This is a genomic window from Streptomyces sp. NPDC058373 (assembly GCF_042723275.1).
Taxonomy (GTDB): Bacteria; Actinomycetota; Actinomycetes; order Streptomycetales; family Streptomycetaceae; genus Streptomyces.
Genome location: NZ_JBHXJE010000046.1, coordinates 1 through 51,266, shown reverse-complemented (window position 1 = coordinate 51,266; position 51,266 = coordinate 1). Strand labels below are relative to the sequence as shown.

The window sequence follows — 51,266 nt, the reverse complement described above, 5'->3', positions numbered from 1 at the left end:
TTATAAGAGACAGGCCCTCATGGGTGCGCGGGGGCGATGTTTCACGTGAAACATCGCCCCGTTCTCGCGTGCCGCAACGCGCCCACTTTCCTCCCGCACGGAACCGGGCACCATGGCAGCCACGGCTGCCATGGCAACCCGCGGTTGGCTCGATGTTTCACGTGAAACATCGCGGGACATCGAGCCTGGGGCCACCTGACGTCGCCGAGGAGCGTGCATCCCGCGCCGCCGTCCCCGCCCGTCGTCGGCGCGGCGAGCGGCGCTCGCTGCTGCGACTCGGGGGGCTCGGACTCAGGCGGGAACCGCCTGGTCCTCCTCCTTCGTCACCCGGCGGCTCCGGCGCCGGTCGGCGAAGAGGATGAGGAGCAGGCCGACCACCGCCCAGGCGGCGAGGACGGCGACCGGCCCTCCCGCGCCCGTCCCGTCGAAGAAGCCGTTGGCCCGCAGCAGGCTGCCGGAGGCGCCCGGCGGCATGAGCTGCCCCAGGGTGGCCCATCCGTCGGGCAGCCAGTGTGCGCCGGTCGCCAGCCCGGAGAGGGAGTTGCCGACGAACATCATCACGACGATGCCCGCCCCGAGCCCGGCGAAGCCGAAGAGCGATTCCAGGCCGAGGAAGGGGAGAGTCAGAGCCGCCATGCCGAGGGAGAGGCCCAGTGCCGTGGTCCAGTAGGTCCCGTCCACCGAGCCGAAGCCGAACTGGACGATGGCCGCCAGCGCGAAGCCGGCTGCCAGGGCGAAGAGCACCGCGCCACTGAGGCGGAGCCGTAGCCCGCCGTGTCCGGGGAAGAGCCGCACCATCGCCACCGCCGGAAGCACACCGCCGATGATCATCGGCAGGGCGGCCGCCGTCAGCCCGGCGCCGTTCGGGTCGTCCTCGGGGAACGGCACCACGTTCTTCGGCGACGTCTCGACACCCTGCTGCTCGGCGAGGGCGTCGCCGATGCCGTTGATGGCGGCGGCGCTGGGGTTGCCCGCCGCGCTCGCCGTGTAGACGGTGAGCGTCTCCCCGCCCACGGCGAAGCCGCCCATCACGTCGCGGTCGTGTATCGCCTCGGCGAGAGCGTCGGCGTCCGGGTAGGAGGTGACCTCCCAGCCGTCCGGCCGGCGTTGGTCGAGCTGCTTGCTGAGACCGTCCGCCGCCGCCTGCGGTCCCACCACACCCACCGGTACGTGGTGGGGGCCACCGTTCACCGCGGGGAGACCGAAGACGACCAGCATCGCGGAGAGCACACCGGCGAGAACGGCGACCACGGCCAGCAGCTTCTTCGCCGCCCCCTTGGAGCCGCCTCCCTCCTCACCCTGCGGCGCGCTGTGGTCCTGCCCCGGGGGAGCCGCGGAGGCTCCCCCGTCGGCGTGCTGCGAGCGGGGGTCGTTCTCCGGGGGCTTGTCAGCCATGAGCAGGGCCTTTCGTAGGTCGTCGCATGGGGAGCTGTCGGCCGCCGACGCCGTTCAGGGCGGTGGAGCTGCCGGGAGGACCGGTCAACCAGGCCGGGCTCGCCGCGTCCGAGTCCGCGCGCCACACTCGGCCGCCGGTCCGGCGCGGCCCTGTGCGAAGCAGGCCACCGGGCCATGCGTCGGAAGACAGAAGACAGAGGGAGAGGGAGGGGTAGCGAGAAAGGTGAGGAAAGCGGCGGCGCCCTCAGCCGGTCCCCGACGCGTCCGGAGGGAGCGTCGGGAGGCTGACGACGAAGGGTGACGGACTCGCAGCCCTCGGCGCCGCCGCCGAGAAGCCGCACGAGCCGCCCTTCCCCGGGGAGTCCGCGCCCCGCACCCCTGCCGAGGCGGTCTCCACACCCGACGGAGAGACACACCCGCCCTCCACCTCCCGCAATCCGGACGGACGGCGACCGGGCGAGAACCGCACCCGTGAGCAGATCCTGGACGCCGCGCGGGAGTGCTTCGCGGAGCGTGGATACGACGCGACCAGCGTCCGTCGCATCGCCGAAACAGCAGGAGTCGACCAAGCACTGGTCCACCACTTCTACGGAACGAAGGAGAAGCTCTTCCTGAACGCCCTGGAGATTCCGATCCGCATGCCGGAGGCACTCGCGGAGGCTGCCGCTGGTGGCCGCGCGGGCTTGGGCACCCGCATCGTCCTGGCCCACCTGTGGGTCCGGGAGGACGCGTCCACTCATCGCGCCATGATGACCACGCTACGCTCGGCGGCCACCCACCGCTCGGCGGCCGCGGTCCTGCGGAACTACGCGACGGGCGCGGTCCGCCAAGCTCTGGGCGAGGTCATCACCGGCGACGACGTGGACCTGCGTATCGCCCTGGTCTCCACCACCCTGATCGGGCTTTCCCTCACCCGCTACCTGGTCCGCCTGGACCCCGTCCCGGAGACTCCCGCCCAGGAGCTGGCCGCCCGCCTCGGCCCCGTCATCGATCTGCACCTGGACCCGGCAACCCCGGACGCCTGACCGTCGGCGATGTTTCACGTGAAACGTCGCCGACGGTCCAGCGTCGTTTCACGTGAAACGTCGCCGCCCCTCACCTCGCCCCTCCGCCTCGCTCGCCCCCTTCGCCCCACCTCACCCCTCGCCCGAGCCAACCCCCAGCGCCGCCCCCACCATCACCACCAGCCACTCCTCGTACCGCTCACCGCTCCAGCCCCGCTCGGCGGTGAGCTGGGTGTAGAGCTGGGGCCCGGTCAGCGCCCAGCAGGCGTCGGCGGCCAGGCCCGGGTCGACGCCGGGCCCCAGCGCGCCCGCGGCGCCGAGCCCTCCGCCCGCCGGCGCGGGCACGGGCACGGGCTGGTCAGGGGGCGGGGGACGGCGTGGCGCCAGGGTCCGGTGCCTGCACGCTGGCGTACCACCGCACCGAGTCCGCGACCTCGACGGTGAACCGGTCCTCCTCCGCCTCGGACAGCTCCAACTGGTTGACGCTCAACCGGACCTCCGTGCTCGGGCAGTCCACGGTGAACGATTCCCCCTCGGCCATCGAGAACGTGAGGAGCTCCGTCCCTTTCTCGGCACGGCAGTTGAGGTCGATCCAGTTGACCCCCTTGCGCAGGCTCACCGCGCCCAGACCCCGGGAGCCCCGGTGTCCCGCCGCGGCGAGCTGGACGTGCCCCGGACGCACCTCCGGTGGACGGGGCGGGCTCGGGGACGGCAACGGCGGCGGCACCGGAACCGTCACCTCCGGCTTCGCCGCGGTGCAGGCGGTGGCGGTGAGGGCCATGACGCCCACGGCCACGAGCGCCAAGGCCCGGCCATGGGTACGGGAACGGGTCAACAGCGTGCCTCCCCCTGTCGGAAGCCGGACCTGACGCTGAGCCCTTGCCCGGCCTCGCTCGACGCCGTCGACGGCCGCGACCGACGCCCCCGCGTCGCCCACACTGCACCCGTCGACCGCTACGAAAAAGCCCCCTCGACGAGCGTTTCCGCAGGTCGGAGGGGGTTTCGTGAAGTGGAGCCTAGGAGAGTCGAACTCCTGACATCTGCCATGCAAAGACAGCGCTCTACCAACTGAGCTAAGGCCCCGGGAGACGGGACGTGTGCACGGGGGCACCCGTCGGCGTCGACCGCGTCCAGAGTACCGGGTCCCGGGCCGATCTCGTAAAAAAGGTCGGCTCCACGGGCCATCGCTTCGCGGGGGCGCCCCCCGTGGCGGCCGGGCCGGTCCGGGCGCGGTCGGCGCGGAAGAGGGGCTCCCGGCGGCAGACCACGCTCCGTAAGATGCTGGCGAGGTTCGCAGCAGCGAAGGGGAGTGGGCATGGACGCAGCGCAGCAGGAAGCGACCGCCAGAGCGCGGGAGCTCCAGCGGAACTGGTACGGGGAGCCGCTGGGGGCGCTGTTCCGTCGGCTCATAGACGACCTCGGACTGAACCAGGCCCGGCTCGCCGGAGTCCTCGGGCTCTCCGCGCCCATGCTCTCCCAGTTGATGAGCGGGCAGCGCGCGAAGATCGGCAATCCCGCGGTCGTCCAGCGGGTGCGGCTCCTCCAGGATCTCGCCGGTCAGGTCGCCGACGGCAGCGTCAGCGCGGGGGAGGCCGGTGCGCGGATGGACGAGATCAAGAAGTCGCAGGGCGGCTCCGTCCTCGCCCAGACCGGGCAGACCGCGACCGGCTCCGGCGCCCCCACCGTCAAGCGGGTGGTGCGCGAGATCCAGTCGCTGCTCCGGTCGGTCGCGGCGGCCGGGGACATCATCGACGCCGCCGAGACCCTCGCCCCCACCCATCCGGAACTGGCAGAGTTCCTGCGGGTGTACGGCGCCGGGCGCACCGCCGAGGCGGTCGCCCACTACGAGTCGCACCAGAACTGACGGCCGACGACGCACGGGGAGCACGGCGCACCATGGGTGAGGTCTTCGCCGGCCGGTACGAACTGGCCGATCCGATCGGGCGGGGCGGGGTCGGCGCCGTCTGGCGCGCCTGGGACCACCGCAGACGCAGATATGTGGCGGCCAAGGTGCTCCAGCAGAGCGACGCCCACACCCTGCTGCGGTTCGTCCGCGAGCAGGCGCTGCGGATCGACCACCCGCACGTGCTCGCCCCGGCGAGCTGGGCCGCCGACGACGACCAGGTCCTCTTCACCATGGAGCTGGTCAGCGGCGGATCGCTGGCCCATCTCATCGGCGACTACGGGGCGTTGCCGCCGCGCTTCGTCTGCCTCCTCCTCGACCAGCTCCTCGCGGGCCTCGCCGCCGTGCACGCCGAGGGGGTCATCCACCGGGACATCAAGCCGGCCAACATCCTGCTGGAGGCCACCGGCGCGGGCCGCCCGCACCTGCGCCTCTCGGACTTCGGCATCTCCATGCGGCAGGGCGAGCCCCGCCTGACCGAGACCAACTACGTGGTCGGCACCCCCGGCTACTTCGCTCCCGAGCAGCTCCTGGGCGCCGAACCGGACTTCACCGCCGACCTGTTCGCGGTCGGCCTGGTCGCCCTGTACCTCCTCCAGGGCCGCAAACCCGATTCCCAGGCGCTCGTGGAGCACTTCGCGGCGCACGGTACGCCCAGCGCCCCCGAGTCGATCCCCGAGCCTCTCTGGCAGGTCGTGGCCACCCTCCTCCAGCCCGATCCGCAGGCCCGTTTCCGCACCGCCAACGGCGCCCGCAAGGCCCTCGCCTCGGCGGCCGAGCTGCTGCCCGGGCCCGGCCCCGACGAGGAACAGGTCGAGGTCTTCGACCAGATCGGCCCGCTGCCGCCTGGGTTCGGCCCCGACGGCCCCGAGGCCAAGGCCGCCCCGGAGCCCCCGTCGGCCTTGGCGGAACCGGGTACGCCGCCCACCCCAGGTAGCCCGGCCGCCCCAGGCACCGACGCGTTCCCCACCGGGAACAGCACCGACGGCTTCCCCCTCGCCCCACCCGCCGCGGCGCCTGCCCCGCCCCCGAACCCCACCCCGCCCTTCGTCCCCGCCCCGCCCCAGCCTCCCACCGCCTCGGTCCACCAGCCGGCCGCCACGGCGCCCGCGCCCCCGGCCGGATACGCCGACACGCGCCCCTACACCGCCCCCGGCCAGGCGCAGTCCCCGCTCCCCGCCCAGCCCGGCTACGGCTACCCGCAGGCCCCGCCGCACGGCTACGGCTACCCGCCGCCCGCGCCCCCGGGGCCGGCCACGCCCACGGCACCCAAGCGCCCCGGCCCTTCCGCCAAGACCGCCGTCCCGATCCTCCTCGTCGCCCTGGTCTGCCTGGCGGTCGGCTTCTGGGCCCTCACCCAGACCTGACCCGCCACGCCGGCAGCCCACAACGACCCACCGGCCCGAGGCCCAGGACGCCGCAGGGCCGGTGACGCGTACGCCACCGGCCCTGCCGAGCCACGACCCCGACGTCCGCCGCCAGGCGTCACCAGCCCTGCCCAGGCGGCGGAGTCCCGCCGCCGGCACCCTGCCGCCGGGCGCCAGCAGCGCGCCGGGCCACCAGGAACCACACCCCGAGCCCGGCCAGCAGCACCGTTCCCGTGCCGATCCCGGAGGCGGCGACGACGGCCATCGTCTCGGCGCGGCCCACCTCGGCGTCACTGCGGCCCGCCTCCGCGGCGTCCCGCTCCTTCTCGCCGACCTGGAAGGGCCCGGCGTCCCCGGCGTACCGGGGCCCGCCGGTGGGCTCTCCCTGCACGCCGACCCGCAGCGTGACCCCGAAGTCGTCGCCGCGGAAGACCTCGGCCATCTCCGGGGAGAGGGTGAGCTGCACGTAGTACCAGCCCGCGAAGCGGGCGCCCTTGACCGCCGGGGCCGAGGCGTACCGGTTCTCGTAGGCGACCGGCTGGAGCGGTTGGGACGCCATGCTCTTGGGGCTGCCGCTGAAGACCAGGGAGCGGTCCTCGACGGGGCCGTAGGCCGGGTTGTACAGCGCCGCCTTCAGGGCGTCGGGGACGTAGGCGACCGACTGCTCGGAGGTGGCGCTGCCCAGCACCGGCTCGACGTACAGCCGCTGGCCCCAGTCGACGGGCACCCGGTAGAAGGCCGACTCACCGGGCGCCAGGCGGGCCTTGAAGCTGCCGTCGGCGAGGGCGACGGCGTCGTTGAAGCCGGTGCCGCCCGGCCGCTCCACGGGTTCGCCGCCCGGCAGGCCTGCCGGGGTGTCGGTGGGGGACGGGGAGGGCGCCTCGGTCGGGCCGCCCTTCCCCTCCACCGCGGGCTCGGTGAGCAGCCGCAGTTCGAGCTGCCAAAGCTCCTGCGCCGAGGTCCCTTCCGTCTTCCGCTCCACGACCACGAAGTACGGCCCGGCCTCCTGGCAGACGCCGCCGTCCGGCTTCACCGCCCGCACCGCCTGCGCGGCCAGCGGACGCGGGTACGCGGCCGAGCCGAAGCGCTGGTCGTCGGTCCCGCACTGGTTGTCGCGCCGGTCCCGCAGGGTCACGGTGAGGCTGTCCTGCGCGTCGACCTTCGCGCCGGGCTTCGGCACGGCGACCGCGGAGGCGTACGCGTACGAGGAGGCGTCCAGGTCGACGGCGTAGTACAGCGTCTCGTTCGGACCGATCTGCGAGCGGTACGCCCGCCCGGCGGCGAGCGTGTGCGCGTCGGTGCTGCTCACCTCCCCGGCCACCCTCCGAGCGCCCTCGGCGAAGACGTACGGGGACGTGCCGCCCTCCGCCTGTGCCGGGGCCGTGCCCAGCAGCACAGCCGCCAGTGCCAGATGCGCCGCGCCGAGACCGCGCCCTCTCATCCTGTGCCACCCCTCTTCCGACCGCCCGCGCCCCGCCCGGCACGGCGCCGGGCGACCAGGACCGCGGCCACCAGCACGAGCACCGCCGGCGCGCCGCCTCCCACCGCGAGCATCCACGGCGAGAGCCATCCTGCCTCCTCGTCGTCAGCCGTGTCCTTCGCCGGGCCCTTCTCCGCGCCGGCACCGGACGCCGGAGCCTTCTCCGCGGTGGCCGCGGCCGGGGCGTCCTTCTCGGGTCCGGCCAGCTCGGTGCCGGCCACCTCGACGCGGAGCACCACGCCGATCGCCGGATTCTCCGCGAACGTCGCCGTGTCGGGTCCGAGGGAGACGGCGAGGTAGTAGTCGCCGGCCGCGCGCACCGGCTTCACGTGGGCGGCCGGCTCCCAGCGGTTGGTCCAGGTCACGGGCACGGTGCCGTGGTCGAGGACGGACGGCTTGCCGAAGTACCCCTTGTGGTCGCTGAACTCCGTACCGGTGGTGACCGGCGCCCGGGACGGCGCGTGCAGCGAGGTGGAGACGAAGGAGCGGCGGATCACCAGATCCTCGTGGTCGATGGTCGGTTCGTTGCCGAAGTCGACGGTGTAACGCAGCTGCTGGCCCCAGCCGACCCTCACCTTGTACCAGCGGGTCTGGGCGGGCAGCAGGCCGTCCTTCCAGACGCCCTCGCCGATCCGGACGGCGTCGTTGAAGCCGGTGCCGCCGGCCACGGCCTTCGCCGGACCCTCGACGCGCGGCACCTGGTCCTTGGAGATCTCTCCGAAACCGGTGGCGGACCGGGCCGGGACGGCGCCCGCGGCGAGCGGCTTCCCGACCGCCATCCGCACCTCCAGCGGCCAGCGCGCCTGATCGGCGTCGTCGGCGGAGACGCGTCTGACCTCCAGGTGGTACGTGCCGGCCTGGTCGCAGGTGGCGTTGGCCTTGGCCGTGGGGATCCGGCTGACCGCGCCGCTGACCGGCAGGGCGCCCTCGTCCTGGCGGAAGGTGGCCCGGGTGTTGTCGCAGACCATCGGGAACTCGCCCGAGGTGTGCACCCGCAGCTCAAGCCCGTCGGAGTAGCCGACCGGAACGCCCGGCTGCGGTACGGCCGTCACGCCGAAGTCGGCGGTGCCGGTGGCGTCGAGCTCGGCCGCGTACCAGCGGGTCTCGCCGGGGCCGATGCTGTCCAGGTACTGGCCCGGCGCGATGGCCGGCGCGCGCTTCGCGGAGGCGGCGCCCTCGATCGCGTCGCCCTGGAACCGGTATCCCCCCGCGGAGAGTTCGGCGGCGCGCTGGAGCTGGCGGGCGAGGGCGTCGGCGTCCGGTGCGTCGTAGTAGGCGCCGTGCCCGGCCTCCGCGATGCAGGTGAGCTGCTCGCGGGCCTTGCCCTTCACCTGGAAGCCGATGGCGTCGATCCTGAGGTCGACCCCGGACTCGGCGAGCTTCTCGGCGGCCTCGCAGGGCGGCGGCGAACCGCAGTTGTCCTCGCCGTCGGAGATGAGCAGCACGGTACGGCGGCCGACCGCGCCCGGCTCGGGCTCGGGCAGGTCGGCGACGGCCTTCTGGAGGGAGAGCCCGATCGGGGTGTCGCCCTTCGGCTCGACCTCGGCGACCGCCTTCCTCGTCGCGTCCCGGTCCAACGGCTCGACAGGCCGGACGAGTCGGGTGTCGGTGCATCCGCTGGACCGGTCGGCGCCGTAGACCCGCAGCCCGGTCGGGTAGCCGTCGGGGAGGCTGTCGACCACCGTGCCGACCGCGTCCCGCGCCGCCTCGATGCGGGTACGGCCGCCGCCCGCCTCGTCGGCCATGGAGCCGGAGGAGTCGAGGACCATGACGAGGCCGCCGGCCCGGGCGCCCGGCTCGGGGGCCCGGGGCGCCTGGGGCGGGGCGGCGAAGGCGGGCAGGGGGCCCGCCGCCAGGGCGCTGAGCACGCCTGAGAGGAGTACCGCCGCCGTCCGGCGGCCGAACCGAGCCTTCACCGTTCCCCCTGTCCCGCACGGGTGGTGGCCCGCGCCCCTCACCCACCGGCTTCTTTGCTCATGCAAGCTATTGATTTGCGAGGGTGAACTCAAGGTTCAGGTCGTCACGGAACCGCAACAACGGCCCCGTGCGCCCGTCCCCCGATCAGCTCCCCCACCCCGCGGCCGCGGCCCCCACGCCCCGCACCCGCCGGACCGTCACGCCGTACGCCATCCTCACGCGTCCCGCATCCCGAGCGGGGCCGCACACCCGGCTCCGGACACACAAAACCCCGGCCGCTGTGCGGCCGGGGTCAGTGAAGGACCGTCGATTCTCACGAACCCGTGGGAACGGAGTCGGTCGCCTCCGTCCACAGATCCTGCTCGGCGCGATCCGCCTGGATCTGGCGGTACACGAGGAGCCCGCCGATGGCGGCCAGTGCGACCAGGAGAAGCTTCTTCACCGCGCGACCTCGTCTTTCGTTGACGTAGGAGACCTCTGACGGCCGACTATACACACCGACCGATATCGATCGGTGACCTGTTCCCCTCTCTCCGCGCACCTCAACTCCCTTGGCGCTTTTCGGGACTCCGGGGAGGAGTGGACGACCGCCGATGACCACCGACGATCTTCTCGGGTGTGAACTGGGCCGCTTTTGCCCTGATACCCCCGTCCGGGTGGTGTTCATCTGAATATCGCCGCGCCACGAGCGTCGATCCCACGCCACCGCGTCCTGATCCACATGATGAGGAAGTACGCAAATCGCCCCACCTGAAAGTGGTGATCCTGATGGCTTCCAAGGCCGCCCACCTGTGGACCGTCCTCGTCGGTGCCTTCCTCTCCCTCTTCGCCGCGCTCGGCTTCAGCGCCTCCGCCTCGGCCGCGGCGCCGCAGGCCCAGCCGCAGCCCCAGCCCCGCCCGCAGAGCGCCCCGCAGCAGACGCCCGCCGCCCCCTGCGCCGCGGTCGAAACAGCCCTGGCGACGCCCCACTGGTCACTCGGCCTCGACCGTTCGATGCCGCCCACCATGAAGCAGCGCATCATCGCCGAGGCCCACGGCTCCTCGCCCACCTGCCGCTCCACCGTCGCCGACGCCATGACCACCCCGGCCGACGCGGACCGCGAGTCCACCGACGTGACCGAGCGCGCCGCCGAGTCCCGCGCCACCCCGACCCGCGGCTCCGACCACGAGAACCCGCCGTGACCGGCCCGCACGCCCCACCCCAGGCCCGCAGGCGCTCCCGCCTCCGGGCCTTTTCACCGCCCGCCGACCGGCCCGCACATCACGGCCTCCCCGGCCCCGGACCACCTACGCCGCCCTGCCACGCCCCCGCCGCAACCGCAACTCGAAGCCGCGCCGCCCCCGCACTGCGCCACCCGGGCCGGCCCCCACCGCACCCGCCGAGCACCGACAACGAAGAAGGCACCTCCCGCCTGGGAGGTGCCTTCTTCGTCGATGTGGGGCTAACAGGATTTGAACCTGTGGCCTCATCCTTATCAGGGATGCGCTCTAACCAACTGAGCTATAGCCCCGCCGCGCTCTGCGGGCTCTCGCTCCGCGCGCTGACCCCTGAAGATTAGCGCACCAGGGGGCCACCACCAAAATCGGCGAACCCGGCACCTCAGCGGGTCCTGCCCCTGCCTGCCGGCGACGCCCCACACCCCGGCTCAGGCGCCCGGTCCGGCGCCCCGGACCTGCCCGCTCCCGCTCACCCCGGCCAAACCGAAGGGCGGGACCGGAACCCCGGTCCCGCCCTTCGGCGGAGGATCAGCGGGCCCGCCAGGGGCCCCCGCTCACTCGTCCTCGGCGAGCGTCAGCTCGACCCCGCCGACGAAACCGGCGGAGAGGTTGTAGATGAAGGCGCCCAGCGTGGCCAGGGCCGTCGCCAGGACCACGTCGATCACGGCGATGATCGAGGTGAACATCAGCACCCGGGGGAGCGACAGGAACGACTGGAGGTCGAAGCCGTTGGACCCGCTCGACCCGGTCGCCTCGGCGATGGTGCCGCCGACCGTGGAGAAGACGCCCATGGCGTCCATGACCATCCACAGCACCGCGGCCGCCACCACGGTGCAGATACCGAGCGCGATGGAGAGCAGGAAGCTCACCTTCATGACCGACCACGGATCGGCCTTGGCCACCCGCAGCCGCGCCTTGCGGGTACGCGGCTGGGTCCGCGCGCCTGTCCGGGGCCGCCGCACGCCCGGCTGGTCGGGCGCCGGGTAGGCCTGCGGCGGGGTGAAGGGCTGGGCCGGGCCCTGGCCGACGGCGTCGGGCCGCTCGCCGGGCAGCGGGCCGGCCTCGTACTGGTCGTACCCCTGGTACTGCCGACCGCCGCCCTGGGTGCCCGGGTAGGGCTGGGCCCCCAGGGAATCGGGCTCGCGCGTGTCCGTCACGGTTCTCCCCCCGCCCGCGGAGGCGTTGCCTCCGGCCTCGGCCTGGTGCGTGGCGGAGCCACGGACGCCGTTTCCGGGTCCACTCGCTCCGGCGCCCGTGGCTCCGCTCACGTTGACTCTCTCCTCGTGCTACTCCGCCGAGGGCTCGGTGCCCTCGGCCGGGGACTGGACGTCCCCGTCCGTACCACTGGCCGCCTCGCCTTGCACGGCGCCGGCGGGGAGGTCACCGTCGACCTCCTCGGCCTCCCGGCCTGCCTCGGCGTTGCGTGCGACACCCACCACGGCATCGCGCTTGCCCAGGTTGATCAGTTGGACGCCCATGGTGTCACGGCCGGTCTCCCTGATCTCGTTGACGCGCGTGCGGATCACACCACCGCCGAGCGTGATGGCGAGGATCTCGTCGGTCTCCTCGACCACCAGCGCGCCGACCAGCGACCCGCGGTCCTCGACGATCTTCGCAGCCTTGATGCCGAGTCCGCCACGGCCCTGCACCCGGTACTCGTCCACGTTGGTGCGCTTCGCGTACCCGCCGTCCGTGGCCGTGAAGACGAAGGTACCCGGACGGACCACGTTCATTGAGAGGAGCTGGTCCCCCTCGCGGAAGCTCATCCCCTTCACACCGGAGGTGGCGCGGCCCATCGGGCGCAGCGACTCGTCGGTGGCGGTGAACCGGATCGACTGGGCCTTCTTGCTGATGAGCAGCAGGTCGTCGTCGGAGGAGACCAGCTCGGCGCCGATCAGCTCGTCGTCCGAGCCGTCCGGGGTCTCGCGCAGGTTGATGGCGATGACACCGCCGGAGCGCGGCGAGTCGTAATCCTTCAGAACCGTCTTCTTGACCAGTCCGCCCTTGGTGCCGAGCACCAGGTACGGGGCGGCGTCGTAGTCGCGGATGGCCAGGATCTGGGCGATGGACTCGTCCGGCTGGAAGGCGAGGAGGTTGGCGACGTGCTGGCCGCGGGCGTCGCGGCCGACGTCGGGAAGCTCGTACGCCTTGGCGCGGTAGACGCGGCCCTTGTTGGTGAAGAAGAGGAGCCAGTGGTGGGTGGTGGAGACGAAGAAGTGGTCGACGATGTCGTCTTCCTTGAGCTTCGTGCCCCGCACGCCCTTGCCGCCGCGCTTCTGCGAGCGGTAGTCGTCGGTCTTGGTGCGCTTGACGTAGCCGCCACGGGTGATCGTGACGACAATGTCCTCCTCGGCGATCAGGTCCTCGATGGACATGTCGCCGTCGAAGGGGACCAGCGCCGAGCGCCGGTCCTCGCCGAACTTGTCGACGATCGCCGCCAGCTCGTCGCTGATGATCTGCCGCTGCCGCTCCGGCGAGGCGAGGATCGCGTTGTACTCGTCGATCTTGGCCTGGAGGTCGTCGTGCTCGGCGACGATCTTCTGGCGCTCCAGGGCGGCCAACCGGCGGAGCTGCATCTCCAGGATCGCGTTGGCCTGGATCTCGTCGATCTCCAGCAGCTCCATCAGGCCGCCGCGCGCGACGTCGACCGTCTGGCTGGCCCGGATCAGCGCGATGACCTCGTCGATCGCGTCCAGCGCCTTCAGCAGGCCGCGCAGGATGTGCGCGCGCTCCTCGGCCTTGCGCAGCCGGAAGCGGGTCCGCCGGACGATGACCTCGACCTGGTGGGCGACCCAGTGCCGGATGAAGGCGTCCAGCGAGAGGGTGCGCGGCACGCCGTCGACCAGGGCCAGCATGTTGGCGCCGAAGTTGGTCTGGAGATCGGTGTGCTTGTAGAGGTTGTTGAGGACGACCTTGGCGACCGCGTCCCGCTTCAGGACGATGACCAGGCGCTGGCCGGTCCGCGAGGAGGTCTCGTCGCGGACGTCGGCGATGCCGCCGATCCGGCCGTCCTTCACCAGGTCGGCGATCTTCTGCGCGAGATTGTCCGGGTTGACCTGGTAGGGCAGCTCGGTGACGACCAGGCACTGGCGGTTCTGGATCTCCTCGACCTCGACCACCGCGCGCATCGTGATGGAGCCGCGCCCGGTCCGGTACGCCTCCTCGATGCCCTTGCGGCCGACGACCAGGGCGCCGGTCGGGAAGTCCGGGCCCTTGATCCGCTCGATCAGCGCGTCCAGCAGGGAATCCGGGTCGGCCTCGGGGTTCTCCAGGTACCACTGGGCGCCCGCCGCGACCTCGCGGAGGTTGTGCGGCGGGATGTTGGTGGCCATGCCGACCGCGATGCCCGCCGAACCGTTGATCAGCAGGTTCGGGAAGCGGGCCGGGAGGACGGAGGGCTCCTTGGAGCGGCCGTCGTAGTTGTCCGTGAAGTCGACGGTCTCCTCGTCGATGTCGCGGACCATCTCCATCGACAGCGGCGCCATCTTGCACTCGGTGTACCGCATGGCGGCGGCCGGGTCGTTGCCCGGGGAACCGAAGTTGCCGTTGGAGTCGACCAGCGGCATCCGCATCGACCAGTGCTGGGCCAGGCGGACCAGCGCGTCGTAGATCGAGGAGTCGCCGTGCGGGTGGTAGTTGCCCATCACGTCGCCGACGACGCGGGCGCACTTGTAGAAGCCCTTCTCGGGCCGGTAGCCCCCGTCGTACATCGCGTACAGCACGCGCCGGTGGACCGGCTTCAGGCCGTCGCGCACGTCGGGCAGGGCGCGCGAGACGATGACGGACATCGCGTAGTCGAGGTACGAGCGCTGCATCTCGGTCTCGAGCCCGACAGGCTCGACCCGCATGGCCAGCGGGAGGCCCTCGGCGTCGGTCTCGGGAGTGCTGGGGTTGATCTCGTCGGCCATGGCCGTGCTGGTTCCCTTCGGGAGCGAATCCCCCGCAGCCGTCCGCCGCGGACGACGGGTTCGGGCGGTTCGTTACGAGTACGAAGTCGTGGCGCCGCCCCCGCCTCGGCGGGCGGGGGCGGCGACGCCGTCAGATGTCGAGGAAGCGGACGTCCTTGGCGTTGCGCTGGATGAACTGGCGGCGGGCCTCGACGTCCTCGCCCATGAGGACGGAGAAGAGGTCGTCGGCCTGGGCGGCGTCGTCCAGGGTGACCTGGCCGAGGACGCGGTGCTCCTGGTCCATCGTGGTGATGCGCAGCTCCTCGGCGTTCATCTCACCGAGACCCTTGAAGCGCTGGACCGAGTCGTCGCGGATGCGCTTGCCCTGCTCGCGGCCGAGCGCGATCAGCGCGTCCCGCTCGCGGTCGGAGTAGGCGTACTGGAAGTCGTCCCGGGTCCACTTGATCTTGTACAGCGGCGGGCGGGAGAGGAAGACGTGCCCGGCCTCGACCAGCGGCCGCATGAAGCGGAAGAGGAACGTCAGCAGCAGGGTGTTGATGTGCTGGCCGTCGACGTCGGCGTCGGCCATCAGGATGATCTTGTGGTAGCGGAGCTTCTCGATGTCGAAGTCCTCGTGGACCCCGGTGCCGAAGGCCGAGATGAGCGCCTGGATCTCCTGGTTGTGCAGGATCTTGTCGATGCGGGCCTTCTCGACGTTCAGGATCTTGCCGCGGATCGGCAGGATGGCCTGGTACATCGGGTCGCGGCCGGACTTGGCGGAGCCGCCGGCCGAGTCGCCCTCGACGATGAAGATCTCGCACTTGATCGGGTCGTTCGACTGGCAGTCCGAGAGCTTGCCGGGGAGCGAGGCCGTCTCCAGCAGTCCCTTGCGGCGGGTCAGGTCGCGCGCCTTGCGGGCCGCCACGCGGGCGGTCGCGGCGGCGATGCCCTTGCGGATGATGTCGGCCGCCTCGTTCGGGTTGCGGTCGAACCAGTCGGCGAGGTGCTCGTAGACGACCTTCTGCACGAAGGTCTTGGCCTCGGTGTTGCCCAGCTTGGTCTTGGTCTGGCCCTCGAACTGCGGCTCGCCGAGCTTGACGGAGATGATCGCCGTCAGGCCCTCGCGGATGTCGTCGCCGGTGAGGTTGTCGTCCTTGTCGCGCAGGAGCTTGCGGTCCCGGGCGTACTTGTTGACCAGGGTGGTCAGCGCGCCGCGGAAGCCCTCCTCGTGGGTGCCGCCCTCGTGGGTGTGGATGGTGTTGGCGAAGGAGTAGACCCCCTCGCTGTACCCGCCGTTCCACTGCATCGCGACCTCGATGGACAGGAGCCGGTCCTTGTCCTCCGCCTCGATGTCGATCACCGTCGGGTGGATGACCTCGCCCTTGCGGGAGTTGAGGTACGTCACGAAGTCGACGATGCCGCCTTCGTAGTGGTACGTGACGGTGCGCGGCTCCTCGGGCTCCCCGGCGGTCGCCTCGTCCAGGTCGGCCCCGGCGGTCGCCTTGGCGGAGGCGCGCTCGTCGGTGAGCTTGATGGTGAGGCCCTTGTTGAGGAAGGCCATCTCCTGGAAGCGCCGGGAGAGCGTCTCGAAGGAGTAGTCGGTGGTCTCGAAGATCGACGGGTCGGCCCAGAAGGTGACCGAGGTGCCGGTCTCCTCGGTGGCCTCGCCCTGCGCGAGCGGGGCGGTCGGGACGCCGCGCTCGTAACTCTGGGACCAGTGGTGCCCCTCCGTGCGGATCTCCACGGCGACCCGGGTGGACAGGGCGTTGACCACGGAGACGCCGACGCCGTGCAGACCGCCGGAGACCGCGTAGCCGCCGCCGCCGAACTTGCCGCCCGCGTGCAGCACGGTGAGCACGACCTCGACGGCCGGCTTCCCCTCGGAGGGGACGATGCCGACGGGGATGCCGCGGCCGTTGTCGATGACGCGGACGCCGCCGTCGGGCAGGATCGTCACGTCGATGAAGTCGGCGTGGCCGGCCAGCGCCTCGTCGACGGAGTTGTCGACGACCTCCTGGACCATGTGGTGCAGTCCGCGCTCACCGGTCGAGCCGATGTACATGCCGGGCCGCTTGCGGACCGCGTCCAGGCCCTCCAGGACCGTGATCGCGCTCGCGTCGTACGACACGGGCGTCTCCACCGCCGCGCCCTCGGGCGCGGGGACGATGCCTTCCGGTGTCTGCGCGGGGCCGCCGGTGCCGGACGCGTCCTCCTCGCCCGGGCCGGTGGACGGGATGTTCTCGTTGGGGTTGCCGGAATCGGCCACGAAGCGCCCTTTCTGGCACAGCTCAAGCCTTGATCCCCGGAGAGCCGGGATGCGGCTGCGTCGTTCGTCTCGGTCAGCGGTTGCTGGTGCCGTGTCGGTCGAGGTCTGCCCGTCGTGACGGGCGGACCTCGGCTGACACGGCACTAGGGCGAGGCGCGCTGTCCGGCACCCCGTCGGGGGCCTGCGGTGCGTCTCTCTCCGGCCTCCCGCTAGAGGAGGCGCGAATCGACCCCAGTCTACCGCTAACGCCGACGGTAATGGGGCCTTGCCGGTACCTGAGTTCGCATCTGCGGCTCTGAACCGACCACTTTCGACTCCCCATATGCGGCCCAGGGCTTCAGGCGGCTCACAGCGGCACTCAGCGCTTCGGGGTGGCTCCGTCGTGTCAACCCGCTGCCGGAGAGTGCGGCGGGGTCAGTCGGGTGACCCCGCTGGATGGGGAGAAACCCGAGGTGGGAGGCGGTTTCGGGACTCCCGCAAGGGGTGATCCGAGGCGCGCGGAGGGGCGCGTGGGGCGAGGGAAGCGGGCGCATGGAGGCCGGAGCGGCTCACCGGCCTGGGCGCGGGCCGGGTCCGGGGACGACGAGGGGCGGACAGCCGTGCCCGGAGCCGTCGTGCACAAGCTCACATGCCCGGGGGCGGGGTGCGCAGGGTGTCCGGGCACGGAAGCGTGCGAAGGGTACGGAGAGCCTTCGGCGAGCGAGTGAGCGCCGGGCGGCGCGAGGCACCGGGCGACGGGCGACGACCGCCGAGAACGGCTCCGACATCGCCCAGCCCTGGTGCTACGTACCAACCGGTCCGGAAAGGAGGGAAGAGTCGCCGGCCCTACCCGTACGTGTCCCCCGGGCCCTTGCTCCCCGGCGCCCGCAGCGGCCCGTACCGGCGGGACGGCCCGGCGGGGCCCATGACCTTGAGGAAGGTGACGGTGCCGGGGCCGATGTCCTTGTTGAGGCGGGCCACGAGCTGGGGGGCGAGCAGGCGCACCTGGGTCGCCCAGGGCGTCGAGTCGCAGCGCACGATCAGCACCCGGGCGTCCTCGTCGTACCGCTCGGGCACGCAGTGGTTGGCCAGGTCCGGCCCGACGATCTGCGGCCACCGCCCCATCACACCGCCGACCGCGGCGGGCTTCTCCCAGCCCCGCTCGGTCATCAGCCGGGTGATGGCCGAGGCCAGCGGCAGCGGGTCGCGGCCGTCCGCGCGCGCCCCGGAGCGTACGCCGCCGCGCCGGGCCTGCTTCTTCTGCTGGGCCGCCGCGCCCTGGGCCCGGGCCTGCTCGCGGGCGGCGCGCAGCGCCACCCTGGCCAGGTCGACACCGGTGGGCTCGGCGCCCTTCTTCGGCTCGGTCATGCCCGCGCCACCTCACCCCGGGTCACCCGGAACCGGGCGCCCGCCAGCACCGGCGGCACGTCCTCGTCCACGGCCGCCGTCACCAGGACCTGCTCGCCCGGGGCGACCAGCTCGGCCAGCCGCTCGCGGCGCCGTGTGTCCAGCTCGGCGAAGACGTCGTCCAGGACGAGCACCGGCTCGCCCGTCGCCTCGCCGCCCTCCGAGCGCAGCAGGTCGTAGCTGGCCAGGCGGAGGGCCAGCGCCAGCGACCAGGACTCGCCGTGGCTCGCGTACCCCTTGGCGGGGAGGTCGCCGAGGCTCAGGAGGAGTTCGTCGCGGTGCGGGCCGACGAGGGTGACGCCGCGCTCGATCTCCTGCTTGCGGACCTCGGCGAGTGCTTCCAGGAGGCCGCCGAAGAGCTCCTCGCGGGTGGTGCCGGTCCCGGCCGCCGAGGGCCTGTACCCCAGGTGGACCGGGCCGCCACCGGGCGCCAGCTGCTCGTACGCCTTGTCGGTGAGCGGCTGGAGGGTGGCGATCAGGTCGAGGCGCTGGGCGAGCAGCTCGGCGCCGGCCCGGGCCAGGTGCTGGTCCCAGACGTCGAGGGTGGAGAGGTCCATGGTGCGGCCGCCGTGGCGGCGGGCCAGCGCGGCCGTCTTCAGCAGGGTGTTGCGCTGCTTGAGCACCCGGTCGTAGTCGGAGCGGACTCCGGCCATCCGGGGGCTGCGGGCGGTGACCAGCTCGTCCAGGAAGCGCCGGCGCTCCCCCGGGTCGCCCTTGACCAGGGCGAGGTCCTCCGGGGCGAAGAGGACGGTGCGCACGATGCCGAGCACGTCCCGGGGCTTGACCTGCGAGGACCTGTTGATCCGGGCGCGGTTGGCCTTGCCCGGGTTGAGCTCCAGCTCGATGGTGCGGCGCCGCTCGCCGTGCTCGACGGCGGCGCGGATGACGGCCCGCTCCGCCCCGGCCCGGACCAGCGGCTGGTCGGAGGAGACCCGGTGGCTGGAGAGGGTGGCGAGGTAGCCGACGGCCTCGACCAGGTTGGTCTTGCCCTGGCCGTTGGGACCGACGAAGGCCGTGACGCCCGGGTCGAGCGCGATGTCGGCCCGGGCGTAACTGCGGAAGTCGGCCAACGACAGATGCGAGACGTGCATGGACGGAAGCCGACCTCCCCGGCGCTGTAATGGTCGGGGCCGCTGGGCCCCGGTCGCTACGGGCGGACGGGGTCCGCCACCTCGTGTGCGGCTGCTACTTCTTCGCCTCGACCGCGTGGCCGCCGAACTGGTTGCGCAGCGCGGCGATCATCTTCATCTGCGGCGAGTCGTCCTGGCGGGACGAGAAGCGCGCGAAGAGCGAGGCGGTGATGGCGGGGAGCGGCACGGCGTTGTCGATGGCGGCCTCGACCGTCCACCGGCCCTCGCCGGAGTCGGCGGCCCAGCCGCGCAGCTTCTCCAGGTGCTCGTCCTCGTCCAGCGCGTTGACCGCGAGGTCGAGCAGCCAGGAGCGGATGACCGTGCCCTCCTGCCAGGAGCGGAAGATCTCGCGCACGTCGGTGACCGAGTCCGCCTTCTCCAGCAGCTCCCAGCCCTCGGCGAAGGCCTGCATCATGGCGTACTCGATGCCGTTGTGGACCATCTTGGCGAAGTGGCCGGCGCCGACCTTGCCCGCGTGGACCGAGCCGAACTCGCCCTCGGGCTTCAGCGCGTCGAAGACCGGCTGGACCTTGGCGACGTCCTCCTCGGTGCCGCCGTACATCAGGGCGTAGCCGTTCTCCAGGCCCCAGACGCCGCCGGAGACTCCGCAGTCCACGAAGCCGATGCCCTTGATGCCGAGTTCGACGGCGTGCTTCTCGTCGTCGGTCCAGCGGGAGTTCCCGCCGTCGACCACGACGTCCCCGGGCTCCAGGAGCTCGGAGAGCTCGTCGATGGTCGCCTGGGTGGCGGCACCGGCCGGGACCATCACCCAGACGACGCGCGGGCCCCTGAGGCGGCCCACCATCTCTTCCAGGCTCTGGACGTCCGCCAGATCGGGGTTGCGGTCGTATCCGATGACGGTGTGGCCTGCGCGGCGGATGCGCTCGCGCATGTTGCCGCCCATCTTGCCGAGGCCGACGAGACCGAGCTCCATCAGTGTTCCTTCGCTGCGTTCGGGCATTGCGTGACGCTGCCCGAGCCTACTGCCGTCCCCCGCCGCACACCTGTGGGCTCAGCCGCTCAGTCGTACGGGCATGATCAGGTACTTGTACGCCTCGTCCGCCTCGGCGTCGACCGCGGGCTTGCCGCTGAGCAGGGCCGGCTTGGTCGAGGTGGTGAACGAGAGCTGGGCGGCGGGCGAGTCGATCGCGCTGAGGCCGTCCAGCAGGAAGGTCGGGTTGAAGGCGATCGAGATGTCGTCGCCCTCCAGCTGGGCGTCGACGCGCTCCACAGCCTGTGCGTCGTCGCTGGAGCCGGCCTCCAGGGTGAGGACGCCCGCTTCGAAGCTGAGGCGGACCGGCGTGTTCCGCTCGGCCACCAGGGAGACGCGCTTGACGGCCTCCACGAAGGGCGCTGTCTCGATCACCGCGACCGAGTTGAACTCGGTCGGGAAGAGCGTGCGGTACTTCGGCAGGTCGCCTTCGAGCAGTCGGGTGGTGGTGCGGCGGCCGGCGCCCTCGAAACCGATGAGCCCCTCGCCCGCGCCGGAGCCGGCGAGCGCGATGGTGACGCTGTCGCCGCTGGTGAGGGCCTTGGCGGTGTCGAGCAGGGTCTTGGCGGGGACCAGGGCGACGGCGGACGCCTCCGGGTCCTCGGGCTTCCACAGGAACTCACGGACCGCGAAGCGGTAGCGGTCGGTGGAGGCGAGGGTGACGGTGTCGCCCTCGATCTCGACGCGGACGCCGGTGAGCACGGGGAGCGTGTCGTCGCGGCCCGCGGCGATGGCGACCTGGGCGGCGGCCGAGGCGAAGACGTCGCCGGGGACGGTGCCCGTGGCGGTCGGCATCTGCGGCAGGGCCGGGTACTCCTCCACCGGCAGGGTGTGGAGGGTGAAGCGGGAGGAGCCGCAGGTCACCGTCGCCCGTACACCGTCTGTGGAAATCTCCACCGGACGGTTGGGGAGGGCGCGGCAGATGTCGGCGAGCAGGCGGCCCGAGACGAGGACCGTGCCCTCCTCCTCGGTCTCCGCCTCGACGGAGACCCGTGCCGAGACCTCGTAATCGAAGCTCGACAGCGAGAGGGCGCCGTCCTCCGCCTTCAGCAGCAGGCCCGCGAGGACGGGGGCCGGCGGCCGGGCCGGGAGGGAGCGGGCCGCCCAGGCCACCGCCTCCGCGAGTACGTCGCGTTCCACCCGGATCTTCACCGTAAGCCGCCTCCTGCGCTTGCTGGCTGCTCTCGCCCTGCTGGCCGTCGTCTGTCTGGTCGTCTTGCTGGGTCCTGCTGCTGCGGCGGGACCCGCCGGGTCCCGGTCGCTCTCCGTGGCGGGCGGGCCACGGATGAAGTCGGCGGCCGGTGGGTACGGGACGGGCAGTCGGTGAGCGCTTCCGGCTTCGGTGCCGCTGCCTCCTCGATGCCCTCCCGGCGTCCTGCCGCCGTGCACCAGTCTGACGCACACCACCGACAGTCCGTGCGGCCCTGGGTCAAATCGAGAGATCGGCCCGGATCGGCGCTCCGGCCGAGTTGTGCACAGCACCCACTTCGAAACGGATTCCTAGCTCTCTACTCATGGACGTAGTAGTAGGGCCTGTGGATTCCGTGGATAACCCCGTCTTCGCAGGTCGGAGCAGGTTTTTTGTCCACCGGTCCTGTGGGCGGAGCCGGTGGACAACCGGGGGTTCCTGTGGACGGCCGAAAGTTACCCACACACGATCCACAGCGGAGGGTGAGTTCTCCCCAGCCGCGTCCCCAGGTTCGGCCGAGTTCCCCACAGGGCACCTGGGCAACTTCGTGTGACGCGGTTCACTCCGAATGGTGGCCGGGCGCGGTGGGTTGCCGAACAGTGGACAGTCCTGTGGGAAAGCCCGGAAAAGCTGTGCACAACACGGCCCAGCCTGTGGGCCGCCGGTGGACAACGGCGAACGGCCCCTGTGGACAGAAAATGATCCACAGCCTGTGGATATCTCTTGTCCACTAATCCACACCCTTCCGACCTGGTCCGATGATCTCTCACTCCTCGGGCCTGTGGACAGGATCTGGACAACTCCCCAGTCCCCAAGCTGTGGACGCCATGAACCTGACGAATCTGTGGAGAACCCCGCCGCACAGGTCACTAATCGAACGGCGGACGGTGGACAGAGCCGCCGGAATCCAGGCCGGTCCGGCCGAGGGAGGGCGGGAAGGGGGGGGCCGCGCGAGGCCTTTCGGCGCCCGGAGGACGGTTCAGGGGCGCCTCCGGCGGCGCGGCGGGGCTGGTTCCGAGCCCCTGGAGACGGGCGCCGCCGAGCCGGAACGCGGGCAGAGTTCGGCCGTACGGGGAACGGGCGGCCGCCCGTACGAGGCGCCACGGCCCGTCGGACCGGCGCTGGGAGCTCCCGGACGCGTCCTGGCACGACGAAGCCCCGTCCACCGCCTGGGGGCAGGCGGTGGACGGGGCTCGGTGGCTGTTGACGGGGCGACGGACACCCGGACGGGGACACGGGCCCGTGGGCGCCGCGTGGGCCCGGTAGAGGAGGAGTGGGCGGCCGGCGGCCCTGGCCCGCTACCCGTTCTTGATGCGGTTGGTCAGCTCCGTGACCTGGTTGTAGATGGAGCGGCGCTCCGCCATCAGGGCGCGGATCTTCCGGTCGGCGTGCATGACCGTGGTGTGGTCGCGCCCGCCGAACTGCGCCCCGATCTTCGGCAGCGACAGGTCGGTCAGCTCGCGGCAGAGGTACATGGCGATCTGCCGGGCCGTCACCAGCACGCGGCTGCGCGAGGAACCGCAGAGGTCCTCGACGGTGAGGCCGAAGTAGTCGGCGGTGGCGGCCATGATCGCGGTGGCGGTGATCTCCGGGGCCGCGTCCTCGCCGCCGGGGATGAGGTCCTTCAGCACGATCTCGGTCAGGCCGAGGTCGACCGGCTGCCGGTTGAGCGAGGCGAAGGCCGTCACCCGGATCAGCGCGCCCTCCAGCTCGCGGATGTTCCGCGAGATGCGCGAGGCGATGAACTCCAGCACCTCCGGCGGGGCGTTCAGCTGCTCCTGGACCGCCTTCTTCCGCAGGATCGCGATCCGCGTCTCCAGCTCGGGCGGCTGGACGTCGGTGATCAGCCCCCACTCGAAACGGTTCCGCAGCCGGTCCTCCAGGGTCACCAGCTGCTTGGGCGGCCGGTCCGAGGAGAGCACGATCTGCTTGTTGGCGTTGTGCAGGGTGTTGAAGGTGTGGAAGAACTCCTCCTGCGTCGACTCCTTGTCCGCGAGGAACTGGATGTCGTCGACGAGCAGGATGTCCATCTCGCGGTACCGCTTGCGGAAGCTGTCGCCCTTGCCGTCGCGGATCGAGTTGATGAACTCGTTGGTGAACTCCTCCGAGCTCACGTACCGCACCCGCGTCCCCGGGTAGAGGCTGCGCGCGTAGTGCCCGATGGCGTGCAGCAGGTGCGTCTTGCCGAGCCCCGACTCGCCGTAGACGAAGAGCGGGTTGTACGCCTTGGCCGGCGCCTCGGCCACCGCGACGGCGGCGGCGTGCGCGAATCGGTTCGACGCGCCGATGACGAAGGTGTCGAAGAGGTACTTCGGGTTCAGCCGCGCCGTCGGCTCACCGGGCCCGGTCGCCGGCGCGGGCTGCGCGGCCAGCGGCCCCGGCGCCCCGCTGGAGGCGGGCAGCGCCGAGCCGACGGGGCCGCCGCTGTGCACCCCGTGGCCGCCGTGCGCGCCGCGCCCCTCACGGCCGCGCGGGTCGTGCCCGTCGTCCAGCGGCTCGCGCCGCCCGTAGTCCCCGCGCTCGGAACCCGAGGCGCGGAAGTCGCGGCCGCCGGAACCCCCGTGCGAGGGCCCGGTGTACGAGTCCCGCTCCGGGTAACCGAGCCGCGGCTGCTGCCAGTAGTCGTCCTGCGCGCGCGGCCAGGCGCCCGGCTCGGGACGCGGACGCTGGTACTCCGGGTAGGCGGGGCGGGCCTGCGGCAGCCCGTCGCGCCCGCCGCCCCGGCGCTCCTCGTCCCGGTGCTCGCCGCCCGCGCCGCCCCCCTGCTCCCCGCCGCGCTGCCCGTCGTAACGGTCCTTGCCGTACTGGTCCCCGTACTGCTCCTGGGGGTACGGGGACTCCTGCGGGTACGGCTCGCCGGGGTGGCGGTCCTGGTCGTAGCGGCCGCCTTCGTAGCGGTCGCCGCCGAGGGGCTCCTGCTCGTACTCGTAGCGGCCGCCGCCGGAGTGGCCGTGGTCCTGGGGGAAGGGGAACGTGCCCGGGCGGCGCTCCTCGTCGCGGGAGGGCTGCTGCTCGTCCGGCTCGGGCTCCTCGCCGCGCCGCTCGCCGGACGGGGCGTCGCCGAGCGGGTCCTGGCGGCGGGAGTAGGGGGGGTAGCCGTAGCCGCGGTCCTGGGCGGGGCGGGGCGGCGAGGGCTCCGGGTAGCGCTGCGGGGGAGCGGGGTCGCCCATCGTCGGGTCGACGGTGATCGCGATCCGGATCGGGCGGCCGCACTCCCGGCTCAGCGTCTCGCTCACCACCGGGGCGAGCCGGCCCTCCAGGACACCCTTGGCGAACTCGTTCGGTACCGCGAGCAGCGCCGTGTCTGCGACCAGGGCGAGCGGCTGGCAGCGCCGGACCCACTGCTCGTCCTTGGCCTCCACACCCTGTCCGCGCCCGTCCCCGAGGAGGTGCTCCAGTACGCGCGGCCAGACTGCGGCAAGATCGGCGGGTACATCAGCCACAGGGCACGCTCTCTCACGGGTCCCACGAAGGAGTGGTTCTGGGACGGGTTGGTGTGGTCCGATCCGGGCGGGACCGGGGGGATCGGGGTGAAGGCCCACGAAACCGGAGTCTGGCCACGGTAGTCAGCGCGGCCACTGCGGTACAAGTCGTTGTCCACAGCCTGTGCACAGTGTCCCTCGCCGGTGCTGGTTTGACCGAATGGCGCAGCCGCGCGTACCGTGACCAGGTCGAGTTGTCGATGGCTGCTGCCGCCTGCCTCCGATGGGCATAGATCATCTTGAGTGATCGTGGAGCGGTGCACTCGGGCGTAAGCGAGCTACTCGTGGGCGCACGGTGACAGCCAAGGCACCCCGCAACTACCTCATCATTTCTGGAGCCCCCGAGTGAGCAAGCGCACCTTCCAGCCGAACAACCGTCGTCGCGCCAAGACCCACGGTTTCCGCCTGCGTATGCGTACCCGTGCCGGCCGCGCGATCCTCGCGTCCCGCCGTGGCAAGGGCCGCGCCCGCCTGTCCGCCTGATCGCGCACAGGTCGTGTCGTGCTGCCCTCCGAGAATCGGCTGAGGCGGCGCGAGGACTTCGCGACCGCGGTACGCCGAGGACGTCGGGCCGGTCGCCCGGCCCTCGTCGTCCATCTCCGCAGCGGTGTCACGGACCCGCACGGGTCGGGGGAGGAGTCTCCCCCGACCCGTGCGGGTTTCGTCGTGAGCAAAGCTGTGGGCGGAGCCGTCGTCCGTACCGCGGTGAAGCGGAAGCTTCGCCACCTCATGCGGGACCGACTCTCCAGGCTGCCCGCGGGCAGCCTGGTCGTCGTCCGCGCGTTGCCCCCAGCCGGTGACGCAGACCACGCACAGTTGGCCCGAGACCTGGACGCCGCCCTGGAGCGGCTCCTGGGAGGGGGCGCGCGATGAAGTATCCGCTGCTCGCTTTGATCAAGTTGTACCAGTGGACGATCAGTCCGCTACTCGGCCCGGTGTGCAAGTACTACCCGTCGTGTTCCCACTACGGCTACGGCGCCATCGACCGGCACGGAGCGATCAAGGGAACGGCGCTCACCGCCTGGCGGATCCTGCGGTGCAATCCGTGGTCCCCCGGCGGTGTCGACCATGTGCCTCCGCGCAAGCGACCGCGGTGGCACGAAATGCTGCGCAACGCCTGGCGAGACAGGGGCGCCGGTAAGGGCCAGGACCCCGACGCCCCTGCCGGAGGGAGCGGCGACACCTCGTCCCCCGCCTCCACGACGGGCCCCCAGCCGGACCCGAGCCCGGCCGCCGAGACCTCGCCCCATGCTCAAGGAGCCTGATCAGTGGATACGATCGCCAGTCTCTTCAGTTTCATCACGACACCCGTGTCATGGGTGATCGTCCAGTTCCACAAGTTGTACGGAGCCCTCTTCGGCGCTGACACGGGCTGGGCGTGGGGACTGTCCATCGTCTCCCTCGTGATCCTGATCCGTATCTGCCTGATCCCGCTCTTCGTGAAGCAGATCAAGGCCACTCGGGCGATGCAGACGCTCCAGCCCGAGATGAAGAAGATCCAGGAGCGCTACAAGAACGACAAGCAGCGCCAGTCCGAAGAGATGATGAAGCTCTACAAGGACTCGGGTACCAACCCGCTGGCCTCGTGTCTTCCCATCCTTCTCCAGTCGCCGTTCTTCTTCGCGCTCTACCACGTGCTCAACAGCATCGCGTCGAACAAGACCAGCGGCTACATCGACGAGGCGCTCCTCGCCAGCGCGCAGAAGGCCCACATCGTCGGTGCCCCGCTGGCCTCGAAGTTCACCGACAACGCCGACAAGGTCGAGGCTCTCGGCTCCTCCTCGACCAACGTGCACATCGTCACCGCGGTCATGATCATCCTGATGTCGGCCTCGCAGTTCTTCACTCAGCGACAGCTGATGACGAAGAACGTCGACACCACGGTGAAGACGCCCTTCATGCAGCAGCAGAAGATGCTGATGTACGTCTTCCCGATCATGTTCGCCGTCTTCGGCATCAACTTCCCCGTCGGTGTCCTCGTCTACTGGCTGACCACCAACCTGTGGACCATGGGCCAGCAGATGTACGTCATCCGCCAGAACCCCACCCCGGGCAGCAAGGCGCAGGCCGCCTTCCTGGAGCGCTTCCTCAAGCGCGTCACGATGAACCCGAAGGTCCGCGGCAAGCGCGAGCGGAACGTCGTCAAGGCCATCGTCGCCAAGGGCCGCGACCGCAACGAGTACGAGCGCAAGTTCATCAACGGGCTGACCAAGGCCGGCCTCGCCGCCCAGGCCGACGGCACCATCGGGCCGAAGGGCGCGGGCAGCGTCGCCGTCGCGGACGAGGAGGGCGAGCCGGTCGAGGAGACTCCGGCCACGCCGCGCCGCCAGCAGCCCAAGCGGCAGAGCAAGTCGCAGCGCCAGACGCAGCCGACCACGCCGAACCGTCCCGGCCAGCGCACCCGGGCCTCCTCGGGCCGTGCCGAGGGCGAATCCACCACCTCGCTGGAGAAGTCGCAGGGCGGGAGCGAGGACAAGAAGTCCTCCGGCCGCCAGGCGGGCAAGTCCGGCTCCACAGGCCAAGCCAAGTCCGGACAGCGCAAGGGCCAGAAGCCCAAGCACCCGTCCAAGAAGTAGAGGAGTCCATCCCGTGACGGAAGGCACCACCACCGCCAAGGCCGGCGACGAGCTGTCCCACCTGGAGCAGGAGGGCGAGATCGCCGCCGACTACCTGGAGGGTCTGCTCGACATCGCCGACCTGGACGGCGACATCGACATGGACGTGGAGGCCGACCGGGCCGCTGTCTCGATCATCAGCGATTCCGGGAGCCGTGACCTCCAGAAGCTCGTCGGTCGCGACGGTGAGGTCCTGGAGGCGCTCCAGGAGCTGACCCGCCTCGCCGTGCACCGCGAGACGGGCGACCGCAGCCGCCTCATGCTGGACATCGGCGGCTACCGCGCCAAGAAGCGCGAGGAGCTCTCCGAGATCGGCGCCAAGGCCGCGGCCGACGCGCGGTCCACCGGTGAGGCGGTCCGGCTCGACCCGATGACGCCGTTCGAGCGCAAGGTCGTCCACGACGCGGTCAAGGCCGCGGGGCTGCGCAGCGAGTCCGAGGGCGAGGAGCCGCAGCGCTTCGTCGTCGTCCTTCCCGCCTGACCTCAAGGCGCCCCGCGCGGGCGTCCGCCGACCGGCCCCGTCTGTGTGAACAGGCGGGGCCGGTCCTGGTCGGGGGTAGGGGGCGGTGTGGCGGATTCCTCCCGGCAGGGCTGCACGGCGCGGGATCTTGCCGTTAGCGTTCTCCCCAGGGCAGTGGTTCTCCCAGGAGCCGCGGGTTCGGCGGTCCGTCGGCTTCGCCGGTTCCATGGAGGCGCCGGGTCCGGAGGGCCGAGGCAAGTCACGGCCAGCGGCCGGTCACCTCGGGGCAGCGGTTCACCTCGCCGTTCTGTCCGTCAGTTTGTTCGTCAGTCATCAGTACGTTCGAGATCGCGGTACGGAAGGACGGTCCCCGTGACGGAGGCAGCGGAACTCCCCGAGGCGCCCGCAGTGGCCAGGGAGGTTTTCGGCGAGCGTTTCCCGGATGCGGTCCGGTACGCGGAGCTGCTGGCCGACGCGGGAGTGCGGCGCGGGCTCATCGGACCCCGTGAGGTGCCCCGGCTCTGGGAGCGCCATCTGCTCAACTGCGCCGTCCTCTCCGAGGTGGTCGCCGAAGGCGTCTCCGTCTGCGACGTGGGGTCGGGCGCCGGGCTGCCGGGCATCCCGCTGGCGCTGGTCCGGCCGGACCTGGACATCACGCTGCTGGAGCCGCTGCTGCGCCGGACCACCTTCCTCACCGAGGTGGTCGAGATGCTCGGCCTCGACCACGTCACCGTCGTCCGCGGCCGCGCCGAGGAGGTGCTCGGCAAGCTGCCGCCCGTGCACGTGGTCACCGCCCGGGCGGTCGCCCCGTTGGAGCGGCTCGCGGGATGGGGAGTGCCGCTGCTGCGGCCCTACGGCGAGATGCTGGCGCTCAAGGGGGACACCGCCGAGGAGGAGGTGAGGGCCGCCTCGTCCGCGCTGAGCAAGCTCGGCGCGGTCCGCACCTCCGTCGTCCAGGTCGGCGAGGGCGTCGTCGACCCCCTCTCCACCGTGGTGCGCGTCGAGGTGGGGGAGAGCCCCGGAGGCGTCCGCTTCGCCACCAAGAAGGCCAAGGCCGCGCGGGCGCGCCGCAGGCGCTGAGGCGCGAGGAGTACCTTCGGAGGGGCCGGTCCCGGTGCGGGGCCGGCCCTTCTGCCGGTCGGGGGGAGCGGAGTCTGGCGTCGGCCGGGCGCCGGGTCCCGGCTCGTTGGGGCCACGGGCGGTAGTGGCGCGGAGTGTCGGGCGGGTCGCTCGGACGCGGTGGGCCATCGTGTTTCACGTGAAACGTCGCTCACCGCTGCAAGGAATCATCAGCCGCGGCCGCGCTGCCGCCACTCCCCGCGACCGGAAACCTCTCGGACGGGTCACGAAGTTGTCCACAGAGGCGGATTCATCCACAGAACACCGGGCCCCGCTGGTTCCCGCACCCGAAACCATGGCACGCTCTGTTCATTGCGAGTCTGAAGTCGAGGAGAGTGAATCCTTGCGGTCCGACGCCAACATCGCGGGACCGATGACCGATCCGGTCCCCGGTCCCCGTGTCGAAACAGTGGGGGCGGATGTTTCACGTGAAACACCGCCGCCGATGGACGACACACCCACCGCTCACACTGCCCACCTGGGCGTGCAGGCGCTGGGCCGTGCCGGAGAAGGTCTGCCACGCCCCGAACAGACCCGGGTCATGGTGGTCGCCAACCAGAAGGGCGGCGTGGGCAAGACGACCACGACGGTCAACCTCGCCGCATCGCTGGCGCTGCACGGCAACCGGGTGCTGGTCATCGACCTCGACCCGCAGGGAAACGCCTCCACCGCGCTGGGGATCGACCACCACGCGGAAGTGCCGTCCATCTACGACGTCCTGGTGGACAGCCGTCCGCTCTCCGAGGTCGTCCAGCCCGTACCGGACGTCGAGGGGCTCTTCTGCGCCCCGGCGACGATCGACCTGGCCGGCGCGGAGATCGAGCTCGTCTCGCTGGTCGCGCGGGAGAGCCGCCTGGAGCGCGCCATCAAGTCGTACGAGCAGCCGCTGGACTATGTCCTGATCGACTGCCCGCCCTCCCTCGGCCTGCTCACGGTCAACGCGCTGGTCGCCGGGGCCGAGGTGCTGATCCCCATTCAGTGCGAGTACTACGCCCTGGAGGGACTGGGCCAGCTCCTCCGCAACGTCGAACTGGTCCGGGGTCACCTGAACCCGGCACTCCACGTCTCCACGATCCTGCTCACCATGTACGACGGCAGGACGCGGCTCGCCTCACAGGTCGCCGAAGAGGTGCGCAGCCACTTCGGCAAGGAAGTTCTCCGGACGAGCATCCCCCGCTCCGTCCGGATCTCCGAAGCGCCGAGCTACGGCCAGACGGTGCTCACCTACGACCCGGGATCGAGCGGCGCGCTCTCGTACTTCGAGGCGGCCCGGGAGATCGCACTGCGCGGGGTCGGGATCCACTACGAGGCGCAGCACAACCAGTTGGCCGCGCCCAACGAGCAGCAGAACATGGCGGAGGGAATGCAGTGAGCGAGCGACGGAGGGGCCTGGGGCGGGGCCTGGGAGCCTTGATTCCCGCAGCGCCTACACCGGAGAAGTCGGCCTCGGCCGCGAGTGGCCCGGCCACCGGGTCCTCACCGGTCCTCACCCCGGAACGCGGCATCGCCGCGGCCAAGGTGACGGGGATTCCGAGCGGCAATGTTTCACGTGAAACATCGACGCGTTCCCCGGCGGACGACCTTCCTCCGAGCCCGGTCGGCGCGCACTTCGCCGAGCTGCCGCTCGACTCCATCACGCCCAACCCGCGCCAGCCCCGGGAGATCTTCGACGAGGACGCTCTCGCCGAACTGGTCACCTCCATCAAGGAGGTCGGCCTCCTCCAGCCCGTCGTCGTCCGCCAGCTGAGCGCCGGACGGTACGAGCTGATCATGGGCGAGCGCCGGTGGCGTGCCTGCCGGGAAGCCGGGCTGGACGCCATCCCGGCCATCGTGCGGGCCACCGAGGACGAGAAGCTCCTCCTCGACGCCCTGCTGGAGAACCTGCACCGGGCCCAGCTCAACCCGTTGGAAGAGGCCGCCGCCTACGACCAGCTGCTCCAGGACTTCAACTGCACCCATGACCAGCTCGCCGACCGGATCGGCCGCTCGCGTCCGCAGGTGTCGAACACCCTGCGTCTGCTGAAGCTGGCCCCGGCGGTTCAGCGTCGGGTAGCGGCAGGGGTGCTGACGGCCGGTCATGCCCGCGCCCTCCTCTCGGTGGAGGACTCCGAGGAGCAGGAGCGGCTCGCGCTGCGGATCGTCGCCGAAGGGCTCTCGGTCCGCTCGGTGGAAGAGGTGGTCACGCTGATGGGGTCCCGGCAGGCGGCCCCCGCCCGCTCCAAGGGCCCCCGCGCCGGCTCCCGCCTCTCCCCCGCCCTGAGCGAGCTCTCCACCCGGCTCTCGGACCGCTTCGAGACGCGGGTCAAGGTCGACCTGGGGCAGAAGAAGGGGAAGATCGTCGTCGAGTTCGCCTCGATGGACGACCTTCAGCGCATCCTCCAGTCGCTGGCGCCCGAGGAGGGCCCGGTGCTCCAGAGCACGGCGAGGAGGGACACCGGAGACTCCGACGAGTCGGCCGAGTCGGCCGAGTCGGCCGAGGGCGCCGGGCCCGCCGGGTCCGTCGAGGGCGAAGCCCGGGACGCCGGCTGACGGCCGTCTCCTTCAGGCCTTGAGCGGGCCGTGCTCCGGAACTGACCGGAACACGGCCCGCTCTTTCGTCGCACTCCCTGACCGCGCGAAAGCCCGGTGACTACGATGCACAGGGCACGGGTGCCGGGTGGTTCCGCCCCTCGCGGCGGGGCACCGGGCGGCGGCCGTGCCGTAGCCCAGCGGCACGGTGAGCCAAGAGAGGAGCGGCCACCATGGGGCGACGCCTCGCACCGATCACCCTGGACAACCTCGGAGCACTCCCCGATCGCTGCCGCTCCTGCGTCTTCTGGGAGCTGGACCCGGTGCGCGGCGAGGTCGCGGTCCGAGGGGGCCGGGCCGCGGCGGAGAAGGAATCGTGGATCTCCGCCGTCCTGCTGGAGTGGGGCTCCTGCGGCCGCATCGCCTACGTCGACGACGTCCCGGTCGGCTTCGCCCTCTACGCCCCGGCGGCCTACGTGCCGCGTTCACTCGCCTTCCCCACCAGCCCTGTCGCGCCGGACGCCGTCCAGCTCATGACGGGTTGGCTCCTGCCGGAGTACCGGGGCCAGGGGCTGGGCCGCGTCCTGGTGCAGACCGTGGCGAAGGACTTGCTGCGGCGGGACTTCAAGGCGATCGAGGCGTTCGGCGATGCGAGGTGGCGAGAGTCGGCCTGCTTGCTGCCCGCCGACCATCTCCTTGCCGTCGGCTTCAAGACCGTGCGGCCTCACCGGCGCTATCCGCGGCTGCGGCTGGAGCTGCGGGCGACCCTCTCCTGGAAAGAGGACATGGAGCAGGCGCTCGACCGCCTGCTCGGCGCCGTGAAGCAGGACCCGGTCCCCCGGCCGCTGTAGGCGGTGGCGCGCTGTAGGGGCTCCCGGTCGGGCTGCTCGCCGAGGGCGTCCGGTGGCCGCCCGAACCCCGGGAGTGAAACGGACATGGCCACCCCGAAGGGTGGCCATGTTTCACGTGAAACAGCGGGGCGATGTTTCACGTGAAACATCGCCGCGTACGCCAGGACTCAGCCCTTGGCTCCGCCGAAGAACTCCTCCAGGTCGCGCTCGATGGCGGCCTTCGGCTTGGCGCCGACGATCGTCTTGGCGACCTCGCCGCCCTGGTAGACGTTGAGGGTCGGGATCGACATGACGCCGTACTTGGCGGCGGTCGCCGGGTTCTCGTCGATGTTCAGCTTCACGACCTCGATCTCGCCGTGCTCGGCGGCGATGGCCTCCAGCGAGGGGGCGATCTGACGGCACGGGCCGCACCAGGACGCCCAGAAGTCGACGAGTACGGGCTTGTCGTTCTTGAGGACGTCCTGCTCGAAGGAGTCGTCGGTCACGTTCTTCAGGGTGCCGGCCACTGTGGGCTCCTTAGTCTTGGCGGGGGGAGTGTAGGGAGAAAGCTTGTCGAGCCAGGGCTCGCTCAGGCGGTGACGACCTGGGTCTTCTCGTGACCCTCGGCGTCGGCCAGCGCGGCGAGGTAGCGCTCGGCGTCCAGCGCCGCGGAGCAGCCGGTACCGGCTGCGGTGATCGCCTGACGGTAGGTGTGGTCGACCACGTCACCGGCGGCGAAGACGCCCGTGATGTTGGTGCGCGTCGAGGGCGCGGAAACCTTCAGGTAGCCCTCGCCGTCCAGGTCGAGCTGGCCCTGGAACAGCTCGGTGCGCGGGTCGTGGCCGATGGCGATGAAGAGGCCGGTCACCGACAGCAGCTCGGTGTCGCCGCTCTTCAGGTTGCGCAGGGTCAGGCTGGTGAGCTTCGGATCGCCGTGAATCTCGGCGACCTCGCTGTCCCAGATGAACTTGATCTTCGGGTCGGCGAAGGCCCGCTCCTGCATGGCCTTCGAGGCGCGCAGGCTGTCACGGCGGTGGACGATCGTCACCGACTTGGCGAAGCGCGAGAGGAAGGTGGCCTCCTCCATCGCGGTGTCGCCGCCGCCGACGACGGCGATGTCCTGGTCCTTGAAGAAGAAGCCGTCACAGGTGGCGCACCAGGAGACGCCGCGCCCGGAGAGCGTGTCCTCGTTGGGCAGACCCAGCTTGCGGTGCTGCGAGCCGGTCGTGACGATGATCGCCTTGGCGCGGTGCACGGTACCCGCGGTGTCGGTGACCGTCTTGATCTCGCCCGAGAGGTCGACCGAGACGATGTCGTCCGGGACCAGCTCGGCGCCGAAGCGCTCGGCCTGAGCGCGCATGTTGTCCATGAGGTCGGGGCCCATGACGCCGTCCTGGAAGCCGGGGAAGTTCTCCACCTCGGTGGTGTTCATCAGGGCCCCACCCGCAGTGACGGCACCCTCGAAGACCAGCGGCTTCAGGGAAGCACGTGCGGTGTAGAGCGCGGCTGTGTAGCCGGCGGGCCCGGAGCCGATGATGATCACGTTACGGACGTCGGTCACGGCTTGATTCCTCGTCTCTGCGGACTACTACGTTGCCAGGGGCCTGATCCCTGCCGGGGCTCTCACCCCACCCAACCGATCCTACGGGCCGCGCATTCCCGTGCCGCCCACCTCCCACCCGGGGCAGGGAGCAGGGCAGGCCGAGGCCTCCTTCCACGGCACAGGAGAGCCCGCCGGGAGGCGTGACGAGCCTCGCCTCGGAGGGGGTGCTTCCACTCGGAGCGAGCCGGCTGCCCCTCCGCGCGGCTGGGAGAAGCCTGGTCTCAGGGCTTCGGGTAGGTCCGGGTCAGCAGGACGTCACCAGGCTCGTCCCCGCCGTCCACACAGGTGGCATCGACCAGGTAAGCGGTCACCCGGGCACTGTCCTCGTGGTCGGGCAGGACGACGAGGAAGGCGTCGGTTCCCTGGAAGCGCCCGCGCTCCAGGGCGAGGGCGGGCTCGGTCCGCTCGATGCCGCGCTCCACGCAGGGCGGCACTTCCGGGCCGGTGCCCATCAGCGGTTCGTTGAGCTCGGGCGTCTCGGGACTGGACTGGACGCCGAGAGAGGACTTCTCGTCCTTCTCAAGGGCGCCCGGGGCCCGCTTCTCCTGGCGGCCGCCACCCGGCCCTGTCTCCAAGAGGAGGTCGGACACCTGGTTCTTGAGCGACCTGTCGGAGTACACCGGCCCAGCGTCGGCGGAGGCGGCGGTGTCGTCCCCGCCGGAACCGGCGTCGGTGAGTGCCGGTACGAGTACGGCCCCGAGCCCGAGGGCGGCAGCCGCGAGAACCGAGGACAGGATGAGGCGTCGGCGGTTGGCCCTGCTTCCGCCCTTCCGCCCGGGGCCTGCGGGACCCCGGCCGTGTCCTCCAGGGCGAACCGGCCGCTTGCCCACGCGTCGGCCCGCGCTGCCGGTCGGGGAGGCCGTCGCTCCGGAAGGGCCGGCCTCCTGATCCCCCTCCTCCTCCGTGGCCGCGGTCTCCAGGGGAGCCGTGGTTCCTGGCGGGCTGGGGTGGGTGAGGGACTCCGGGGCTGTCGTTTCACGCGATGTTTCACGTGAAACATCGCCCGACGTTTCACGTGAAACATCGGCCACGGGGTCCTCGTCCGACGGTTCCTGTGCCGACTCCCCCGGTGTGGCGGAACCCTGCGGTGCGCTGCCACTCGGCACGGCGCCCGAACTCCCGGCGGGAGGCTCCATGGTCTCCAGCAGCGCCTCGGCGGCCAGGGCCGCGTCGATCCGGCCCGCCACATCGGCAGGCATCCGGGATGGCCCGGGCAACGTACCCAGCAGGCCCCGGATCTCCTCCAGCGAGGAGCGGACGTCCGCGCAGAGGGCGCAGGAATCCAGATGGGAGCGGAGCTCGCCGCTGCGGGAGGGGTCCAGCAGCCCCTCGGCGAGGTCGGAGATCTCCGCCACGTCCGGGTGCCCGGCGTCGCCGGTCGCGTCGGTCATGGATGTCACGCTCGCCCACCTCCGCCCTTCATGGCAGCCGAATTCGCCGACCCGGTGTCTCGCGGGCCTGCCGCTGGTGGGACGGATGCCCCCTGCGTCCGGTTCCTTCCCCCTTCAGCAGCGCCGTTATCCCTGTCCGGTGAGGCGGAGTCCGCGCGTAGGTGGTTGACGAGCGGCAGCAGCCTGGCCCGGCCCCGGGCGCACCGGCTCTTCACGGTGCCCGTGGGCACGCCCAGGATGCGGGCGGCCTCCGCCACCGGGTAGCCCTGCATGTCGACGAGGACGAGGGCGGCGCGCTGATCGGGGGCGAGGGTGGCGAGGGCATCGGCGAGCTGACGGCGTACGTCGCCGCGCTCGGCCGGGGCGGCGGCCGACTCGTGCGGCTCCAGCACCTGCTCCAGCCGCTCCGGATCGTCCATGGGAGCGGTGCGGCGGGAGGCCGTCTTGCGGGCCCGGTCGAGGCAGGCGTTGACGGTGATCCGGTGGAGCCAGGTCGTCACCGCCGACCGGCCCTGAAAGGTGTGGGCCCGGCGGTAGGCCGAGACCAGGGCGTCCTGGACGGCGTCGGCCGCCTCCTCGCGGTCGCCGAGGGTCCGGATCGCCACCGCCCAGAGACGGTCGCGGTGGCGGCGGACCAGCTGGCTGAAGGCGTCCGGGTCCCCGCCGACGTGGGCGGCGAGCAACTCGGCGTCGCCCGCCGCCTCGGATATGGCCTCGTCCACTGTGGAACCCTTCCCCCAGAGCCCCGCTCAGCCCTTGAGTTTCACATCCGTGATCGCCTGCTTGTACCCGGATCCGCTGTACTGATCCCCCGGCGCCTGCGGGACGTGGGTCAGCCAGACCACGACGTACCGCGTCTTCACCGCCTCCTTGGCGTCGACCTTCGCCGTGGTGGACCGGGTGGTGCCGGTGCCGATCTTCCTCATGGAGCTGACGGGGGTGGCGGAGTCCATGGAACCCGCCGCGTAGAGCTCCACCGTGGTGCGGTCGCCGCTGTACCGGAGCCCTATCGACGCCGAGGAGACATCCCTCTCGGTGCCGAGGTCGTAGACGATGCCGACTCCCTCCTTGTAGGGAGCGAGCCGGGGGCCGTCCACGAAGCTCCTGGAGCGCCAGTACGTCGAGCTGTCACCGTCGTAGGTGTTGCTGACGGAGGCGGCGTTCTGCGGGGAGCCGTCCGGCGCGTACTCGGCGGCGCCGGTGATCTTGTGGGTGGCGGTCTTCGGCTTCTCGTCCGTGGCGTCCACCGGCTGGTTGGTCTCCGGCTGGTCGGCGGTGTCGCGGTCCATCAGGGCGTCCGCCAGCTGCCAGCTGCCGAGCCCGAGCGCGGCGATGAGCAGGGCGGCGACGCCCCACTTGAGGACCTTGCCGGTCCGGGTCTGCAGCGGGGGCGGTGGCACGACCACCGGGGCGGTCTGCGCGGCACGCGGCGCGGGCCGGCCGTAGGAGCCCTGCTGGTAGCTGGTCCGCTGGTACTCCGGGGGCGCGGTGAAGACCGGCTCCGGCGGGCGGATGCGGGGCATCTCGGAGATGGCCCGGACCAGCTCGTCGGGGGTGGTGCAGGGGCTCTCCTGGCGGGAGGCGGTCGACCCGTCGTTGACCAGGGCGCGCATGGACAGCTCGGAGAGGCCGCGGTGCACGCCTGCCCGCACCTGGTCGGGGGCGATGAGCCCCATGCCCTTGGGGAGGCCGGAGAGCCCGTAGGCGTCGTCCTCGTACGGCCAGCGCTGAGTCAGGGCGGCGTAGAGGAGGGCGCCGATCGCCTCCGTGTCGGTGCGCTGGGGGCTGTCGACGTCGATGCCGCGTAGGGCGGCGTTGACGGCGAGGCCGCGGATGCGCCACTGGCCCGTGGAGGTGCGCAGCACGGCCCCGGGGTTGAGCCGCAGATGGGAGAGGCCCTCGCGGTGGGCGGCCGCCATGGCCTGGGAGATCTGCTGGGCGAGCTGGTAGACGTCGTGCGCCTCCAGCGGCCCGGCGGCGAGGAGCGCGGTCAGCTCGGTGGCGTCCGGCAGCCACTCGTGGACCACGTAGACGATCTCGTCCTCCTCGACGGCGTCGAGGACCTGGACGAACCGAGGGTCGCCGAGGAGGGCCGCCGAGCGGGCGGCGGCCAGCACGGAGCGGGCCCGTGGGTGCTCGGCGGGCAGCAGGTGGACGCCGACGGCGCGCCGGAGCTTCTCGTCCACCGCCCGCCAGCTGCTGAAACCGTCCAGACGGGTGAGGCACTCCTCCAGCCGGTAGCGTCTGGCGAGTTTGTGCCCGCTGTGCAGCTCGGGGGCCGAGACCGTGGCGGAGCTGCCCGCCTGGCCGGTCTCCTCTGTGTCTTCGGGTGCCGTATCCCGCTCCCGGGACTTCCCGTCGCCCGTGGACGCGCCCGCCTTGGCGGTCAGCGGTTCCTCACCACTGGTGTCGGCCACGTCGACGGCAGCCGTGCTCCGATCCGCCACCGTCGTTCCTGCCTCCCCATCCGTTGCACTCCGTACGACGCCAAACCCAATTGTGCCCACAGTCGGTCGCTATGCACGACACGCGGGCACCGCTGATGGTTGTGCGCTCTCAGCGTCCCAGACGACCGCGGACCATCCCCACCAGGGAGTTGATCTCGTTGATCCGCATCTTCCGGCCCGCGACGAAGAAGACCGCCAGCAGGACCGCGCCACCGAGGACCAGAGCGGCCAGCGAGCCCAGGGCGCCGCTGCCGAGCCACCGCATCACGCCGAAGGAGACCGCGCCGCCCGCGATCGAGGCGGGGACGGCCGCGCCGATGAGCCGGGCGTAGGTCCGCAGCACGTGCGACCCGTCCAGGTCGCCGCCGAGCCGCTTGGCCAGCCGCTTCCAGGCGACACCCACACCGACCGCGTAGGCCAGGCCGTAGGAGGCGGCCATGCCGACCACGGCCCATCGGAAAGGCAGCAGGAGGTAGCAGAGGCCCGAGGCCGCCGCGTTGACCGCGGCGACGATCACGGTGTTGTAGAAGGGCGTCCGGGTGTCCTCGTAGGCGTAGAAGCCGCGGAGCACCACGTACTGCACGGAGTACGGGATGAGGCCGAGGGCGAAGGCCATGAGGATGTAGCCCATCGAGTGGGCCGCCTCAAGTCCGGCGGAGGAGAAGAGCAGGGTGGCCGTGGGCAGGCCCAGCGCGAGGAAGCCGAAGGCGATCGGGACGATGGCGACGGCCGAGTTGCGCAGGCCCTGCGAGATGTCGTCGCGGACCGCGCCGACGTCGTTGTCGCTGGCGGCGCGGGAGATGCGGGGCAGCAGGGCCGCCATGACCGAGACGGTGATGATGGCCTGCGGCATGCCCCAGATGAGCTGGGCGTTGGAGTAGGCCAGGATGCCCGCGCCGTCGACGCCGGACTTCTCACCGGCCGAGGTGGCGAGTTGGGTGACGGCGAGCACGCCTGCCTGGTTGGCGAGGACGAACAGGACGGTCCACTTGGCGAGCCGGACGGTCTTGCCGAGCCCGTGGCCCTTCCAGTCGAACCGCGGCCGGAACCGGAAGCCCGTCTCGCGCAGGTAGGGGATCATCGCCAGGGCCTGGACGATCAGCCCGAGCAGCGTGCCGATGCCCAGCAGGCGGATGCCCTCGTCGGGGATGGTCTGGACGGTCATCCCGGAGTCGGCGGAGGTGCCGTAGACCCAGATGAAGAGGCCGAACGTGACGATCATGACGATGTTGTTGAGGACCGGTGTCCACATCATCGCGCCGAACTTGCCGCGTGCGTTGAGGATTTGGCCCATCACCACGTGGACGCCCATGAAGAAGATCGTGGGCAGGCAGTAGCGGGCGAAGGCGACCGCCACGTTGTTGGCGTCGGGGCGGCTGGCCAGCGTGTCCGACATCAAGTGGACGAGAAGTGGCGCCGCCAGGACCGACAGGGCGACGATCGCGCCGAGCGCCACCATCACCAAGGTGAGGAGCCGGTTGGCGAAGGCCTCGCCGCCGTCCTCGTCGTTCTTCATCGCCCGTACGAGCTGCGGGACGAAGACGGAGTTCAGACCGCCGCCGACGGTGAGGATGTAGATCATCGTCGGCAGGGTGTAGGCGACCGTGAAGGCGTCACCCAGCAGAGCCGCGCCGAGGGCCGCGGTGATGACCAGCGAGCGGACGAAGCCGGTCAGCCGGGAAACCATGGTGCCGGCGGCCATGATGGCGCTGGACTTCAGCAGCGAGGCCGCCTTGCCCTGCTTCTTCGGCGCCGGAGCGGGCTCCGGGTCGGCCTGCGGCGGGGGCGGGTCGGTGGGCGGGCGGCCGCCGCCGCTCTGTTGCTGGTCCTTGTAGAGGTGGGCGAAGGCGTCGGGCTCGTGACGCTCCTGACCGGCCTGGGACACGAGGTCGTCCACTCCCAAGAACTGCGTCGTTCCGGTCGCGTCCCCGTACGGCAGGTGCTTGCCCGGGCCCGCCGGCTCCGGCGGGGGAGCCTGCGCCCAGACCCGCGGGTCGGGCGCCGGCTGCTCGGGCTGGGGCGGACCGTACATCGGGGCCGCCGGGGGGCCGCCGGGCGTCGGGGGGTGCGCGGCCCGGTCGTACAGGGCCTCGCCGACCGGGTCCTGGACGCTCAGGTCGTGCGCCCGGTACGGGTCCTGGTCGTAGGCGTGCTGGAGATAGGGGTCGGGCCCGGGCTGCTGGGGGAACCCCTCGCCCGTGGGCCCGCCGGGCTCCGGCGGGGCCGACCGGTCGCCCTGCGGCACCGAGCCGTCCGCGCGCTGGCCACGGTCACCGTTGTACGGCGCGTTCATGGTCTAACCCCACCTCATCGTCCCCGGGCCCACGGGCCACGACATTGCTCAGCGGTCCACTGTCTCACCCGGGCCGGTGGGCTCCGGGCTTTCGGGAGCGGTGTCCGGGCCGTGGTCACCCGGCTGCCCGGGGCCGCCGTCCCCGTCCTGCCCCTCGTCCGCCGTGCCGGGACCCGGATCGCCCGGCGCCCCGCCCTGCTCCTCCAGCTCCCGCGCCTGCCGCTTGCGCTGGGTGTACATCCGGAATCCGGCGAGGACGAGCAAGAGTACGCCGCCCGCGAGGACCAGCATCACCGTCGGCGTGAACTCCGTGACGTTCACGTCGAAGCGGATGGGCGCGCCGTAGGCCCGGCCGTCCTCCGTGTACAACTGCGCCTTCACCGGCACCGGCCCGTTGGCGTTGGCGGTGGTCGTGAACTTCACCGACTGGCTGTGGCCGCCGGAGACCTTGACCGGCTGGTCCTGGTAGCGCCCCTCGCCGATGTTGAGCCGGGTCGGCTTGGAGGACTCGAGCCGCAGCACCAGGTTCTCGACGCCTTGGAGAAGGTTGTTCTGCACGGTCACCGGGATGGTGGCGCTGTGGCCGGAGAGCTTGGCCTCGCTCTTCTCGATGAGCTGGACGCCCCCGATCAGGTCGTCCAGGTACTCCGAGACCCCCTTGCGGAACTGCTCCGCCTCCTTGGGCCGTCCCCGCCAGGAGGTGGACATCTCCCGGTCGACGGCCCGGCCGAACGGGGGCACCACGCGGTCTTCGTTGGTGAGGATGACCTTGAAGCGGTCCAGCTTCTCCTGGGTCTCCTTGATCTTCTCGAACGCCGCCTTCGGCAGCTCCTGCTTGCGCAGCGCCGAAGGGTACGCGCCGTTCCCCGGCACCCGGGAGGTCGCGCGCGGGTCCGGCTCGGCCTTCGCCGCCGCCGTGAGGTTCTGCGGGGTGGTCCACCGCTCGTCGTCCAGGGCCCGCAGCGCCTCCGCCATCGTCCGGGCCTGGCTGGCGGTCGGCATGCGCTGCGGAGCGACGACGAGGCTGCGCTCGTTCCCCTCGTCCTGGAGCGTCGTCATCAGGGTCTGCGCCACGAAACGCTGCACGGCGAGGGTCGCGTTGCCGGCCTTCGTCATGTCGCCCTGGAAGACGGTGGAGAGCCGGCCGTCGGCCACCACGGCCGTCGTCCCGCCACCGATCGGCCGCGCCGCCGACGGGGTGTACGTGAGGCTCCCGGCCTCCCGCATGCTGTCGCTGCGGGCGATCACGTTCCGCGCGCCCGCCGAGGTCGCCACGTCGATGATGGAGGGGCTGACCGCGCCGTCCACCGGCCAGGCGAAGTCGGTGCTGGGCTTGACGTGGAGGACCGTCTCCACGGTGCTGGCGGCCACGTCGGTGGCGTCCTTCAGCCGCCCGAGCGACCCGGAGACGTTCTTGCCCCGGTGGGCGATCGAGGCGAGGTCGGGGTCGGCGTAGGGGAGGGCGACGATCTTCTTGCCCGCCACCGCGCTCTCCACGGAGGCGAGCCAGTCGGTCGCGAGCTTCTTGTTCCGGTCGTTGCCCGGGCGGGCGGTGCCGTCCGCGTCGCGCACCTGGTAGCCGTCACGCATCGCGTCGACGGAGGCCAGCAGGTCGGGATCGACGACCCAGGTGATGTCGAGCTCCCGGCCGAGGGCGACCATGCGCTCCAGCCGGCCGCCCGGGGCGATCTCCTCGGCGAGGGCGTCGTCCTCGAAGACCGGTGTCTGCTCCTCGTCGGAGGCGGTCTCCGCGGTGAGGTGCGAGGTGGAGATGAGCGGCCACATCATCGTGAGCGAGGTCTGGCCGCCGGTCGCCTTCGGCTGCCACGGCAGGAAGGTCCGCGCGATGCCCTGCACCTGCTCGTACGGCTGGGCGGCCGTCTGCCCGCTCAGCGAGACACCGAGCTGGTAGATCCCGTTGCCGTCGAGGTCGAGGTCGTCGACCGGGACCGAGAGGCGGAACGGCAGCGACCGGCCCGCGGCGAGCGAGTCGACCTCCTGGGCGTACTTGCCCTCGATCTCCACGCCGTCGGCGCCCGGGGAGAAGCCGTCCCGGCGGGCGGCGTGATCGATGGCACTGCGGCCGTTGAGGACCGGGCCGACCCGGAGGCCGACATGGGCGTCGGTGATCGTCCGCTTGCTCTGGTTGGTGACCGTGCCCGTGATCGTCAGGCGGTCGCCCTTGACCGGCGCGGCCGGGGCGAACGAGTCGAGGGAGACGGAGACCGGCTGCGCGGTGCGCGCCTGGGTCTCGGCGGCGGGCATCCGCGGGGCGGTGGCGGCCTGGGCCGCCGGGACCTGGAGCACTCCGCCGAACAGGGCTGTACCGGCGAGGAGGGCCGCGCCCCGGCCGAGCCACCTGCGGGCTGCTGACGGGCCGGTCCTCGGGATGTCTGCCGCCTCGGCCACGCGCTCGTCCGTCCCTTGTTCGTCAGCTCGGTCGGTGGTTGTCGGGTGATGCGTCCAGGCATCGTAACGATGCGAACTGAGCCGAAGTGCCGGGGAGTGCTCCAGAGGATCATCGCTCAGGCGCCCGCCCGGAAACGGGTCGGCCCGCGCCGACGCGGGCACGTACCCTTTTCTGTTGTGCCGAACGCCAACGAAGACAAGCCCCGTGAACTGAGCCAGGCGCAGCGCCGCGCTGTGAGCGAACTGCTGCGCGTCTCCCCCGCCGCGGACGACCTAGCCCGTCGCTTCGAGGAGGCCGGACACTCCCTCGCCCTGGTGGGCGGCTCGGTCCGGGACGCGTTGCTCGGGCGGCTGGGCAACGACCTGGACTTCACGACCGACGCCCGGCCGGAACAGGTCCTGAGGATCGTCCGGCCGTGGGCGGACGCCGTCTGGGAGGTCGGCATCGCCTTCGGAACGGTCGGCTGCCAGAAGCGGGCCGTCGTGGGGGACGAGGAGCTCACCTTCGAGATCGAGATCACCACGTACCGCTCGGAGGCGTACGACCGCACCTCGCGCAAGCCGGAGGTCTCCTACGGCGACTCGATCGAGGACGACCTGGTCCGCCGCGATTTCACGGTGAACGCCATGGCGGTGGCGCTCCCGCGGAAGGAGTTCATCGACCCGTACGGCGGCCTGGAGGACCTGGCGGCCCAGGTGCTGCGGACGCCCGGGACGCCCGAGGCATCCTTCTCGGACGACCCGCTCCGGATGATGCGCGCCGCGCGGTTCGCCGCGCAGCTCGACTTCGACGTGGCGCCCGAGGTGGTCACCGCCATGGCGGAGATGGCCGAGCGGATCACCATCGTCTCCGCCGAGCGGGTCCGCGACGAACTGAACAAGCTTCTGCTCTCCACCCACCCCCGCAAGGGCCTCACCCTGCTCGTCGACACCGGGCTCGCCGCGCACGTGCTCCCGGAGCTGCCGGAGCTGCGGCTGGAGAGTGACGAGCATCACCGTCACAAGGACGTCTACGAGCACAGCCTGACCGTGCTGGAGCAGGCCATCGACCTGGAGGAGGACGGGCCCGACCTGACCCTCCGGCTGGCCGCGCTGCTCCACGACATCGGCAAGCCGCGCACCCGCCGCTTCGAGAAGGACGGCCGGGTCTCCTTCCACCACCACGAGGTGGTCGGCGCCAAGATGGTGAAGAAGCGCATGACGGCGCTCAAGTACGCCAACGACCTCGTCAAGGACGTCTCCCGGCTGGTGGAGCTGCACCTGCGCTTCCACGGCTACGGCACCGGCGAGTGGACCGACTCCGCGGTCCGCCGGTACGTCCGGGACGCGGGCCCCCAGCTCACCCGCCTCCACAAGCTGACCCGTTCCGACTGCACCACTCGGAACAAGCGCAAGGCTGCGGCGCTCTCGCGGGCCTACGACGGCCTGGAGGAGCGCATCGCCCAGCTTCAGGAGCAGGAGGAGCTGGACGCCATCCGGCCCGACCTCGACGGCAACCAGATCATGCGGATCCTCGGCGTGGGCCCCGGGCCGGTGATCGGCAAGGCATACGCCTTCCTGCTCGACCAGCGGCTGGAGAACGGCCCCATGGGGGAGGAGGCGGCCGCGGCCGCGCTCAAGGAGTGGTGGGCCGCGCAGAGCTGAGCGCCCCAGGGCACCGGAGAGCACGAAGGGGCGGCATGTTTCACGTGAAACATGCCGCCCCTTCGCCGATGCCGGAGTAAGTCAGCGGTGTCCCTTGTCTTCCGCATGCGATGTTTCACGTGAAACAACCGCGGTCGACGGGGCGGGACCGGCTGGGGATCAGGCGTCGTCCAGGCAGAGGACGAAGCTCTTGCTGTCCCCGGTCTCCGTGTAGGCGTACTTGAAGCCCTTCGCCTCGGCCTCGCACTTGGACTGGGCGATCATGCCGGTGAACTTGCCCTCGATCTTGGCGAGGACCTTGTACTCGGCCTGGCCGGAGCCGCACTCCACGACCTCCAGGTCCGGGTTGTTGTCGTCGTCGTTGCCCCGGTGCATGCAGTCGCCCACCGCGGCGGTCTTGGCGTCGTCACGGCTGGCCAGCCAGCCGCCGGCGATGACGGCGAGCACGACGCAGGCGCCGACGATCCGCACGATGTTCTTCTTGTTGCGGCGCGGCGGCTCCGGAGCGGCGCCGGGCATGCCGGGGGCCGCGTAGGGGCCCTGCTGGGGGAAGCCCTGCGGCGGCACGCCCTGCGGGGGGACGCCCTGCTGCGGCTGGCCCGGGGCGGCCGGCTGCTGGCTGTAAGGGTTCTCGCCCTGCGGAGGCTGCTGGCCGTACGGGTTCTGGCCCTGGGGCGGCGGAGTGGTCACTTGGGGGTCCCCCTGTGGAAAACGAGGTGTGGCCTCGGTGCGATAAGACGTGCGTAAGCTAACCGGCCGCACCGACAGGGGAGAAGCCAACTGGGGCTCCGTAGCACTGATGTGACACTTACTGCCGGTCAAAACGGGTCATCAGCACCGCAACCGCTCCGTAGACCAGAGCCACCAGGACCACCAGTCCGGGCGACCTCCCGTCGGCGGGCAGCAGAAGCGCGGAGACCCCTGCCGCGGCCACGAAGGCGACGTTGAAGAGGACGTCGTAGACCGAGAAGATCCGCCCGCGGAAGTCGTCCGCGACCGAGGCCTGCACGATGGTGTCCGTGGCGATCTTCGCCCCCTGCGTGGCCACCCCGAGCACGAAGGCCCCGGCCAGCAGCGGCACGGGCGCGAAGGTGAGCCCCAGGGCCAGTTCCAGCACGCCCGCCGCGGCGGCACAGGCCACGATCCACCCCGTCGCCCCGAGCCGCCGGACGGTCGAGGGGGTGACCAGCGCGGCGACGAAGAACCCGGCGCCGGAGACCGCCACCGCGACTGCGAGGAGCGCGAGCCCTTCGTCCTCGTCGGCGGACCAGGCGTACCGGCACAGCATGAGGAGCAAGACGGTGAGCGCGCCGTAGCAGAACCGCATGGCCGCCATCCCCGCCAGTGCCCGCGCGGCACCCCGCCGGCCGGGCTCGCGCAGATGGCGTACCCCGGCGACGAGCCCCCGGGCCGTCCCCGCGACCGCCGTGCGCAGGTGCTGGAGCTGGTCCGGGTCGGGGCCGAGCAGGGGGACGGCCAGGGTGAGGGAGGCGACGGCGGAGGCGAGGTAGAGCGCCCCGCCGAGCAGCAGCACCGCCGCGTCGGAGTCCGAGACGAGCAGCCTGACCAGGAAGGCGAGGCCCCCGCCGGCGGTGGCGGCGAGCGTTCCCGCGGTCGGCGAGAGCGCGTTGGCGATGACCAGCTTCTCGCGGGCGACCACGCGGGGCAGCGCCGCCGAGAGCCCGGCGAGGACGAACCGGTTGATCGCGGTCACGCAGAGGGCGGCCACGTAGAAGAGCCAGTCGGGCACGCCGGTGACCATCAGCACGGCGGTCAGCGCGGCGAGGGCGGCGCGGAGCAGATTTCCGTAGAGGAAGACCTGGCGGCGGCGCCAGCGGTCGAGGAGGACCCCGGCGAAGGGGCCGATCAGGGAGTACGGGAGGAGGAGCACCGCCATGGCCGAGGCGATGGCGGCGGCGGAGGTCTGCTTCTCGGGGGAGAAGACGACGTAGGCGGCGAGGGCCACCTGGAAGACGCCGTCGGCCGCCTGGGAGAGGAGGCGGACGGTGAGCAGCCGCCGGAAGTCCCGCACGCGCAGGAGTACTCGCAGGTCACCGACGACAGCCATGGGGTCAGCCTCGCACGAGCGGTGGTGACTTGGCCGGGCGCCCGGGGCAAGCGCCCCCCGGCCGGGCCTGGAGCGGGGCGACGCGCGGAGGGGCGGCCCTCCCCGAAGGAGGGCCGCCCGTCATGTCCGGCTCTGCGCCCCTGGGAAGGGGCGGGAACGACGGCTCGGAGCCTCGCGGCTCACGGCTGGCTCACGGCTCAGCGCTCGACCTCGCCCTTGATGAACTTCTCGACGTTGGCGTGGGCCTCGTCGTCGAAGTACTGGACGGGCGGGGACTTCATGAAGTAGCTGCTCGCGGAGAGGATGGGGCCGCCGATGCCCCGGTCCTTGGCGATCTTCGCGGCGCGGACGGCGTCGATGATGACACCGGCGGAGTTCGGGGAGTCCCAGACCTCCAGCTTGTACTCCAGGTTCAGCGGGACGTCACCGAAGGCGCGGCCTTCCAGGCGGACGTAGGCCCACTTGCGGTCGTCCAGCCAGGCCACGTAGTCCGACGGGCCGATGTGGACGTTGTCGGCGCCCAGGTCGCGGTCGCGGATCTGCGAGGTGACGGCCTGCGTCTTGGAGATCTTCTTCGACTCCAGGCGGTCGCGCTCCAGCATGTTCTTGAAGTCCATGTTGCCGCCGACGTTGAGCTGCATCGTGCGGTCCAGGATGACGCCCCGGTCCTCGAAGAGCTTCGCCATCACGCGGTGCGTGATCGTGGCGCCGACCTGGGACTTGATGTCGTCACCGACGATCGGGACCCCGGCCTCGGTGAACTTGTCCGCCCACTCCTTGGTCCCCGCGATGAAGACCGGGAGGGCGTTGACGAACGCGACCTTGGCGTCGATGGCGCACTGCGCGTAGTACTTCGCTGCGTCCTCGGAACCCACCGGCAGGTAGCAGACGAGGACGTCGACCTGGCGGTCCTTGAGGGTCTGGACGATGTCGGCCGGCTCCTCGGCGGACTCCTCGATCGTCTCGCGGTAGTACCGGCCGAGGCCGTCCAGGGTGTGGCCGCGCTGGACGGTCACGCCGGAGTTCGGCACGTCGCAGATCTTGATCGTGTTGTTCTCGCTGGCGCCGATGGCGTCGGCGAGGTCCAGGCCGACCTTCTTGGCATCCACGTCGAACGCGGCGACGAACTCGACGTCGCTGACGTGGTAGTCGCCGAACTGGACATGCATGAGGCCCGGGACCTTGCTGTCCGGGTCTGCGTCCTTGTAGTACTCGACGCCCTGCACCAGCGAGGCGGCGCAGTTGCCCACGCCGACGATGGCTACGCGAACCGAACCCATTCCGGTTGCTCCCTGTGTGTTCTCGGTGTTCCCGATGAGGCCCTGCGGAGTGCCGGGACTCATGTGGCGGTGTCGTCGGACGAATCCGGGCGGGAGGTCTCCCCCGACCGGGGCAGATCGTCCTTCTCTCCGGATGTGCCCTGCTGAGGTGAGCCGTCCTGGCCGGTACGCCGCCGGCGGCCCGACCGTTCGCTCTCGATCAGCTCGTTCAGCCAGCGCACCTCGCGCTCCACGGACTCCATTCCGTGCCGTTGGAGTTCGAGGGTGTAGTCGTCGAGGCGCTCCCTGGTACGGGCCAGTGAGGCCCGCATCTTCTCCAGCCGCTCCTCCAGCCGGCTGCGCCGGCCTTCGAGCACTCGCATGCGGACATCGCGCGACGTCTGGCCGAAGAAGGCGAAGCGGGCGGCGAAGTGCTCGTCCTCATAGGCGTCGGGACCGGTCTGCGAGAGCAGATCCTCGAAGTGCTCCTTACCTTCCGCGGTGAGCCGGTAGACGATCTTGGCCCGGCGGCCGGTGAGGGGCGCCGCGGGGGCGTCCTCGGGCGGACCGCTGGACTCCTCGATCAACCAGCCGTTGGCCACCAGCGTTTTCAGGCACGGATAGAGCGTGCCGTAGCTGAAGGCGCGGAAGATCCCGAGCGAGGTATTGAGTCGTTTCCGCAGCTCGTAGCCGTGCATCGGGGACTCACGCAGCAGTCCGAGGACGGCGAACTCAAGGATGCCGGAGCGTCTGCTCATGTCCGCCTCTCCGCCGCCGTGTGGTGCCCTCGCCGGTCTTTATGCCGAGCTGATGTATCGACTCGATACATCCCGACGATAGATCGAGGTCAGGGGTTGGACAAGTGGGGCCACGGTGAACGGCGTCACATCACTGAAACGACGTACCGGAGTTGCCTGATTTGGGGTGAACTTCGCTGCCGGGGTGGTTTTGACGGTGCGTAGTCTGTGCGGCATGCAGACCGCCGGGAACTATGTGGCGCCAGGTGGCGTCAGCAATAGGGGCGTGCCCGGACACCGTGTGGACAGCCACCGCAAGGAAGCGCGTCCGGGCGTCGGGGGGACCGACAATCAGCTGCCGTTCCAGGCGCGCGAATCCGCGCCTGTCCGAGGAGTAGTCGTTCGATGAGCGAGCATCGTCGCAAACCGCCGCAGCAGCAGGGCGGCGGACGTGCCGCCGCCCGGCGCAGCCAGTCAGGCCGCCGTGCTGCGCCGCGTGGCGCCACTCATGCGCCTTCCGCCTCGTTCGGTTCCGAGGGCGAGGGCCGTCCCTACGGGGGCCGCGCCGAGGCGCGCAAGGCGGCCAAGGGCGGCCGTCGCAGGGCTGCCGACAACAGCGCCGGACATGGCGCCGGGGCAGGCGGCGGCCGCGGAGGCGGCCGCCGTGGGGGCGGCGGGGCCGAAGGCGGCCGTGGCCGGGGCCGCGAGCCCGAGAAGAAGCGCTTCATCGACTATCCCCGCGCGGGGAAGTACGGCTGGCGCCGTTTCGTGCCCTCGTGGAAGCAGGTCACCGGAACCTGCCTAGGCTTCTTCGGCCTGCTGCTGGCGAGCGCCGGCATAGGGCTGGCCATGGTGGACATCCCGGACGCGCAGAAGACGGCGAACGTCCAGAAGAACGTCTACTACTGGTCCGACAGCACCCAGATGGTGATCGCGGGCGGGGGTGACAAGAACCGCCAGATCGTCGACATCGAGGAGATCCCGGAGTCGATGCAGAACGCGGTGGTCGCCGCGGAGAACGCCACGTTCTGGGACGACAGCGGCGTCGACCCGATGGGTATCGCGCGCGCCGTCTTCAACATGGCGATGGGCGGCAGTACCCAGAGTGGTTCGACCATCACTCAGCAGTACGTCAAGAACACGTACCTCAGCCAGGAGCAGACGCTCAAGCGCAAGGTCACGGAGCTGCTGATCTCGGTGAAGGTGGGTGGTGTCGAGTCCAAGGAGCAGATCCTCGCGGGCTACCTGAACACCGCCTACTACGGCCGGGGGGCGTACGGCATCGAGGCTGCGGCGCGTGCCTACTACGGAAAGCCCGCCCTCGAACTCGACACCAGCGAGTCGGCTTTCCTGGCGGCCACCCTCAACGGCCCGAACCTCTACGACCCGGCGGGCGGCCAGGGGCCCGGTGCCTCGGCGAAGGAGAACACGGAGCGGGCCACCAACCGGTGGAAGTTCGCCCTTCGCCGCATGGTCGAGATCGGCGAACTGCCGCAGGCGGAGCGCGAGGAGATACTCGCCAAGGGATTCCCCCGGCCCGATCCGCCGAAGCCGGCCACCAACAAGGCAGGTCAGATCGGCTACCTGACGGACCTGGCGGACAACTACATCGTCGCCAACACAGACATCAGCCGGACCGAGCTGGACCGTGGCGGCTACAAGATCCACACCACCTTCGACAGGAAGAAGATGGCGGCCCTCACCAAGGCCGTCGAGAAGGTGGAGGACGCGAACATCGACCCGAAGAAGCGGCCGGAGACGGACAAGCACGTCCAGTTCGGTGGCGCTTCGGTCGAGCCCAAGACCGGCAAGATCAAGGCGATCTACGGCGGCTCCGACGCCACGGTGCACTTCACCAACAACGCCGACTACACCGGTGTCCAGGTCGGTTCGACCTTCAAGCCGTTCGTCCTCTCGGCGGCGATGGAGTACGGCATCCGGAACCCGGACCTGCCCCCCGAGCAGACGCCCGAACAGCGGACCATCGTGTCGCCGAAGAGCATCTACGACGGCGACAACAAGCTGAAGGTGAAGAACTACGACGGTTCGGTCTGGCGGAACGAGAAGGATGAGGAGTGGCATCAGCGCAACGACGGTGATGAGTCGAAGGGCGACATCGACCTGAGGACCGCGATGCAGTTCTCGACCAACACGCCGTACATCCAGCTCGCGATGGACGTCGGCCTCGACAAGGTCCGCGAGACCGCCGAGGCCGCCGGGATCAAGAAGGACAACCTGCCCGGCTGGCGCAGCCCCTCCTTCGCCCTCGGCACCTCGGCGCCCAGCGCCATCCGCCTCGCGGGTGCGTACGCCACGTACGCGGCCAGCGGTAAGCAGGTCGACCCGTACTCGGTGGAGTCCATCGAGGCCAAGGACGGCGAGGTCTGGAACCACGACTCCGTCGCCAAGGTGAAGCAGGGCATCCCGGCGGACGTCGCGGACAACGTCACCGACGTCCTGCGCACCGTCGTCCAGGAGGGCACCGGTACGGCCGCCAAGCCGGTCGACGCCCAGTGGCCGACGGCCGGCAAGACCGGTACGACCGACGGCAACAAGTCCGCGTGGTTCGCCGGCTACACCCGGCAGCTCTCCACCGCCATCGGCATGTTCCGTGTGGACGACCAGGCGAAGAACCAGAAGTTCCTGGAGATGTACGGGACCGGTGATCAGAAGTCGATCCACGGTGCCTCGTTCCCGGCCGAGATCTGGACCGAGTACATGCTGTCGGCGATGAAGGGCAAGACCCCGCAGCAGTTCCCGGAGCCCTCCGAACTCGGCACGATCGTCGGCGAGCCGGAACCGAGCCCGACGCCCAGTCCGACCGAGACGGAGAAGGAGGACGGGACGCCCAGTCCGACGCCGAGCGCGGACCAGCCCTCGAACACTCCGGAGCCCGACCCCTCGTCGACCTGTCGGCCGCTCGACTGGGAGTGCCGCGAGAACGAGAACGGCGGCAACGACAACGAGGGCAATGAGAACGGCTCGGGTGACCCAGGAGGTGGGGATCCCACCTCGGAGCCGCCGCCCGAGCCAGGGGAGAGCGAGGGCAACGAGGACGGGAATCCCGGAGGGTGGTTCTAAGGCCCCCACGGTCAGCCGCTCTCCTGGCACCCCGCCCGTACTCCGGGCCCGCCCGCTTCCGGCCTCGTGCCGGGGGCGGGCGGTTTCCTTCGGGCATCACGCCCCATTAGGGACAGTGAGGGCATCGACGCCATGTTTCACGTGAAACATCGTGTTTCACGTGAAACCACGGGCCGACGCACCAACG

The 51,266-nt window shown here is 71.2% G+C and carries 40 protein-coding genes and 2 tRNA genes; 15 read left to right on the top strand and 27 right to left on the bottom strand.

The annotated features are described in order from the left end of the window. Window positions 1-291 precede the first annotated feature (291 nt). Complete coding sequence (locus tag ACFWMZ_RS23130) at window positions 292-1,395, bottom strand: hypothetical protein (protein ID WP_383203823.1); 1,104 nt, start codon at window positions 1,393-1,395, stop codon at window positions 292-294. A gap of 284 nt (window positions 1,396-1,679) precedes the next feature. Here ACFWMZ_RS23130 and ACFWMZ_RS23125 point away from each other — a divergent pair, with 284 nt between their 5' ends. Then, a complete protein-coding gene (locus ACFWMZ_RS23125) occupies window positions 1,680-2,420 on the top strand; it encodes a TetR family transcriptional regulator (protein WP_383173056.1) in 741 nt (246 codons plus the stop codon). A gap of 111 nt (window positions 2,421-2,531) precedes the next feature. Here ACFWMZ_RS23125 and ACFWMZ_RS23120 read toward each other — a convergent pair whose 3' ends face one another. The 3 genes from ACFWMZ_RS23120 to ACFWMZ_RS23110 form a co-directional block, all read right to left on the bottom strand. Beyond that, the gene (locus ACFWMZ_RS23120; protein ID WP_383173030.1) at window positions 2,532-2,744 is read right to left on the bottom strand and encodes a hypothetical protein; all 213 of its coding nucleotides are present in this window, start codon (window positions 2,742-2,744) and stop codon (window positions 2,532-2,534) included. A 13-nt stretch (window positions 2,745-2,757) separates the two neighbouring features. Continuing rightward, window positions 2,758-3,234: a hypothetical protein gene (locus ACFWMZ_RS23115; RefSeq protein ID WP_383203820.1), complete on the bottom strand. Its 477-nt coding sequence runs from the start codon at window positions 3,232-3,234 to the stop codon at window positions 2,758-2,760. A gap of 175 nt (window positions 3,235-3,409) precedes the next feature. Continuing rightward, a tRNA-Ala gene (locus ACFWMZ_RS23110) sits at window positions 3,410-3,482 on the bottom strand. A gap of 232 nt (window positions 3,483-3,714) precedes the next feature. Between ACFWMZ_RS23110 and ACFWMZ_RS23105 the strand changes: the two genes are divergently transcribed. Together ACFWMZ_RS23105 and ACFWMZ_RS23100 are read left to right on the top strand one after the other, a co-directional pair. Next, window positions 3,715-4,263 carry a helix-turn-helix domain-containing protein gene (locus ACFWMZ_RS23105; protein ID WP_383173026.1) on the top strand — a complete coding sequence of 183 codons (549 nt, stop codon included), beginning with the start codon at window positions 3,715-3,717 and terminating at the stop codon, window positions 4,261-4,263. A gap of 32 nt (window positions 4,264-4,295) precedes the next feature. Next, window positions 4,296-5,669, top strand: a complete 1,374-nt coding sequence (locus tag ACFWMZ_RS23100) for a serine/threonine-protein kinase (protein ID WP_383173024.1) — start codon at window positions 4,296-4,298, stop codon at window positions 5,667-5,669. Between the two features lie 118 nt (window positions 5,670-5,787). On the opposite strand, the gene ACFWMZ_RS23095 is transcribed toward ACFWMZ_RS23100, so the two are convergent. The 3 genes from ACFWMZ_RS23095 to ACFWMZ_RS23085 form a co-directional block, all read right to left on the bottom strand. Then, window positions 5,788-7,110, bottom strand: a complete 1,323-nt coding sequence (locus ACFWMZ_RS23095) for a hypothetical protein (protein ID WP_383203817.1) — start codon at window positions 7,108-7,110, stop codon at window positions 5,788-5,790. Beyond that, on the bottom strand, window positions 7,107-9,065 hold the full coding sequence (locus ACFWMZ_RS23090) for a VWA domain-containing protein (protein WP_383203815.1): 1,959 nt from the start codon (window positions 9,063-9,065) through the stop codon (window positions 7,107-7,109). The genes ACFWMZ_RS23095 and ACFWMZ_RS23090 overlap by 4 nt, the downstream gene beginning before the upstream one ends. Before the next feature lie 314 nt (window positions 9,066-9,379). Further along, on the bottom strand, window positions 9,380-9,508 hold the full coding sequence (locus tag ACFWMZ_RS23085) for a DLW-39 family protein (protein ID WP_003999697.1): 129 nt from the start codon (window positions 9,506-9,508) through the stop codon (window positions 9,380-9,382). A gap of 326 nt (window positions 9,509-9,834) precedes the next feature. Between ACFWMZ_RS23085 and ACFWMZ_RS23080 the strand changes: the two genes are divergently transcribed. Beyond that, window positions 9,835-10,248, top strand: coding sequence for a DUF6344 domain-containing protein (locus ACFWMZ_RS23080; RefSeq protein ID WP_383203812.1), 414 nt, complete (start codon window positions 9,835-9,837; stop codon window positions 10,246-10,248). A 255-nt stretch (window positions 10,249-10,503) separates the two neighbouring features. Here the strand turns inward: ACFWMZ_RS23080 and ACFWMZ_RS23075 are convergent. From ACFWMZ_RS23075 to dnaA, 9 genes are all read right to left on the bottom strand, one after another. Further along, window positions 10,504-10,577, bottom strand: a tRNA-Ile gene (locus ACFWMZ_RS23075). Between the two features lie 261 nt (window positions 10,578-10,838). Further along, window positions 10,839-11,552: a DUF3566 domain-containing protein gene (locus ACFWMZ_RS23070; RefSeq protein ID WP_383173015.1), complete on the bottom strand. Its 714-nt coding sequence runs from the start codon at window positions 11,550-11,552 to the stop codon at window positions 10,839-10,841. 18 nt (window positions 11,553-11,570) lie between these two features. Continuing rightward, complete coding sequence (gyrA, locus tag ACFWMZ_RS23065; RefSeq protein WP_383173013.1) at window positions 11,571-14,192, bottom strand: DNA gyrase subunit A; 2,622 nt, start codon at window positions 14,190-14,192, stop codon at window positions 11,571-11,573. Window positions 14,193-14,322: 130 nt separating this feature from the next. Beyond that, on the bottom strand, window positions 14,323-16,437 hold the full coding sequence (gene gyrB / locus ACFWMZ_RS23060; protein WP_383173011.1) for a DNA topoisomerase (ATP-hydrolyzing) subunit B: 2,115 nt from the start codon (window positions 16,435-16,437) through the stop codon (window positions 14,323-14,325). A gap of 825 nt (window positions 16,438-17,262) precedes the next feature. Then, window positions 17,263-17,784, bottom strand: coding sequence for a DUF721 domain-containing protein (locus tag ACFWMZ_RS23055; RefSeq protein WP_383173009.1), 522 nt, complete (start codon window positions 17,782-17,784; stop codon window positions 17,263-17,265). Then, entirely contained in the window at window positions 17,781-18,914 is a 1,134-nt protein-coding gene (recF, locus tag ACFWMZ_RS23050) for a DNA replication/repair protein RecF (protein WP_383203809.1), read from the bottom strand. Before recF ends, ACFWMZ_RS23055 begins: the two co-directional genes overlap by 4 nt. A gap of 94 nt (window positions 18,915-19,008) precedes the next feature. Continuing rightward, a complete protein-coding gene (gene gnd / locus ACFWMZ_RS23045) occupies window positions 19,009-19,887 on the bottom strand; it encodes a phosphogluconate dehydrogenase (NAD(+)-dependent, decarboxylating) (protein WP_383203826.1) in 879 nt (292 codons plus the stop codon). A gap of 78 nt (window positions 19,888-19,965) precedes the next feature. Next, window positions 19,966-21,096 (bottom strand): DNA polymerase III subunit beta, encoded by a 1,131-nt coding sequence (dnaN, locus tag ACFWMZ_RS23040; protein ID WP_383173005.1) that lies wholly within the window; start codon window positions 21,094-21,096, stop codon window positions 19,966-19,968. 1,335 nt (window positions 21,097-22,431) lie between these two features. Next, window positions 22,432-24,576, bottom strand: a complete 2,145-nt coding sequence (gene dnaA / locus ACFWMZ_RS23035) for a chromosomal replication initiator protein DnaA (RefSeq protein ID WP_383203806.1) — start codon at window positions 24,574-24,576, stop codon at window positions 22,432-22,434. Between the two features lie 384 nt (window positions 24,577-24,960). Between dnaA and rpmH the strand changes: the two genes are divergently transcribed. The 9 genes from rpmH to ACFWMZ_RS22990 all read left to right on the top strand — a co-directional run bounded on the left by rpmH (window position 24,961) and on the right by ACFWMZ_RS22990 (window position 32,168). Further along, window positions 24,961-25,098: a 50S ribosomal protein L34 gene (gene rpmH, locus ACFWMZ_RS23030; protein ID WP_003949374.1), complete on the top strand. Its 138-nt coding sequence runs from the start codon at window positions 24,961-24,963 to the stop codon at window positions 25,096-25,098. Between the two features lie 18 nt (window positions 25,099-25,116). Then, window positions 25,117-25,488: a ribonuclease P protein component gene (rnpA, locus tag ACFWMZ_RS23025; RefSeq protein WP_383173001.1), complete on the top strand. Its 372-nt coding sequence runs from the start codon at window positions 25,117-25,119 to the stop codon at window positions 25,486-25,488. Next, window positions 25,485-25,880, top strand: coding sequence for a membrane protein insertion efficiency factor YidD (gene yidD, locus ACFWMZ_RS23020; RefSeq protein WP_383172999.1), 396 nt, complete (start codon window positions 25,485-25,487; stop codon window positions 25,878-25,880). Before rnpA ends, yidD begins: the two co-directional genes overlap by 4 nt. A 3-nt stretch (window positions 25,881-25,883) precedes the next feature. Next, the gene (gene yidC, locus ACFWMZ_RS23015; protein WP_383172997.1) at window positions 25,884-27,191 is read left to right on the top strand and encodes a membrane protein insertase YidC; all 1,308 of its coding nucleotides are present in this window, start codon (window positions 25,884-25,886) and stop codon (window positions 27,189-27,191) included. Between the two features lie 13 nt (window positions 27,192-27,204). Beyond that, complete coding sequence (locus tag ACFWMZ_RS23010; protein WP_100457436.1) at window positions 27,205-27,711, top strand: R3H domain-containing nucleic acid-binding protein; 507 nt, start codon at window positions 27,205-27,207, stop codon at window positions 27,709-27,711. A 351-nt stretch (window positions 27,712-28,062) separates the two neighbouring features. Then, entirely contained in the window at window positions 28,063-28,770 is a 708-nt protein-coding gene (rsmG, locus tag ACFWMZ_RS23005; protein ID WP_383172995.1) for a 16S rRNA (guanine(527)-N(7))-methyltransferase RsmG, read from the top strand. A 334-nt stretch (window positions 28,771-29,104) separates the two neighbouring features. Further along, on the top strand, window positions 29,105-30,181 hold the full coding sequence (locus tag ACFWMZ_RS23000; RefSeq protein WP_383172993.1) for a ParA family protein: 1,077 nt from the start codon (window positions 29,105-29,107) through the stop codon (window positions 30,179-30,181). A 38-nt stretch (window positions 30,182-30,219) separates the two neighbouring features. Further along, window positions 30,220-31,338, top strand: a complete 1,119-nt coding sequence (locus ACFWMZ_RS22995) for a ParB/RepB/Spo0J family partition protein (protein ID WP_383203803.1) — start codon at window positions 30,220-30,222, stop codon at window positions 31,336-31,338. Between the two features lie 212 nt (window positions 31,339-31,550). Further along, entirely contained in the window at window positions 31,551-32,168 is a 618-nt protein-coding gene (locus tag ACFWMZ_RS22990; RefSeq protein WP_383172989.1) for a GNAT family N-acetyltransferase, read from the top strand. A gap of 167 nt (window positions 32,169-32,335) precedes the next feature. Here ACFWMZ_RS22990 and trxA read toward each other — a convergent pair whose 3' ends face one another. The 7 genes from trxA to ACFWMZ_RS22955 form a co-directional block, all read right to left on the bottom strand. Next, the gene (gene trxA, locus ACFWMZ_RS22985) at window positions 32,336-32,674 is read right to left on the bottom strand and encodes a thioredoxin (RefSeq protein WP_383172987.1); all 339 of its coding nucleotides are present in this window, start codon (window positions 32,672-32,674) and stop codon (window positions 32,336-32,338) included. A gap of 62 nt (window positions 32,675-32,736) precedes the next feature. Beyond that, complete coding sequence (trxB, locus tag ACFWMZ_RS22980; RefSeq protein ID WP_383172985.1) at window positions 32,737-33,708, bottom strand: thioredoxin-disulfide reductase; 972 nt, start codon at window positions 33,706-33,708, stop codon at window positions 32,737-32,739. 263 nt (window positions 33,709-33,971) lie between these two features. Further along, window positions 33,972-35,141 carry a hypothetical protein gene (locus ACFWMZ_RS22975; protein ID WP_383172983.1) on the bottom strand — a complete coding sequence of 390 codons (1,170 nt, stop codon included), beginning with the start codon at window positions 35,139-35,141 and terminating at the stop codon, window positions 33,972-33,974. A gap of 5 nt (window positions 35,142-35,146) precedes the next feature. After that, window positions 35,147-35,863 (bottom strand): RNA polymerase sigma factor SigM, encoded by a 717-nt coding sequence (gene sigM / locus ACFWMZ_RS22970; RefSeq protein ID WP_383172981.1) that lies wholly within the window; start codon window positions 35,861-35,863, stop codon window positions 35,147-35,149. A 27-nt stretch (window positions 35,864-35,890) separates the two neighbouring features. Next, window positions 35,891-37,588, bottom strand: coding sequence for a protein kinase family protein (locus ACFWMZ_RS22965; protein WP_383172979.1), 1,698 nt, complete (start codon window positions 37,586-37,588; stop codon window positions 35,891-35,893). Between the two features lie 109 nt (window positions 37,589-37,697). Continuing rightward, complete coding sequence (gene murJ / locus ACFWMZ_RS22960) at window positions 37,698-39,881, bottom strand: murein biosynthesis integral membrane protein MurJ (protein ID WP_383172977.1); 2,184 nt, start codon at window positions 39,879-39,881, stop codon at window positions 37,698-37,700. Between the two features lie 48 nt (window positions 39,882-39,929). Further along, window positions 39,930-42,290, bottom strand: a complete 2,361-nt coding sequence (locus ACFWMZ_RS22955; RefSeq protein WP_383172974.1) for a DUF6049 family protein — start codon at window positions 42,288-42,290, stop codon at window positions 39,930-39,932. 177 nt (window positions 42,291-42,467) lie between these two features. On the opposite strand from ACFWMZ_RS22955, the gene ACFWMZ_RS22950 reads away from it, so the two are divergent. Beyond that, complete coding sequence (locus tag ACFWMZ_RS22950; protein ID WP_383172971.1) at window positions 42,468-43,934, top strand: CCA tRNA nucleotidyltransferase; 1,467 nt, start codon at window positions 42,468-42,470, stop codon at window positions 43,932-43,934. Between the two features lie 159 nt (window positions 43,935-44,093). On the opposite strand, the gene ACFWMZ_RS22945 is transcribed toward ACFWMZ_RS22950, so the two are convergent. The 4 genes from ACFWMZ_RS22945 to ACFWMZ_RS22930 all read right to left on the bottom strand — a co-directional run bounded on the left by ACFWMZ_RS22945 (window position 44,094) and on the right by ACFWMZ_RS22930 (window position 48,019). Beyond that, the gene (locus ACFWMZ_RS22945; RefSeq protein ID WP_383172967.1) at window positions 44,094-44,624 is read right to left on the bottom strand and encodes a hypothetical protein; all 531 of its coding nucleotides are present in this window, start codon (window positions 44,622-44,624) and stop codon (window positions 44,094-44,096) included. A gap of 118 nt (window positions 44,625-44,742) precedes the next feature. Further along, window positions 44,743-46,002, bottom strand: a complete 1,260-nt coding sequence (locus ACFWMZ_RS22940) for an MFS transporter (protein WP_383203800.1) — start codon at window positions 46,000-46,002, stop codon at window positions 44,743-44,745. Window positions 46,003-46,199: 197 nt separating this feature from the next. After that, complete coding sequence (locus ACFWMZ_RS22935; protein ID WP_383172961.1) at window positions 46,200-47,282, bottom strand: inositol-3-phosphate synthase; 1,083 nt, start codon at window positions 47,280-47,282, stop codon at window positions 46,200-46,202. Window positions 47,283-47,341: 59 nt separating this feature from the next. Beyond that, window positions 47,342-48,019, bottom strand: coding sequence for a helix-turn-helix transcriptional regulator (locus ACFWMZ_RS22930; protein WP_383172959.1), 678 nt, complete (start codon window positions 48,017-48,019; stop codon window positions 47,342-47,344). 384 nt (window positions 48,020-48,403) lie between these two features. Here ACFWMZ_RS22930 and ACFWMZ_RS22925 point away from each other — a divergent pair, with 384 nt between their 5' ends. After that, a complete protein-coding gene (locus tag ACFWMZ_RS22925; protein ID WP_383203797.1) occupies window positions 48,404-51,079 on the top strand; it encodes a transglycosylase domain-containing protein in 2,676 nt (891 codons plus the stop codon). The last annotated feature ends 187 nt before the right edge of the window (window positions 51,080-51,266 follow it).

What these genes read in the sequence shown, in the direction of transcription:
- gnd (WP_383203826.1), bottom strand. Translation starts at nt 19,887, where the DNA reads ATGGAGCTCGGTCTCGTCGGCCTCGGCAAGATGGGCGGCAACATGCGC.
- ACFWMZ_RS22990 (WP_383172989.1), top strand. Translation starts at nt 31,551, where the DNA reads ATGGGGCGACGCCTCGCACCGATCACCCTGGACAACCTCGGAGCACTC.
- ACFWMZ_RS23130 (WP_383203823.1), bottom strand. Translation starts at nt 1,395, where the DNA reads ATGGCTGACAAGCCCCCGGAGAACGACCCCCGCTCGCAGCACGCCGAC.
- gyrA (WP_383173013.1), bottom strand. Translation starts at nt 14,192, where the DNA reads ATGGCCGACGAGATCAACCCCAGCACTCCCGAGACCGACGCCGAGGGC.
- yidD (WP_383172999.1), top strand. Translation starts at nt 25,485, where the DNA reads ATGAAGTATCCGCTGCTCGCTTTGATCAAGTTGTACCAGTGGACGATC.
- ACFWMZ_RS23000 (WP_383172993.1), top strand. Translation starts at nt 29,105, where the DNA reads ATGGCACGCTCTGTTCATTGCGAGTCTGAAGTCGAGGAGAGTGAATCC.
- ACFWMZ_RS23100 (WP_383173024.1), top strand. Translation starts at nt 4,296, where the DNA reads ATGGGTGAGGTCTTCGCCGGCCGGTACGAACTGGCCGATCCGATCGGG.
- ACFWMZ_RS23080 (WP_383203812.1), top strand. Translation starts at nt 9,835, where the DNA reads ATGGCTTCCAAGGCCGCCCACCTGTGGACCGTCCTCGTCGGTGCCTTC.
- murJ (WP_383172977.1), bottom strand. Translation starts at nt 39,881, where the DNA reads ATGAACGCGCCGTACAACGGTGACCGTGGCCAGCGCGCGGACGGCTCG.
- ACFWMZ_RS22925 (WP_383203797.1), top strand. Translation starts at nt 48,404, where the DNA reads ATGAGCGAGCATCGTCGCAAACCGCCGCAGCAGCAGGGCGGCGGACGT.
- ACFWMZ_RS22935 (WP_383172961.1), bottom strand. Translation starts at nt 47,282, where the DNA reads ATGGGTTCGGTTCGCGTAGCCATCGTCGGCGTGGGCAACTGCGCCGCC.
- ACFWMZ_RS22940 (WP_383203800.1), bottom strand. Translation starts at nt 46,002, where the DNA reads ATGGCTGTCGTCGGTGACCTGCGAGTACTCCTGCGCGTGCGGGACTTC.
- recF (WP_383203809.1), bottom strand. Translation starts at nt 18,914, where the DNA reads ATGCACGTCTCGCATCTGTCGTTGGCCGACTTCCGCAGTTACGCCCGG.
- ACFWMZ_RS23055 (WP_383173009.1), bottom strand. Translation starts at nt 17,784, where the DNA reads ATGACCGAGCCGAAGAAGGGCGCCGAGCCCACCGGTGTCGACCTGGCC.
- ACFWMZ_RS23095 (WP_383203817.1), bottom strand. Translation starts at nt 7,110, where the DNA reads ATGAGAGGGCGCGGTCTCGGCGCGGCGCATCTGGCACTGGCGGCTGTG.
- ACFWMZ_RS23105 (WP_383173026.1), top strand. Translation starts at nt 3,715, where the DNA reads ATGGACGCAGCGCAGCAGGAAGCGACCGCCAGAGCGCGGGAGCTCCAG.
- ACFWMZ_RS22930 (WP_383172959.1), bottom strand. Translation starts at nt 48,019, where the DNA reads ATGAGCAGACGCTCCGGCATCCTTGAGTTCGCCGTCCTCGGACTGCTG.
- ACFWMZ_RS22975 (WP_383172983.1), bottom strand. Translation starts at nt 35,141, where the DNA reads ATGACCGACGCGACCGGCGACGCCGGGCACCCGGACGTGGCGGAGATC.